Below are 56651 nucleotides of genomic sequence, written 5' to 3'. Positions count from 1 at the left end.
TAGCCCCTTTACGCTCTTCTTCCACTTCATCCAATTTCAAATGATACGGCAAAATGACGTGAGCTCTGTTGCTGATTCTCAGGTTATCTGTACTCACGTTGCGCTCATGAAGATACGCAAGCTCTGTGACTAATGCTTTCGGATCTACAACCATTCCGTTTCCGATTACACACGTTTTATCCTTATAGAAAATTCCAGACGGGATTAAGTGAAGCTTATATGTGATTCCGTCAAACTTGATTGTATGCCCTGCGTTATTTCCGCCTTGATAACGGGCGATCACTTCTGCATTTTCTGATAGGAAATCTGTAATTTTACCTTTTCCTTCATCGCCCCATTGCGTACCTACTACAACTACTGAAGACATGTCCGTGCACCTCCGTTAACCTTTCAAAACGATTCTATTCAAACAAATCAAGTTTATCAGTGAAGAAACAGAAAGTCAATTGTAAATCCGAACATTAAATTATTGTAAATCTATATTCGTTCGCTTCCATTCGTTTTATAAGCGTTTTCTCACTGCTTTGTCATAAAAAGCTTGTGAAACTTTCATCCTTTAGCACAAGAAAGAATCACTTGCCTGATATCCCTTTTGAATTCATAAAAACGACCCGCCAGCCGTCCGGGTCCTCTATCGTCACGCCCCCATTGCTCCAGTACGGGTTCTCTGATTCGACCTCTTGATAGCCCATGTGCTTTAGCTTTGAAGTGATCGCTGCCAGTTCAACTGCATTCGGCACATAAAAAACAAGAAGGCTGTCGGGATGGGGAACGGGGGCAGTGCTTCCCCCTTCATACTGGGTGAATTCCAAATGATAATCGGCATGAGGAAGGCCGAACATGACACCGTCATACCCGTTATGCTTTGAAAATTCTCCTATTCGTTTCAAACACAGTCCCTCTTCGTAAAAACGAATAATCTCATCAAGCTGGCCCGTAGGACGCGCAATTCGGATTTGTGCTGCTAGAAAAGACGAAAAACGTTTTCCCATATTGTTACCATCTCCTTTTTGCACCATTTTATTAAAACGCTTTCAATTTCTCATCCGCTGAGCGAACGTCATTTCTTCCATCTTTCGAATGAAAAAACCCCAAGAGCTGCTCTTGGGGCTTATGCGCCGGGCGGAACGCCTGCGTCATCAAAACGCCGTTCCAGGTTGACGAATTTGTTGTATTCTTTTACGAACGCAAGAGACACGGTTCCTACCGGGCCGTTACGCTGTTTGGCGATAATAATTTCGATAATATTTTTATTCTCGGTTTCTTTGTCATAGTAGTCATCACGATAAAGGAACGCGACAATATCCGCGTCCTGCTCGATACTTCCTGATTCCCGGATATCAGACATCATCGGACGTTTATCCTGACGCTGCTCAACACCCCTGGAAAGCTGAGAAAGCGCGATAACAGGGACTTGCAGCTCCCTGGCAATCGACTTCAGTTCACGGGAAATTTCAGATACTTCCTGCTGACGGTTGTCCTTTGAACGGCCGCTTCCCTGAATCAATTGCAGGTAATCGATCAAAATCATGCCCAGCCCGCTTTCCTGCTTCAAGCGGCGGCACTTGGCACGGATTTCACTCACCCGAATACCCGGTGTATCGTCGATGTAAATCCCGCTGTTTGACAGGCTTCCCATTGCCATCGTCAGCTTGCCCCAATCCTCTTCGGTCAGGTTACCTGTACGGAGATTCTGGGCATTGATATTTCCCTCGGCACAGAGCATACGCATAACGAGCTGCTCTGCACCCATCTCAAGACTGAAAATTGCTACGCTCTCATCGGTCTTCGTCGCCACGTTTTGTGCGATGTTCAGGGCAAAGGCTGTTTTCCCTACTGAAGGACGGGCAGCCACAATGATTAGGTCGTTGCGCTGGAAACCCGCAGTCATCCGGTCAAGCTCCGTAAACCCTGTTGGAATTCCCGTGATATCACCTTTTCGATTGTGAAGCTGTTCGATATTATCATAGGTCTGGACAAGGACGTCCTTAATATTTTGGAAGGCACTCGTGTTTTTGCGCTGTGCCACTTCCATAATCGTTTTTTCCGCTTCACTGAGTAAATCCTCGACCTCATCCTCACGGGTATAGCCGTCTTGAGCAATCGTTGTCGCAGTTCTGATTAATCGGCGAAGAATCGATTTTTCCTCAACGATTTTCGCGTAATATTCTATGTTAGCCGCTGTCGGCACCGAGTTTGCGATATCTGTCAAATATGAAATGCCGCCTACTTCTTCCAGCAGGTCTGTGTTCGCAAGCTCTGATGTTACTGTCACCAGATCAACCGGTTCACCTCGGTCACCGAGCACCAGCATCGCATTATAGATTTTTTGGTGGGACATTCTATAGAAATCATCTGGAATCAATACTTCTGAAGCCAGTGTTAAAGCAGACGGCTGTAAAAAAATAGCGCCTAACACGGCTTGTTCGGCTTCTATATTTTGCGGAGGAAGCCGGTCATTCAGAAGGTCTGTCATGCTAAGCACCGTCCTCTCATTAAAAAATCTCCAACCTCCATTCTACCATTTCTACAGAAAAAAAATAGAAAAATTGACTGTTTCCTGTTTTTTTCAGTTAGCAGATTGGATCGTTTCGGACAGTAACAAGGCGGGAAAAATGCAATAAAACATGAGGGAGGAATGAAAGATGATAAAGAAATATGCGATTACGCCTAATGTTGATGCGGACGGCTGGTTTATTGAGGTGGAGAATGTAGCGCCGACAGCTTTGTATACGTCTAAAGACGCCGCTATTGAAAAGGCCAAACAGGTGGCTAAGGAAAACAGTCCGTCTAAGCTTGTAATTTATGACCAGTTTAAAAATGTGGAAGAAGAACACTCATTTTAATGAATGAAAGCCTTCGCTGCAGCGAGGGTTTTTTAGCGGTTATCGGTTTATTTCATCCATTGGATGCCTATGTGCATCATCAAATCTGCCGCTTTTTGATACAGATCCCACTCCCCGATCGAAGCAAATTTCCCCATCAGCTCCTGAAGCTTTAACCTCATTGCTATATATTCTTCGAAAGTGACAGCTTTTTCAGTGTCTATTTGGTGTTCCTTCAGCATTTGTTTTAATAAGGATAACGGTGCGTGCATAAGAACCCTCCTTACCTCTTTTATAACGGTCATTTTCCGATTGCTCTATTCCTTTGTGACATCTTCTTACATTTCACATCTGATTCTTGTACAATGGACAGAAGAGAGGAGGGATCTTTTGTGAGACCTTTGCAAATTTCTGCCGAAACTGCACAAAAGCTTGCAGAGTCCTTGAATCTGCCGCTTGAACAGATCATGCATATGCCTCAGCATATTCTGCTTGCCAAAATGGCTGAACTGCAAAAAGAGGACAAATCATAGCCTTCATTCACATACTTGCTTACCTGTTTCGGGATAATATCATGTATATGTTAGAAAAGAGGAGTAACTGCTTTGCCACATCCACATAATAAAAAAATCCAATCATTTTGGCTGATCACCGGCATTATCTTTATCGCCTTTAACTTACGGCCCGCGATCACTTCAGTCGGTCCGGTCATCAGCTCTATCCGGGCAGAGCTGCACATGTCCAATGGGGCAGCCGGTTTTTTGACCGCACTGCCGCTGCTTTCGTTTGCAGTTCTTTCTCCGCTTGCACCTAAGCTTGGACAGCGCCTCGGTAATGAGCGAACTTTATGGCTAGGTCTCGTGATACTGCTGATCGGTGTTCTGACTCGTTCTACCGGCTATACTGCCGCTTTGTTTTTCGGAACAGCACTTATCGGCGTCGGGATTGCGATTGGTAACGTACTTTTGCCAAGCTTAATCAAACATAAATACCCTGAAAAGCCAGGGATCATGATCAGCCTGTATACGACATCAATGAATATATTCGCAGCTTTAGCATCGGGTGTCAGCGTTCCTTTAGCGACCCAGATGAATGGCGGATGGAAACAAGCCTTTCTCTTATGGGGCGGGCTGGCTTTACTTGCATTGCTAATCTGGATACCTCAGCTGCGCCATCGAGATACGGCAAACCAGACAATGAAGCTGCAATCCAGTTCCATTTGGGCTTCCAAAATGGCATGGTATGTCACCATCTTTATGGGCCTGCAATCGTTTTTATTTTACAGCAGCATCGCTTGGTTTCCTGAAATTCTCCGTTCACACGGGATTGATACGGCAACAGCCGGATGGATGGTATCACTCATGCAATTTGCGAGTCTGCCTTCCACTTTTCTGACGCCAGTTTTAGCTGACCGTGTGAAACAGCAGCGCGGTATCGTTGCGGCGCTGGCCTCAGTTTATCTGATCGGCCTCTGCGGATTATTAGCGGGCGGAAGCCATACATTGCTTGCCATCTGGATGATCATTATCGGTATCGGGCAAGGCTCCAGCATTAGTCTGGCCCTTACTTTGATTGGTCTCCGCAGTGAAAATGCCCAACAGGCCGCTGCGCTGTCAGGCATGTCTCAGTCATTCGGCTACCTGCTGGCAGCAGTCGGGCCAATCTTTGTCGGCTATCTCTTTGACCAGACGCATTCTTGGACGATGCCGATTGTGCTTCTCATTGCTGCCCTGATCGTAATGGGAGCAGCTGGACAGGGAGCCGGACGAGATCGATACATTTTCCAGTCAGAAAAACAAAGAAATTCAGCATAAAAGCGGGGAAAATATCTCCGCTTTTTTCTTTGAATATTTATGGTTTATTCATAAGTTTTTCATATTTGTTTTTTACAATTAGACACCATAAAGAGGTGAAAAACGATGAAAACCAAACGATTCGACGCAGCCCTTATTTTTATTTTGCTGGGAGCAGCTTTTTTGAATACGTATCACATTTGGCAGGATGACACAGCGAACCAGTACTATTTGGCGGCTGTAAAAAGCATGACGCAAAGCTTCCATAATTTCTTTTATGCGTCATTTGACCCTTCTGGATTTGTGACAGTAGATAAGCCTCCTGTCGTGTTATGGATTCAAACGATTTTCGCACTGATTTTCGGTGTTCACACGTGGAGTGTCATCATTCCCCAGGCTCTTGCCGGAGTTGGGTCTGTATTCCTTCTCTACAGAATGATTAAGCCGACTTTTGGAATTGGAACGGCCCGCATTGCCGCACTTGTCATGGCACTGACCCCTATCGCAGTAGCTGTCAGCCGGACAAACAATATCGACAGCATGCTTGTTTTTACCTTATTGCTCGGTTCAGCTTGCCTGTTTCGGGCAGTAAAACAAGGCAAGCTGGTTTGGCTGCTGATGGCATTTTCCCTAATTGGGCTCGCCTTTAATATGAAGATGATGCAAGCGTTTATGGTATTGCCTGCATTTGTGTTATTCTACCTAGTTGCATCTCGGGTTTCTCTAAAGAAAAAAATCGGGCCCCTGCTTCTGTCTCTTGTCCTTCTGACAGGCCTTTCACTCTCATGGGCGATTGCAGTGGATTCAGCCTCTTCCTCAAGCCGGCCTTATGTAGGAAGCAGCCAGACTAACTCAGTGCTAGAACTGGCCTTTGGCTACAACGGCACAGAGCGTCTGCTTGGGCAAACTACGGGCCTTGCAAAGGGTGATATGAATGCTGCTGGCGGAGGGAACATGCAGAATCAAGACAACATGCAAGCGCCAAATGGCAACGGTTCATCTTTTTCTCAGAACGGAAATCAATCATTCGGAAACCATTCACAGGCGCCTCAGCCGCCTAACGGACAAACCGGCGCTCTCAATGGAGGCGGAGGCACACCTCCCACAGGTGGCAACGGACCTGGAAATGGAGGGCCTGGCGGTGGAGGCGGAAAAAGCGTGAATATGTTCGGCACCGGTGATCCTGGACCGCTTCGTCTTTTCCAATCAGCACTTTCCGGCCAAATCAGCTGGATGCTTCCATTCTCATTGATCGGATTACTGGGCGCAATCGTCAGCTGGTACCGTGATCGCCGCGGACATGCTGCTGAAATGAAAGAAACACTATTCTGGGCGGCTTGGCTCGTTCCCGTGGCTGGTTTCTTCAGCATCGCAGGATTCTTCCACCAGTATTATTTGATTATGCTGGCACCGCCGATTGCCGCGCTTTCTGGTATCGGATGGTATACGATGCACCGCTTATACAAAAATAATCAAGACTGGTCCAGCTATCTTCTGCCGGCAGCCGTTCTGATCACAACCGTGTTCCAGGTGTATATTCTGAGCGCTTATACAAGCCAAATCAGCAGTGTATGGATGTATGCCCTGGGGCTCGTAGGACTGGGCATCTCCCTTGCACTTCTGATGCTTAAACGCAGCCATCCGTTCAGTAAGCAGCTGACCATCATCAGCTTGTGCATTCTGCTTCTCACACCTGTTTACTGGTCAGCAACGCCGCTTCTATACGGTGGCAACAGCGTCCTTCCTGAATCCGGCCCGCAACTCAAAGGCTCAGCAAACGGCGGGAACATGTTCTCTTCAGAGGTCGACAGCGGGCTCCTGTCCTATCTGAGAAAACACAATACCGGCGAAGAATATTTATTTGCTACTTTGACAACCGTAACAGCTGCGCCATACATCATTTACGAAAATGAATCTGTTATGGCAATGGGCGGATTTAACGGCACGGATCCCATTCTGACTGTGTCGGAACTGAAAAAACTGATCAAAGAAGGCAAAGTGAAATACTTCCTTCTGGCAGAAAACAACTCAGGCAACAGCGAACTTGTTTCCTGGATTAAGAAAAACGGAAAAGAAATAACATCTGACGAGTACAGCGGTTCCTCCAGCAGCACAAACAGCGTGCAGGGAATGCGAAGAGGACCTGGCGGAGAAAGCCAGCAAACTCTTTATCTCGTGGAATAAAAAAAGAGGCTTGGATGAATCCAAGCCTCTTTTCTATTAAGCTTCTTCTTTTACATGTACCTTTAACACAGCCTGCACTTCAGGATGCAGCTTCACAGGCACGTTTGTATATCCTAATGCACGAATGCCGTCCGGCAGTTCAAGCTTCCGCTTATCTACTTTAATGTTATGGTCTTTTTGGAGCTGTTCAGTGATTTGCTTGCTTGTCACTGAACCAAATAAACGGCCGCCCTCACCTGATTTTGCGCTAAGCTCAACAGTCAGTTTTTCTAATGTCTCTTTCAAGCTCTTAGCCTGCTCAAGCTCAGCAATGGCTTCTTTTTTCTCTTTCTGCTTTTGTCCGTTTAACGCGCTGATGTTTGACGCGTTCGCTTCAACCGCGAGGCCTTTTTTAATTAGAAAGTTATGCGCATAACCGTCTGCTACGTTTTTGACTTCGCCTTTTTTTCCTTTTCCTTTTACATCTTGTAAGAAAATAACCTTCATCTCTGTACGCCTCCCTCAAAATACTCATCTATGGCGTGCTTCAGCCGTTCCAGCGCTTCAGAAACTGAAATGCCGGACAACTGAGTCGCCGCATTTGTTAAATGCCCTCCGCCTTCCAGGGCCTCCATGATGATCTGAACATTTACCTCGCCAAGCGACCGCGCACTGATACAAACCGTTTGTTCATCCCGTCTCGCTACCGCAAATGAAGCCTCAACCTCACTCATCGATAGCAGCGAATCGGCAGCCTGCGCAATCAGCACTTGATCGAAGTATTCCTCTTCATTTTCAGGAAGAGAAGCAATCGCAATGTTATCTTTATAGAGGACCGTATGCTGGATCAGCTTCGCCCGTTTAATATAGGAATCAACGGTTTCTTTCAGGAACTTCTGCACCAGCACCGTGTCGGCGCCTTTTGCCCTTAAATAAGAAGCCGCATCAAAAGTCCGCGAGCCCGTGCGGAGAGAAAAGCTCTTTGTATCCACTATTATACCAGCTAATAGGGCTGTTGCTTCAATCATATTGATTTTTAAGCGCTTCGGCTGATATTCAAGCAGCTCTGTCACCAATTCCGCTGTGGAAGAAGCGTATGGTTCCATATAAACGAGCAGCGGATCTCTGATAAACTCCTCACCTCTGCGGTGATGGTCGATGACCACGATATGTTCAATTTTATTGACCAGACGTTCCTCCATGACGAGTGACGGCTTATGTGTATCGACGATCACAAGCAGTGTGTCATCATTGGAAATTTCCATTGCTTCTTCAGGCGTAATAAATCTTGACCACAGTTCTTCATATTTTTTGATTTCCCCAATCAAACGCTGCACACTTGATCCGATTTGGTTTGGGTCAATCACGATAAAACCATCTTTGTTATTTGCCTGAGCCACCTTTAAAATCCCGATCGCTGCGCCGATAGAATCCATGTCGGGGAATTTATGCCCCATGATAATCACATTGCTGCTTTCGGTGACGATTTCCTTTAAGGCGTGAGAAATCACGCGGGCCCGCACCCTTGTTCGTTTCTCCATTGGGTTTGTTTTACCGCCGTAAAACTTCACCTTGCCGTTTGGCAGCTTAATGGCTACCTGGTCTCCGCCGCGTCCCAGTGCTAAGTCCAAGCTGGATTGCGCCAAATCGCCAAGTTCTTTCAGGGAAGAAACTGAAGCCCCGACACCGACGCTTAACGTCAGCGCTACACCGTCAAACGAGGTTTTTTCCCGCACTTCATCAAGAATCGAAAACTTCGAATTTTCGAGTTCAGTTAAGATGTGTTCATTAAGTACAGCAATAAAGCGTTCTGAAGACGTCCTTTTCAAGAAGATCCCGTACTCCTGCGCCCAAGCGTTCAGCAAAGATGTCACCTGGCTGTTCATCGTGCTTCTCGTCTGGTCATCCAATCCTTGTGTCACATCATCATAGTTATCAAGGAAAATATATGCCAGGACGGTTCTTTCATTTTCATATAGCTTTTCAATCTGGATTTGTTCTGTTACATCAAAGAAATATAAGAGACGCTCATCCCGTTTGATGACAACCCTAAACTTGCGGTCATTCAATGTAACCGTTTCCGATTCCACCTCTTGTTTGATAAGCGGCACTACCGATTCACAAGTATCGTAAAGTGATCTCCCCACTAAAGTGCTTTCATTAAAGCAAGAGGAAAGAAACGGATTTGCCCATTCTATATAATATTGGTCATTAAAAAGCATGATTCCAATCGGCATTTCCATCAATGCCTCTTCACCGACTTTTTTCAACCTGTAGGACAACGTAGAAATATAAGCATCAATCTCTTGTCGAATAAGAGAATCAGCACGCTTAATAAAAAACAAAATAACTGCCAGCAGCAGCACTTCGACGGTTCCTAATATCCAGTTAAAATAAAAGCTGATGAGGATTGTAATAATTGACAGAGCAATCAATGCATAGATGGGATACCGAAACAGCGGTTTTTCATAAAAGCTTGGCATTTCTATCACTCCCCACCATGTGAGTAAAACTCATGTTCACTTCACCTTATTCCTTATATGAAAGCCCATATCTAAAACGCCTAAAATGCGAATGGCCGCCATGAAGACCGGATGCACAAACCCAAGTATGACAGCAATCACAGCCGCAGCCTTTGGATATTGTTTCTTATGGCAATAGAAAAAGATAAATGATAAACCTTGGATGAAAATCAGAAACCCGAGTATAAACTCCCCATTTAAAGCGATAGAGTACAGCATTTGGCCTTTTTCTAAAGGCAAAAATGAAAGCATGACAATAATCAAATACAGTACTACAACACTTTGCGGAAACTTCAACTCTCTAAAAGGCTTTAGATTAGGAATATCGGGGGAGAATCGCCTTAAGAGCGGCTTAGCGATAAGGTAACTGAGGAAAGAAAAAATAACTCCTACCATCACAATAGCTGTTGGAAAAAGATATTGAACGATACCCAATTGTTCTTCCATCAGTTTTAATTGCTTCTCAAACTGTCCAGCATTGCCCGACTGCTTCGCTACAGTTTCTACAATATCAAGAGATTGCCGGTATTGTGTCATTGCCTCATCAATGATATTGATACCCAAAAACTGAATGCTTATCACAAAATAGAAGACAATACTAAGCATATAAATAAGAGCGCCCGAAATAATGGCGTGCCCGGGCTCTTTCCTTTTGAAAAAATGTCCCATGGCAATGCCGGCGCAAGCTGACATAAAAGCTACAATAAGCCCGTTAAAGGACCCGACAATAAAAACAACCGGAAGACTGACAGCGCCCATCCATATCCCTAGCTTCAATCCATGTCTGATCGTATACAAGATCATTGGCAGCGGCAGTGCAAATAACAGAATTGTTCCAATCACAGGAACATAAACGACCAGAAGCGTAATGATCGCAAACAGACTGATTAAAATAGCACCTTCCATTAAAGCTCTCGTTTGTTTCACTTAGTCACCTCGTATCATCCTGAACATACGAATAGAAAAGAGCAGCATAAACGACTGCTCTTTTTTTCATCGCTGCAACATGCTTTGCACCGAATGTTTTTATATCATCTCTAAATTTTACTTTTATATTTTAACATAAGTCCAAATCGCAAGTAAAATGACGCTAATGTTTCATGTGAAACATGAAAAAGGAAAAGACATTCTTTGAAAAGAATGCCCATCACAATTAATGTTTATCATCCATAAAGCCAGAAGATTCCTTGTTTTTCTTTTTCGTTTTTCTGACATACATAAAAATTAAGATCACCAGTAAAAGGGTTGTTGCTTGCAGAACGCCGCTGCTAAACAAGAAAAAGTTCTTTATCATGTCCCACATTGTGTTTCACCTCTTTGTGCATGTTCTCAACCCGTATCCTATATAACGTGAATTTCCCTTTTTAAAAACTTCAAAACATCATGAACAACATTGAGCGTTGGGCATATGCTGATATGGAATCTGATCGATAAAGGAGAATTTTCACATGGATGAACGCAGAACATTGGCTTGGCATGAAACATTAGAAATGCACGAGCTGGTTGCTTTTCAATCAAACGGACTCATTAAACTGAAGAAAATGATAAGAGAAGTAAAAGACCCTCAGCTCAGACAGCTTTATAACGTGTCTATTCAGGGTGTTGAGCAAAATTTGAGAGAGCTTCTTCCGTTCTTTCCACAGGCTCCGCACAGAGAGGATGAGGAAGAAGAACGCGCAGATAACCCATTTTACAGCGGTGACCTGCTCGGTTTTGCCAAAACATCTGTCCGCAGCTATGCCATCGCAATTACAGAAACAGCAACACCTCAATTAAGAAACGTACTGGTCAAACAGCTGAATGCTGCCATCCAGCTGCACGCCCAAGTTTATCGATACATGTATCAGCATGGATATTATCCGTCTTACAACCTTTCTGAACTGTTGAAAAACGATGTCAGAAACGCCAACAGAGCCATTTCAATGAAATAAAACAAGCAGCAAAGGAGTTCCCTTTGCTGCTATTTCTGCTGATCCTTCACTAAGCCGTTCGAACGATAAGATTCCAGCACGTCTCTGTTGGATTCTCCCCATTCTTTCATTTGCAAAACAATCGGTTCAAGCGTGCGCCCAAATTCCGTCAGAGAGTACTCTACCTTGGGCGGCACCTGGTGATAAACCTCACGGTGCACGATGCCGTCCGCTTCCAGCTCCCTCAGCTGGAGAGTAAGCATTCTTTGAGTAATACTCGGGCAGATTCGCCGAAACTCATTAAATCGTTTCTTGCCATCTATCATGTGATAAAAAAGAATTCCTTTCCACTTTCCGCCAATGACATCTAGAGTGAATTCAACTGGACAGCCTTCTTTGTTCGGGTATATATTCTTTTTTTCACTCATTCTTGACCCTCCAATAGTACCTTTTTTGATACTACATTACATTTTGCAACTAAGCTACCCAGTATTTTACACACCTTTTCTCCTTAGCTCAAAGAAAATGCTTCTTATTCACATCAATTTTTAAGGGTTTGCATGATTACACCTGCAGCAAGACGTGTTAAACTATATAAAGATTACACTACTTAAAAAAGGATAGGAGCTATCATGGAAAAGATACTTATTTTCGGACACCAAAACCCAGATACAGATACGATTTGTTCTGCGATTGCTTATGCTGATTTGAAAAACAAACTCGGCTTCAATGCTGAGCCTGTCCGCCTCGGACAAGTCAACGGCGAAACACAATACGCGCTTGACTATTTCAAACAAGAAAGCCCGCGTCTTGTTGAAACAGCTGCAAACGAAGTAAACGGCGTTATCCTGGTTGACCATAACGAACGCCAGCAAAGCATCAAAGACATTGAAGAGGTTCAGGTTTTAGAGGTTATCGACCATCACCGCATCGCTAACTTTGAAACAGCTGAGCCGCTTTACTATCGTGCTGAGCCTGTAGGCTGTACGGCTACCATCTTAAACAAAATGTACAAAGAGAATAACGTGAAAATCGAGAAAGAAATTGCCGGCCTTATGCTGTCTGCGATCATTTCTGATTCTCTGTTATTTAAATCTCCAACTTGCACGGACCAAGACGTAGCAGCAGCAAAAGAGCTTGCGGAGATCGCTGGAGTAAATGCTGAAGAATACGGCTTGAACATGTTGAAAGCAGGCGCTGATCTAAGCAAAAAAACAGTGGAAGAGCTCATTTCTCTTGATGCGAAAGAATTTACACTCGGCAGCAAGAAAGTCGAAATCGCACAAGTAAACACAGTGGACATTGAAGATGTAAAAAAACGCCAAGCTGAATTAGAAGCTGTGATCTCAAAAGTTGTGGCTGAGAAGAATCTTGATCTGTTCCTTCTCGTTATCACAGATATCTTAGAAAATGATTCACTTGCTCTTGCAATCGGTAACGAAGCAGCGAAAGTGGAAAAAGCGTTCAACGTTACATTAGAAAACAACACAGCCCTCTTAAAAGGCGTTGTTTCCCGTAAAAAACAAGTCGTTCCTGTCTTAACAGACGCAATGGCTGAATAAGCAAAAAGCATCCCGCGTCGGGATGCTTTTTCTTATTCACCCAGCTTCTCAATTTGTCCCATCACATCAGTAATTTGCTTTGCGTTTTGGACCAGGTCTGACTGCTCCAATTCTTTAAGCGATACCTTGCCTTCCTCGGCTTGTTTCAACACATCTTCAGCGCTTTTCTGCAAGGTTTTGTTATGTTCCTGAATGGTTTGATGAATCTCCGCTGCGGCATCAGGCGGCGTTAATTCATTAAAATCAGCGGCAGCCTTCTGAATCGACTCAAGCTGCGCTTCAAGTTTTTCTTTCGCCTCGGTGTCATTTACAGCTTTCTCAGCCAATTCAGGCGCTTCCTCTGCAAATGTCTTCACCTTCTCCACATAACCAGCTGCTTCACTCGTATAGTTCAATCCGTCGTTCACCTGATCAAGCATGCCGCATCCGCCTGCACTCAAAAGTCCCACTCCGGCAAGTACTGTCAAAATGATCTTCATCTTCAGCCCCCTCATCGTTTCTTTTTCATTTTTTCTTTTAAGATCGGAATCAATTTCTCTTTCGCTAACGGCAGCCCTTTCCTCACCAATTCACGCTTCAGCCACTTTTTCAGCTTAGACATTCTGATGCTCCTCTCCCTTTTTGATAAAAATGAAAAAACTCCACCAATTTGGTGAAGTTCCTGAAACAAAAAGACCTTCACCAAATCAGATTTGGCAAAGGTCTCGCTAACAATGAGATTGCCAGCAAAGCCGAGGACACCTTGTCCCGTAATGACGACTTTACTGTGAAAGCTACTCCCCTTTGGAGTGTTCATTTTTATTACTTTCATTCTAAAGCACCGATCTGTTCCAGTCAAATTCCTGCCGTTTATATAAAAGCGCGCTGTGGTATTTAAAATTTGAATGGTTTTTCTATCAGGAGATCATGCTATGACAGAGGAGGTTTTCATCATGAGTCAAGAGCGCGTGAAACGGCCTGGGCATACCAGATGGTACATATCTTCGTTACTTAGCGGCATTATTATTCTTAATTATTTTGACCGAGTGGCCATCTCGGTAGCGGCCCCTGCGATACAAGATTCGTTTCACCTTACTGCAACTGAACTCGGCATCGTGTTTTCCATTTACACCTATTCCTATACACTGATGCAGCTGCCTGTCGGAAGTTTGCTGGACCGTTTTGGGGTCGCATGGGTCACGAGGGTTGGAATGACAATATGGAGCTTTTTAACGATCCTTCTTGCTTTTTTGCAAGGAAAATTGCTGTTGTATCTGTTCCGGTTTCTCATTGGGCTGACGAGCGCCTCTGCGTTCCCTGCTGCCTCTAAGGCAACCGCTCTCTGGTTTCCTCCAAGTGAGCGGGGATTGGCAAACTCACTGTTCGATTCGGCCGCCAAGTTTTCAAATGTAATCGGCGCGCCATTGGTCGCCTTTCTTGTCACAACATTTGACTGGCGTGTCGCTTTTTTGACGATTGGATGCATCAATGTGCTGTTTACGATCTTTTTCTGGCAGTATTATGAACAGCCTGAACGGCACAAACGCATTTCTAAAAGTGAACTAAACTATATTCAAAAACACAATGCCATTACAACAGAGCAAATCCCTTACAAAACGGGCCCACTTTTAAAAAAGCTTTTCACCAATCGAAAAGTATGGGGCTTAATGATCGGATTTACAGGGTACGGGTATACATTCAACCTGCTGCTCACCTGGCTTCCGACTTTCTTTAAACATACATACGGTATGGATCTCATGTCGTCCGGTTTATTTACAGCAGTGCCGTGGCTGATCTCAACCATTTCCGGAATTGCCGTCGGCGGCTGGCTCGTCGATTATTTTATTAAGAAAGGCTATCCTAACACCAAGGTGTACCGAACCGTAATCATAGTCGGAATGAGCTTTGGCTTTTTCTTTTTAGGATCCATTCTGACGAACAATATTACCGTAGCCATTATTTGCATTTCCATCGGACTCGCCGGAATTTCCGCAACCGCTCCGGTCGGCTGGTCCATCTCCGCAGAACTCGCGCCGATCGGTTCCGTATCCATGCTGAGCTCCATGGTGAATCTCGCAAACAACCTGTTCGGAGGCATTATTGCTGCGTCACTGACAGGGTATTTGTTTGATGTGACAGGCTCCTTTACCCTCAGCTTTCTGGTAGCTGGTTTTGTGCTGTTGCTGGGATTGGTTTTTTATGTGTTTGTATTAGGGGATGTAAAACGAATTAAACTGGAATAAAGAGTGCTTGCTGAAAAGCACTCTTTTCTTTGAATCCGCCAGGTGTTATTTTCTTTCTCCCACATTCACTAGGCTGTCTTCGGACGAAAACACCACCATTTTATCCTTGACTCCAACCAAAGGTAAGGCCTCATAGTGAAAGAAGAAAGGAGGAGTCGGATGGTGAAATTAACAGTAAAAGAACTATCCAATATTGCGAATGTCACAATCAAAACGCTTTATCATTACCACAAAATCGGCTTGCTGGCCCCAAAGGAAATAAGCGAAGCCGGATATCGGTACTATGGTGCTGACGAACTAAAAAGACTGCAGGAAATCCTTTTTTACAAAGAATTAGATATTCCTTTGTCAGAAATCAAAACATTACTAAAAGAGGATGCTGAAAGAACAAGTACATTAGAAAAACAAAAAAAGCTGTTTGAAAAGAAAATTGAAAAGTATCAGCGTCTCATTCAAACAGTCAACACATCTTTAGAATACACGAGAAAAGGCGAAAACATGGATCATAAGGTAATGTTTAAAGGATTTGAAAGCGCTGAAGAATGGAAACAATCTTTAGCAGAACAAAATGGGTATTTAAAAGAGCGTTACGATTTTGAATTGGATACACATACAATCAATGTCGATGAAATGAACAAAATGGCAATAGAGGCTAAACATTTTCTTGATAGGATGGCTGATTTTTTAAGAAACGGTGTAACGTATCATGATCCTTCCGTGCAAGAGCATGTCATGAATCATCTTAAGTTCCTAAATCAGAACGGGCATCCGACAAGTAAAGAAGATTACGTAAAACAAACACGTTTTTTTATGCAAGATGATTTCCATAGAGGAATGTTAGAAGAGCAGCAAACCGGTTTATCTTATTATTTGGTTGTCGTTGCAGAACACCTGTAGTGTTTTGTCACCCTTTATAGGGTGACAGCCATCAGGATTACGAGACAGCACCGCCAACAATCGAAACATTCTGCCGGTCAACGGCAAAACGCCGTCCGTTCCATTTCAATACGGTTTGAACATATCCCAATGAGTCGGCGTTATACCTTCCCGCTATCCGCTGGTACGCCAATAATTCGTATACGCCGTCTCTGTCAAAATCAACCGGATACAAGCCCGATAAAGGATTCACCCATCCTTCTATCGGCATTTTTAACACACCTTGGCTGTTATAAATCTCATTCAAATATTCCCTGCCCTTGTAAGTAAGGTCGAGGATATACATTTCGTTTTGCTGATGACTGATGACGCTCGCTTTATATTGATTTTGATACCTCACACTGTACTTTAATTCATCATTCAATACATCTGAATTGAAAATTCGCCGGAACTGCCTGTTTAGATAGGCAAACACATATGCATAAATAGCACCGCCACTTCCCCCTGTATCCATTACCACTGCCACATCCTCAATCTTGTCGCCTGTCATATCCCCCAGAAAAAGTGACGGATTGTATCCCATATTGTTTTGAAGCTGAATCTGCTGCTCCTGATGGGTTCTGCTATCACGGATCACCAATGTGATATTTCTCCATAACGGGCTGCCGGGCATTTGATTTCCAGTTAGAAAGACCTCGTCAATAACGCCGTCTCCCGTTACATCGCCGCGGGTAGATGCAATGATTGCACGTGAGGAGACAGGCTGCCGAAATACGTATGGATGTTGAACAAGCCCTCTGCTTTCATAAAACCAATAAGGAGCCATTCTGATGTCATACACATTCAATTGTGTCACCTTCCCTAATCAGCTGAATGAATCATTATATGCAGGAATGGCACATCAAAGACATATCTTACACACCAATTAAATCCGTACCATATGAGTTATCAATTACACAAAGCCACTCGCCTTGCGCATTCTTCTTAAATACATAGGTCGCCCTTCTTTCCATCGCATACTCGGAGTCCTTTTTATCCGAATCAAGCAATGTCTGAGAAAGGACGAGTACCGTGTCACCTGCTTCCAACAGGATCATTTCCCCTTGTTTCGGGACAATATGATGATTGAAATAGTTCGCAATCGTAATAAACGCTTTTTTGATTTCTTCTTTGCCTCGCGCGATCACGCCCGGCTTCACGACTAAAACGGCATCTTCCGAATAATAATTCATCAGTGTATCAAAATCTTCATTTTGGATTGCCAGATCACACGCAGAGATGATGTCTTTCAATTGCTGTTCCAAATGAATTCCCCCAATCATCATTATTGGATATATTATACATCGCTAGACCACTGAAACCTTGAAAACAAAATGAAAAGTATCCTTTTTTTCTATATAATCAAATAGATATATTTAACAAAGTACCCAAGTGAAGGGGTGAACATTATTGTCTGCGGAAGTAACGTTACATGACAATATACATCATGATTTAAGTGCGGATTGCCAGCACTGTTTTGGCCTGTGCTGTGTCGCCTTGCCTTATGCGAAGTCGGCAGATTTTGCTTTTGATAAAGACGGGGGCACGCCTTGCCGCAACTTACAATCAAACTATCAATGTTCTATACATAAAGATCTCAGAGAAAAAGGATTTCGAGGCTGCTCTGCATATGAATGCTTTGGCGCCGGCCAAAAAGTATCCCAAATCACTTATGAGGGAAAGGATTGGCGAAGCAGCCCCGAAACGGCCAACCAGATGTTTGACGTTTTTCCTATCATGCAGCAGCTGCACGAAATGCTCTGGTATTTACATGAAGCTCTTTCTATAGATATAGCCAAGCCGATTCATCCCGAACTGAGAACCAGTTTCGAAAAAATAGAAAAGCTCACCAGACTCAGCAAAGAACGCCTGCTGACACTGCAGGTGGACGAGCATCGAGCTGAGGTCAATGAATGGCTGTTAAAAACGAGTGAGCTGGTGCGTGCCCAAGTCCGCCATCCAAAACTCCCGAAAAAAGTCAGCCGGGGAAGTGTCCTGATCGGCGCGAAACTGAAAGGGCTTGATCTGCGAGGGGCAAATCTAAGAGGGGCGCTGCTCATAGCCGCCGATCTGAGAAATGCCGATTTGAGAATGACAGACTTTATCGGTGCAGATATGAGAGACGCTAATCTCAGCGGCGCCGACCTGACCGGGAGCATCTTTCTGACACAGGCACAGGTGAACGCCGCCAACGGCGATTCGAACACAAAGCTGCCGCTGTCTTTACGAATCCCTGCCCATTGGGAATAAAAAAGGACCCGTTAACGGTCCTTTTTTACTGATCAATTCAATCCTTTTTCGTTCCTTTTATCCGGCATTTTCACACTTCTTGCCAAGTATCCCGACAGCCATAACGCAACCAGCAGCATGAAGGTGATCATACCGACGACGCCCAGCCAGTGAAAAGCAGACCAGAACAGCCCTCCGATTGTTCCGAAAACACTTGAACCGGCGTAATAAAAGAACAAATACAGCGATGAAGCCTGTGCTTTGTTGAGAAGGGCTCTCCTGCCCACCCAGCTGCTGGCAACTGAATGCCCTCCGAAAAAACCGAATGTAAAGAGGGCAATCCCCAGAATTTTCACTGCCAGCATATTGTTTATCGTAAATAACGCACCTGCAATGACGATGAAAATATTCATCACCAATATTTTCGGATAGCCATACCGATCAACCATTCTTCCAATGAAAGACGAGCTGAAAATGCCTACAATCATCACAATAAAGATCCAGCTGGAAAATGCTTTATTAAGCGAATACGGCGGGCCCAACAGCACATACACAATGTAATTAAACAAGGCAACATTGCTTCCAAGCAGCAAAAAACCAATGAGAAACAAGCTGAATAGTTTACGGTCCCTCAAGTGGCCGATCAGAGACATTCCCAATTTCCCGAGCTTCAATTTTCTTGGCGTAAAATGCCTGGATGGCGGCAAATTTATAAAAAATATAACACTAGCAATCAAACTAATGACACCAATTGCCCCCATCGCCATATGCCAATTCAAGTACTCGCTCAGGAGCCCGGAAACGATCCTTCCGAAAACGGCGCCGATTGCATTTCCGCTGATATACAGCCCCATCGCCGACCCAAGACTTCCGGGTTCAATTTCTTCCCCGAGATAAGCCATCGCAATCGACGGAAGGCCTGCGAGCGCAACGCCTTGAATGGTTCTCAATACGAGCAGCGTATGAAAGTTCGGACTAAAGGCCGATGCCAGACAGAGAACCGATGCGGCCAGCATGGAAATACCCATAATCGGCTTGCGCCCCCACACCTCGGATAATGAACCAAAGACAAGCATGCTCACAGCTAACAGCATTGTGGTAACAGATAAAGAAAGACTCGCCGCAGTAGGCGTTACATGAAATTCCCGCGTGAATTCCTCCATGAGCGGCTGTACGCAATATAGAATCGCAAATGTATTGAAACCCGCAGCGAAGAAAGCAAACGTAATTTTTCGAAAAACCGGTGTGCCTTTTCGAATGTATGTCATCGGGACTTTATCGGTCCCTCATCATGTTGTGGAGCACTGCCATTCATAAACAATCATCCTTTATTTCTTCCGAATTCAAACATCCTCGAGTCTGTTTATATTATTATCTTAGCACCGTTGATATATGTTGTATAATGCATATAAAATATCCTTTTCATGCTTATATGTAATAAGGAGGGATGATAATTGGAATGGGAACAACTTGAATATTTTCAAACACTGGCCCGGATACAGCACGTCACGAAAGCCGCAAAAAGCCTCTCCATCACACAGCCTGCGCTTTCACGCTCTATCGCCAGGCTGGAAAATCATTTGGGCGTCCCGCTATTTGACAGGCAAGGACGATCCATCAGCTTAAATCAATACGGACACATTTTTTTGCGACGGGTTCAGGCGATGATGAAGGAGTACACCGAAGGAAAAGAAGAAATCCAAGCTTTATTAAAGCCAGACCAAGGCATAGTCTCTCTCGGTTTTTTACATACATTAGGCACCATGCTCGTGCCCGATCTCATCGGCTCCTTTCAGCAGGAATACCCCAACATTGCCTTCCAGCTGAAGCAAAACCACTCTTATTGGCTGCTTGAACGATTAAAATCCGGGGATCTGGACCTCTGTCTCCTGGCTTCGATTAAGCCTGAAGATCCGATCCAATGGATCAAGCTGTGGAGTGAAGAACTCTTTGTATTTGTGCCAAATGATCACCCATTAGCCAGTCGCGAAAGCATTACCCTGAATGAGATTTCCGGGGAGCGTTTTATTTTATTGAAAAAAGGCTACGCGCTTCGGATGACGGTCGATGAGCTGTTTGAGAAGGCCAATATACAGCCGAACATTATGTTTGAAGGAGAAGAAGCAGCTACTGCCGCAGGTTTTGTGGCAGCCGGTCTGGGCATATCTATTCTCCCAGACCTGAAAGGCTTAGACCAAAGCAAAATCACCAAAATCCGCGTCAGCTGGCCGGAATGTCAGCGTGTCATAGGAATTGCCTGGATAAAAGGCAGGTTTTTATCACCGGTTGCTGAGACCTTTAAACAATATGTGATCAGCCATTTTTCTGAGTAGGGAGGATAGCATGAATATCAAAAAAATCACGTCAGAACAGGATTTACATACAGCGTTTGAAATCAGAAAGGCAGTATTTGTAGAGGAACAAGGCTGTCCCATTTCGGATGAATTCGATGAGTTCGATACACTCCACGGTGACTGCCAGCACATCCTGGCTTATCATCAGAATGTACCTGTTGGCACTGCACGTGTCCGTATCGTTGGCCACACGGGGAAACTGGAACGAATCTGCATTCTGAAGCCTTACCGCAAATTCGGTTTGGGAAAAGTGATCGTCGATGCATTAGAACGTATTGTGAAAGAACAAAGCATTTCTGCCTTCAAACTGCACGGCCAGACACAGGCGGCAGGCTTTTATGAAAAGCTCGGCTATCAGACTGCATCAGAAGAATTTATGCTGGACGGCATTCCGCATGTGCTGATGACAAAACAAGACGATTCTGCTTTATAGATTGTTCACAAATTTGTCACTTATGAGCATGAACGGTTCATTGGTATACTAATCACCGATTATGGAGAGAAGGAATGATTGTATGCCAGCAAATAAAAAAGAAGGCCTTATATTTGGCGTGATGATGTGCTTTGGAATGGTTTGCGTCATGTCGATTTACAATGCCATCATCAACGGAGCCATCCACGATTTTTCACTGATGACCGTTTTTGAAATGGTCATCGGTTTTATGGTCGCCCTCCTGTTAGATTTACTGTTAGTGGGCCCCCTCGCCAAGAAGATTGCATTCCGCATGCCGTTCGACAAGACTAAAAAAATTTATGTCATCCTTGCCATGTCAACTTGTATGGTGATTGGCATGGTACTTTGTATGTCTGTGTTCGGTTTAGTGACAGCGGTTCTAGCAAATGGGCTGAACGGGGACAGCCTCTTCAGTGCTTATCTTATGATTGTGTTGAAAAATTTCATCCTGGCCTATCCATTGCAATTACTGATTATGGGCCCATTAGTCAGAGGGATTTTCATGAAATTTGTAAAACCAAAGCTCACAGCCGCAATTTAAATAGAATAGGAGTGAGCCTGACACTCACTCCTTTTGCTCATGAATCGGATGTATAACAAGCTCCGCAAAAGCCTCTGCGGCAGGCAGCTGCCATTTTTTCTTTTTGGGTGTGAGTAAATCGGATCGAGGGCTTCAACATGCTGGAGATTTTTCAGCTTATGTTTTTCACTTCCATTAATCCCTATACCTTACCACATAGTTTTTATACAATTCTTCGTTATAAAGAATTTCTTCGCCATGTGAAGAGCAAATGAGCGTTGGTTTGATTTGATCTATGATTGAGCCGCTATCGATGTTCTCATTTATATCAACACTGAACCTTCTTATAGGTGGGTGTAAATCCTCCTTACTTGTGATAAAAAGGTCGCCCGTTAATAGCGTACGATCGATTTTATGATAATACACGACATGCCCCGGCGAATGGCCAGGTGTTAAATAGTATTTCAGAGGCAGGTGAGCAAGCGTTTGCTCCGTCAGCGGCTGGACAATATGGGCTACCCCTGTGTTCTCCACTTCATTTTTGTTCGGATATGGCTCTTCCCCATTGATGTACTTTAGTTCTTTCTGGTGGGCATAAATCGGAATATCAAATCTCTCTAACCATTTTGATGCACCTCCGATATGATCACTGTGGCCATGGGTAAGCAAAATGGCTTTTGGATCGCCGATCGCTAACGCTGCCCTAATTTGAGCATCAGCAAAACGTTCTATTCCCGTATCAACAATATAAACATCATCACCATCTTTGATAAACCAGGTATGAACCGGAATACGAAGAGGCACATCAAGCTCAAATTCACATTGATAGACATGTTCTGATAGTTGTCTCAAGTTCACGCAAACCATCTCCTTTGGAAATTTTTTGATAGTTTTAAAGAAAACAGAAGTGAACGGACCATTTTCCAGGCAGATTATCTTGAAAATGGTCCCACACTCCAGCAGACTGGTATTCTTGAGAAGGAGACGCCGATTTTCGCCAGCATCAGCTCAACTTGTAAACGTTGTCCATTAATAATCCCTTTTGTTCCCCTTCTTCACATATTCCCAATCACGTTCTATATTCTTCCTCACTCTATGAAGGAGTGCAGAAATGGTTTCCTTTTCCTCTGAAGTAAAACCGGACAAGGCCACTTCCGTGGAATGTTCTCCTTCTCTTCTTAACAATGGATATACCTTTTTCCCTTTCTCAGTCGGGAACAGTTTTTTTATTTTTTTATTTTGCTCATCCGGCAGTTTTTGAATAAATCCCTGCATTTCCAGCTTCTTAATGGCCCGCGCGGCCGTTGTCCGATCCACTTTTATCATTTCCGCCAATTTTTCTTGAATAATTCCCGGATTTTCGTATATACGTACGAGATAGAGATACTGCCCTCTTGTTAAGTCCAAATCTTTAAATTCGATGTTGCTTATGGAATCCAACGCTCTTGCTATCATGCCGATCTCACGCAAAATATCATTCATTCCTAAAACCCCTCACGTATTTTTGTTGCAATTACAACAAAAATGTTTTAACCTTACTATTATAAGACCACATGCATGCTGTACAGTCCAGACTAATATCAGAAAAGGATTGATTCATAATGAATATAAAAAGAATAACAACTGAAGCTGATTTACATGCAGCTTTGAATATTAGAAAGACGGTTTTCATTGAGGAGCAACATGTATCTGAATCCGAAGAGTTTGATGAATTTGATACGCTCCAGGAACAATGCCAGCATGTCTTGGTATATCATGAGAATCAGCCTGTCGGCACGGGCCGTGTGCGCATCGTTGACCATACAGCAAAGCTGGAAAGAATCTGCATCCTAAAACCTTACCGTAAGTATGGATTGGGGAAAGTCATCGTAAGCGGGTTAGAAGAAACCATAAAAGAAAAAGGACTGACTGCATGTAAGCTGCATGGTCAAACACAAGCAGCAGGCTTTTATCAAAAACTGGGCTACCAGATTTCTTCACAGGAATTTATGGAAGACGGCATCCCTCACGTCCTGATGACAAAAGAAATATCGCGGAATATAACATGAAATATATTTTTTACGGATTAGGCATACTCATATTAAGTTTGGGCATTTCCTTAACCATACAATCAGGGCTGGGCACATCCCCCTTCGATGCCCTTTTGGTTGGTCTGTCAAAAGAAGTCGGACTTACCGTAGGAAGCTGGGAGGTCCTTATTTCTGTGATCCTCTTAATCTGCAACGCTATATTAACGAGAAAAAAACCTATTTTGCTGGGCTTGATTACAGCATTCATTACTGGAATAGGCATTGACCTATGGTTGTTTGTTGTAAAAAACACCCTCTATCTAAACGCGTTGTTAAGCAAACTGATTTGTTTCGGAATTGGTTTGGTGCTCATCGGTCTTGGAACAGCCATCTATCTTCAGACGAAATTCGCATCAACACCAATCGATCATTTAACACTCATTATCCGAGATCTCTCCAAAAGAACAATCTTGTTTTCAAGAACATTGGTATACGCTCTTTTCTTAGTATTAGCCATCGTCTTTAAAGGCCCTATCGGCATCGGAACCCTATTAACCGTCTGTTTGGGAGGAATGCTCCTTCACGTTTTTATGCCTATTGTGGAAAAACAATTCTTATCAAAGAATAGAAGGGGTTAAAAAACCTCTTCTTTGAAAAAACGAAACGCAAAACAAGCTACGTTTCGTTCAATAATTTTATGATAAATTAAAATTTATAGTACCAAAAAATCGCAATTTCATTTGCTGTTGGAAGATTGGAATAAAGCATCGTATCAACTGCACCTATTATAAATTGATGTTTGGCATAAAAATGACAAGCTGAAACATTAATATCTTGTGTTTCAAGCATAAGACCACAAAAGCGATTCTCCTTTGCCCACTCAATCGCTTTATGTAATAATGCTGTTCCAACGCCTTTTTGTCTATAGTCTTTTGCAACGGCAATGTCCTCTATTAGTGCATACCCATTCCAGTTAGAACGAATCTTAATCCGGCCGATGCAGTTGTTTTCAACATAATATAAAAAAACCGCTTTTCCCTCTTCTTCAACATAACTAACAGCCATTTCATCATCTTCATATTGTTTAAAATAAGGTTTAGAAAATCGTTCCTCAGTATATGTCCAAACACCGTTTTCAAAAGCAGGTATCATTCTCCCAAAAACAACGAGAGGTTCATTTGGTTTATTGAAATCTTTCATATTTAATTTAGTCATTTTAATGATCATATCAATCCCCGCCAATCGAGATAATATTTAGTAAACTCGTTTCGATACTATTCAATAACAGCTTCCAAAAGAGAACAGCACTAGGTAAGGCATCCATTACCTTATATATTTCACTATCTTAATGAGGTATTTCAACAGAGGCTTGTGGTACAGTAAAAAGGAATAGAAACAAGAGAAAAGAAGATGAACCTATGCCCACTAACAATAAACTCAATGAGAAATATCATACTTCCTTCAACTCGCCCACAACCCTGTTGACTAGTATCCGTGGAGAGAGGAAGCTTTGACACAGCTTCTGCCATTGATGACATCTCTATTGAAGTATCCAAAGGACAACCAAGGATCGCTCTTTGACTTTTTCAAGAAGAAAGTAGAGTGAATAAAGGAGTGATTGAGTATGTTAACAAGAGAAGATATCTTTAAACACGTCAAAGAAAAATACGGTACATCGCCTGATTACCCGTGGGAGGAATACCCAAACTATGCTTCTTTGAGACATACATCAAACAAAAAATGGTACGGTCTTATCATGAATGTTCTCCCAGAAAAATTAGGCTTAGATGGTCATGCCGAAATAGATATTCTAAATCTAAAATGTCCCCCTGAAATAAGTGATAGCTTAAGAAACGGGGAAAATATCTTACCCGGATATCATATGGATAAGGAACATTGGATTTCAATTGTTTTAGAACGGACAGATCCAGAAGGCGAAATCTATAACTTAATCGAGCAGAGCTTTCATTTAACCAAGTGAAGATAAAGAGTGTTCCTGCTAATCAAGCTGCGAAGAGTAGTGGGCACTTTCATTTTAGGATACTGTTCTTCACTCTGTCCACAAACGCAACTTAGTTCATCTGGTGCGAGAGTGGGAGAAGAATTTCAACCAACTTCTTATGTAAAAGGATGAATAGTTATGACAAATAACTTAAAACAGAGAAGAATCATTTTAGATTTAGCAGTTACTTTAGATGGTTTTATTGAAGGGAAAAATGGAGAAGTTGATTGGTGTATTATGGACCCTGATATGGGGTTTACTGATTTTTTAAATCAAATTGATACTATTTTATATGGTAGAAAAAGCTACGATTTATGGGGACAATACATTCCAAAAAATGAAGACCCTGATACAGAAAAGGAACTTTGGAAATTGGTTCATAGTAAAAAGAAATATGTTTTTTCCAGAACACAAAATGAGATTGATAATCAAGCCATATTTATAAATGATAATATTCTTGAAGAAGTAAATAAATTGAAGAAAAATCCTGGTAAAGACATCTGGCTATATGGTGGAGCGAGTCTCATTACAACTTTTATAAATTTGGGGCTTGTTGATGAATTTAGATTATCTATTCACCCTGTTGTTTTGGGAGAAGGAAAACCGTTGTTTATTGATGTAAAACAGAGGATAAATTTAAAAATGGTGAATACAAGAACATTTTCCTCTGGCGTTGTGCAAATCGTTTATCATTGGAATGGCTAACATTGTAAAGTAACACTCGACAGTAATCCTTCTTATTGAACTAAAGGGGAATCCATAAATAATGGGTTCCCCTTAATATACTATGGAATTATCAATATCAAATTTTCTGTAATAAAAGAGGATTGAAAAGGACGATGTCTCCTCAATTAACATCATTAAGCATTATAGTATATTTTCTTCTCCCTCTTTTAAGTAATCGGCTAAGTTTTGTATTTATAAAAAAACGAAAGAAGGTGATCCAATGCCTACTAACAATAAACCCAATAGATTATTCGCTGAGAAGTCTACTAATTTTACTTCAACATGCTCATAACCCTGTGGACTGGTTCCCTTGGGGAGAAGAAGCATATGAAAAAGTGAAACGTGAAAACAAGCCTGTTCTGGTCAGCATCGGTAGTTCGACATGTCATTGGTGTCACGTTTGTGTAGCTACCCTTGCAAATAGAAAAAGACAACCTTCAAAATTGATTGTCCTTATCTTCAGATTAATTATAGTTATTTTTTATTTTTACTTATAAACTCATAGACTAATGAAGTCTGTAACTTATAATTACCATTACTGAATTTCTGTATTTTGCTGATTTGATCAACTTTAATAATAAATTTCGCTTCCCAAGTTTTAAAGTTAGTATCGTTGTACTTTATTTTTAATTCTAACTTAGGAAAACAGTCTTCCTCCCCAATGCGACTTATATAATTGATCATAATCAAGAAATAACTTGGTAATTTAATGCCTATACTTTCACCAGGCAAGATCAGATCACTTCGCCTTACAACTGGTGTCGTTCGAAAACGACCTTTATAGGTACCGTCCTTTACTTCCAACAGATCATAGGTACTTCCTTCTTCTAAAAAATTATCGGTTAAGCTAACGCAAATATCACTCTGCTCATCCATTAGCTCTTCTAACCTTCCTCTAACTTTTTCGTCATCAATAAGTTTATATGTATAACTTATATTGATTGCTGATGTACTCCCATAGTTGAAAATAGGTAAAGTCGTATCTGCAATTCTTTTATCTAGTTTCTTGTCATTTACCCAATCATAAGTAATTCTAGGTAATTCTAAGTCAATAGCTTTAATTCCAGGTGCCACTACTGGTTCTCGTTGTTTTTTGAATTGACGAATCTGAATCCAAATTGATGCAATTGCGACAATTACCGCTAAAAAAGATATTAAAGATGCTACCCAATCAAAGTTTTCTTTATCACAATAACCAATCAATCGTATACCTCCTGTTATCAATCAATTATGCCAAGTTCGTATAGCTACACAGTCTATCATTACGCTATTATAGTATTATATTACATTATAGGAATAATAGGGTGATGTGCTATGGATCAAAAAAACAAAATCAAGCGAGTAGCCATTTATCTAAGAAAGTCACGAAATAAAGAGGGAGAAGAAACAGAAGAAACCTTGGCAAAACATCGAAAAAGACTTCTTGATATTGCTCATAAAAACAATTGGCAGTATGAAATATTCCAATAATTTGGAAGTTCAATAGATGAAATGCGACCTGAATACCAAAGGATGATTAACAAACTCACAGATGGCATATTTGACGCCGTTTTGTCAGTTAACTTAGCACGGGTTACAAGGGATGATGCAGAGACACCAAAATTCATGAACCTTTTACGCCAAGATGACATACTCTTTGTCACTGATAGTGAAAGAGTATATGATCTTGAAGTACAAGAGGACTGGCAAGCATTAAAATTTACTGGGTTGGTTAACAATTGGGAGTACGAGAATATAAAAGCCCAACTAAGAAAAGGAAAAAAGGACAGTGCAAAAATGGGTCGCTGGTCAAATGGCAAACCCAACTACGGATATATTTATAACCGTTTGGAAAGAAAATTGGAAATTGATGAAGAAAAAGCAAAAGCTGTAAAGCTTGCATTTCAAATGACTATTGACGGCATAGGTGCTGATAATATCGCAGTAAAATTAAATAAATTGGGATACAGAACAAACAAGGGGAAGTTTTTTCACGGTCAAAGCATTGTGAGAATGATTCGATCCGAGATATATAAAGGGTGGATTGTTGCTAATCGGTTGAAAGGAAGAAATAAAACAAACGGAAAAATAAGACCACAAGATCAGTGGATTGTTGTTAAAGACGCTGTTAAACCCTGCATTATAGACGAAGATACATGGGACAAAGCAAACAAAGCTGGTCACTTAATCAAATAGCATCCTTTTTCCAACTTCCTTTGTTTGTTGTAGAGCATAAAGTAAAACACTTGAATCTTTTATCACCAGAAATGCAGTTAACCGAAAACAAATTAACAGTTCTTAATTCATAAAATAGGAAATGGGTGTATTTCAATATGATTTGGCTTGTTGGGCTTGATTGGAGCATTCAATGGGGAACCGTTTTTACAGTTGCCGGCACACTCACTGCCGCTTTTTTAGGACAAGTTTTTTCTCATCGCTACTCTCAAAAAAGGGAAGAAATTAAACAAAAGAAAGAGAGTTTTCAAAATCTATATTCCCCTGTCGTTTTCAAAATATTGAATTATTTAGAGTTAGAAAGAGAAAAACAAAACATTATGTTTATCAAGGGACTGGACGAAACAGAGTTTACTGAGCGATATCAAGATGATGAATTATATAACCCAAGCATAGAATTCAAAGAAATTTTAGAAATTGTAGGTTTGAACTTAAAGTACGGAAGTCTAGAACTTATAAGGGAGTATCAAGAAACATTATCAATTGCTAAAAGAATGGAAGCATTTGAAGGTCATTGTGGGACTCATTTATATTTTTGCGGTGTATTTATTTCAGATTATATTAACCTAAGTAAAGATCTCGGCGTATACTCACAAACAATGGAAACTTCCACTGAGGGAGCCTTGCTATTATCCAGATTAGAAACACTAATCACCGCAATTGGTGGTACTAGAGTGTTTGTGGAATTTTTACCTTGGTTTTTTAATGCAATATCTAGTATTGATAAAAAAGATAAATATCTTATAAGGGTTATGGAACTCTACCTACAATACTCAAAAGTTAAAACCAAGAAAGCCCGTCATAATTTAAATATAAAAACATGTAAAACACTCATTGATATCGGCAAAGATTTTGTTGATCTATATGAATGGGAATATGAGGTTTGGGTAAAATTTGTTAAAGCGATTCAGCCCATAACTAATTTAAATGCTACATCAGACACTAACAAAGATTATCAAACAGGTTATTAAAAAGTATAAAAAGGTATACTAGGCATTACACTAATTAATAAAAATGAAAGAAGCATGTGCGTGTAACTACCCAAGCTAGCTATTGATGTCATTACATATTTTAAGGCAGAGAACTAATCATAATTTGTATTTCACTTTTTTTAATGACTCTATAAATATTCAAACTATGCTTTTTAGTAATCTCTTTTTTTCTTCTTAATATATTTCCAATCATGTTCTATAGTGTAGTATCATCCGTTACAATATGGGGAGTGAAGAAATGAATTTGACATGTGAATCAAAAAACTTTGATGATTATTTACTTGAACTAAATGAAGTTGATTATTCTAATCCTATTATTTGTGCACTTGCAAATGAACTTTTCAATCCTTTGCAGACAGAAATAGAAAAAGTAAAAATAGCCTATGAATTTGTTCGAGATGAAATTCCCCATACTTGGGATATTCAATCAAAACGAGTAACTTGTAATGCTTCAGAAGTATTAACCTTTAAAGAGGGAATTTGCTATGCAAAGTCAAACCTATTAGCTGCCCTATTGCGCTCAGAAGGAATACCGACAGGCTTTTGTTATCAGCGTTTAATGTTGTTTAATACGCCAGATAAAGGATATTGTATTCACGCATTAAATGCTGTATTTTTTCATTCACTTAAAAAATGGATTCGATTAGATTCTCGCGGTAATAAAATAGGAATTGACGCTCAATTTTCACTTGATAAAGAGAGATTAGCATTCCCAATTCGACAAGAATTTGATGAAATCGACTATCCCTTGATTTATGTAAGACCATATCCAAAAACAATTGCAGTTTTAAAAGAACATAAAGATGCCATCGAGATGTATAAACATCATTTACCCGAAAGGATATAATTGTTTATTATTAAGACCTTAGGGCTTCAGATTCCTGAAGAATTCCTCTTCTATACTTAATGAAGCCTTTCACGAAATCAAAAAAGAATAAAATACATCATATTATGGAAAAATAAATTCGAAAAGATCATTTGTTTTATGAAAGAAGGTGATCCCATGCCCACTAACAATAAACCCAATAGATTAATCGCTGAAAAGTCTCCTTATTTACTCCAACACGCCCACAACCCTGTGGACTGGTTCCCGTGGGGGGAAGAAGCATTTGAAAAAGCAACACGCGAAAACAAGCCGGTTCTGGTCAGCATCGGTTATTCGACTTGCCATTGGTGCCACGTTATGGCTCACGAAAGCTTTGAAGACGAAGAAATCGCGCGTCTTCTCAATGAACGGTTTGTGGCGATTAAAGTCGACCGGGAAGAGCGGCCGGATGTGGATTCTGTTTATATGAGAATCTGCCAGCTGATGACCGGGCAGGGCGGCTGGCCGCTGAATGTGTTTATCACGCCTGATCAGAAGCCGTTTTACGCGGGTACATATTTTCCAAAGACGAGCAAATTCAATCGTCCCGGTTTTGTTGATGTGCTTGAGCATCTGTCTGAGACGTTTGCGAACGACCGTGAGCATGTCGAGGATATTGCGGAGAACGCCACTAAACATTTGCAGACCAAAACAGCCGCCAAATCAGGCGAAGGCCTTAGCGAGTCAGCGATTCACCGGACATTCCAGCAGCTTGCCAGCGGGTTTGATACGATCTACGGCGGTTTCGGGCAGGCACCGAAATTTCCGATGCCCCATATGCTGATGTATTTGCTTCGTTATCATCACAATACGGGGCAGGAGAACGCTTTATACAACGTGACGAAAACGCTGGACAGCATGGCGAATGGCGGTATTTACGATCATATCGGCTATGGGTTCGCCCGCTATTCGACTGATGACGAGTGGCTCGTTCCCCACTTTGAAAAAATGCTGTACGACAATGCGTTGCTGCTGACCGCTTATACAGAAGCCTACCAGGTCACGCAAAACAGCCGCTATAAAGAGATTTGTGAGCAGATCATTACGTTCATTCAGCGGGAAATGACCCATGAAGACGGAAGCTTTTTCTCTGCTTTAGACGCGGATACAGAAGGAGAAGAAGGAAAGTACTACGTGTGGTCAAAGGAAGAGATTCTGAAAACGCTCGGGGACGATCTCGGAACGCTGTATTGCCAAGTGTATGACATCACTGAAGAAGGAAACTTTGAAGGCAAAAATATTCCTAACCTCATTCACACAAAGTGGGAACAAATCCAAGAGGATGTCGGGTTAACCGAAAAAGAGCTCAGCCTCAAACTCGAAGACGCAAGACAGCAGCTCTTGAAGACACGCGAGGAAAGAACCTATCCGCATGTCGATGATAAAGTGCTGACCTCATGGAACGCGCTGATGATCGCGGGTCTTGCGAAAGCGGCAAAGGTATACCAGGAGCCGAAATATCTCAGCCTAGCGAAAAACGCCATCACATTTATTGAAAACAAATTAATCATCGACGGCCGTGTGATGGTCCGATATCGTGATGGCGAAGTGAAAAACAAAGGCTTTATCGACGATTACGCTTTTCTCCTATGGGCTTATCTGGATCTCTATGAAGCTTCGTTTGATCTTTCTTATTTACAAAAAGCGAAGAAACTGACAGACGATATAATCAGCTTATTTTGGGATGAGGAGCATGGCGGATTCTACTTCACCGGACACGATGCAGAAGCCTTAATCGTACGAGAAAAAGAAGTGTACGACGGCGCCGTGCCTTCAGGAAACAGTGTGGCAGCTGTTCAGCTGCTGCGTCTCGGGCAAGTCACAGGCGACTTATCACTGATCGAAAAAGCGGAAACGATGTTTTCCGTGTTCAAGCCAGACATCGACGCGTATCCGAGCGGCCATGCTTTCTTTATGCAAAGTGTGTTAAGGCATCTAATGCCTAAAAAAGAAATCGTGATTTTTGGCAGCGCAGACGATCCAGCCAGAAAACAAATTATAGCGGAGCTTCAAAAAGCCTTTAAGCCCAACGACTCCATTCTGGTGGCAGAGCAGCCCGAGCAATGCAAAGACATTGCGCCATTTGCAGCAGACTACCGCATCATAGACGGCAAAACAACCGTTTATATTTGTGAAAACTTCGCCTGCCAGCAGCCGACAACAAATATTGAAGAAGCGATTCACACATTAATAAGCAGCAGGGATTAAGACCCTTGCTGCTTACTTTTTGATTTCTTATGGTACCATAAAGCGATCCCCGCAAACACAAGGTTGACCGCTATCGTAAAGAAAGCCTCCCACATCGGGTTCCCCCGCGTAACGGTAAACAGAGAAGGAATTCCTCCATACACACTGTTTTTTTCTGTAATAAACATACACAAAAACATATTATTCGCGGCATGGGCGCCAAGTGATATTTCGATGCTTCCAGTTTTAATCGTGTAATAGGTCCACACAAAACCAAATGTTAAATACTCAATTCCTGCCCAGACAGCGCCGTTGTTCATTTCTGGATTCGCAAAATGCAATACGCCAAACAATCCTCCGACAATCAGTGTCAAAAATAGAGGATTTTTCGTCAATCTCCCGAAAGCTTGAAGCAAAAATCCCCTGAAAAATAGTTCCTCAGCTGATGTCTGAATCGGAACCAAAATGAGGGCAGCCGCTAGCAGCCAGATAAATCGTGATGCATTAAACTCTTGCATTGAATAGCTATCAGGATGAATCACAAAATCAATCAATTGTACGGCGATCATTAGCAAGAAATAAGCAATAAAACCAAAGGAAATTCTCCGCCAATTCATCTTTGAATTTGGTGTTATCACCGTTCGGAAAGGCCGCTTCAAAATAAAGCGCACAGCCAGCCAAACTCCCGGAATGGCGAATAAATAAATCACATGGGACAAATAAAGATCTACGAGAGGATCACTCAACACAGCTTCATCCAAATCAAACGTGATATTGGGATTCACAATAACCGTGAACAGTATAGCGAAAAGGTAAGCTATATTCCCGAATACATATAACCCTACCATCACCAAAAAAGCGAAAAAATATCTCCACAATGTATTGTTTCCTTCTATAGGACGGATAAATGAATTCATTCCTTCTATGTCTCTTCCTTTCAATGAGAATATTACTATATATTTGCATAAATTGGTCTATGAATCTACTGTTTTGGAAATCTTTTAAGCATAATTAAAATATAAAGTGTGAATTTAGTTCTTCCATCTAGTGATTTGAACTCTGTTGCCAATGAACCAAGATACTTATAATAGTCCCAAGAGGAGAATTTTCAGTCTTTTCTTACTACTTAAAAGGGGGTTTTTTATGAATACGATCTTCAAACAAAAGAATACACATCCTTTCTCAAACGTAGCGAATCGTTTAGACCGCCTTCCGATTTCACGCGTTCATTTCCAAGTGTTAACCGCTCTCGGCATTGTTTATTTCTTTGATCTCGCAGATTTATTTACCCTCAGCAATGTAGCGCCGGCACTGATTGAACATTGGGGCATCCCACTTTCAACTATTGCTAACGTAACGGCTGCTTCGTTTTTAGGCATGTTTTTAGGCGCTTCACTGGGCGGACGGCTGTCCGATCGAATCGGCCGCAAAAAAGCCTTAAATCTATTTGTCTTTGTTTTCTCAATCGCATCGCTATGCAATGCTGCGGCATGGGACATTCCATCTTTAATGACATTCCGTTTCCTCACCGGATTTGGCGTTGCAGCCGCCATGGTCATTACGAATAGCTATTTGGCGGAATTTTTCCCTTCAAGTGTACGTGGAAAATATATTTCTTTTTGTGCCATGATTGGATTGATTGGGGTTCCGATCACCAACATTGTGTCTGCCTTTGTCATTCCTCTTGGTTCATGGGGATGGAGGCTTGTGTTTGTATGGGGTGCCGTCGGCCTTATTTATTTTTTCTTTATTCGACGGCTGGAAGAGTCGCCTCGGTGGCACGAAAATCGCGGGGAATATGCGAAAGCCGATGCGATCCTCAATCGAATTGAGGCACAGGTTGAAAAGGAGAAGGGCCCGCTTCCGGCAGCATCCCAGCCTAAAGTAAGCGAAACTGTTAAGCAGAATGCAGGTTACGCCGGCTTATTGAAAGGCAGAAACCTCAAAATCACCATCGTATTATCTGCTGTATGGATTTTTGAAACGTTTGGGTTTTACGGATTTGCTTCATGGGTTCCAAGCCTGCTAAAAAGCAATGGCGTAACCATGGAAAATACATTATGGTATAACGTATTGCATTCCGTCGGCGCTCCACTTGGCGCACTGCTCGGCTCCATGATTTCCGAAAGATTTCAAAGAAAATGGATTTTAGCTGCGAGTGCGTTTCTGACGGCCATCGCCGGGCTCTTATATGGTATGACTTTTATTCCCATCATGATCATTGTATTTGGTTTTATCGTGAATATCACAGAACGGGTCTTTACCTCGAACTTATACGCCTATACATCTGAACCTTATCCGACTGAATACCGCTCGTCTGGCAGCGGTTTAGCCTATGGTCTTGGCCGTTTTTCAAACATTTTTGGCTCATTGCTTGTCGGATTTATTGCCGTTCAGCTCGGCTATATCAGCGTCTTCTTATTTATTGGGGGCTGTTGGCTCGCATGCTCCTTGCTGTTAATCTTCTTCGGTCCTAATACGAATGCAAAACAGATTTAAAAAAGTCAGTGCGGATCTGCCGCACTGATCTCATTACAATTGCTTCAAAGTCCTTGCGGGGTTTCCGCCTACAACAGTATTAGCGGGTACATCCTTAGTGACAACAGATCCAGACGCAATCACTGCGTTATCACCGATTGTCACTCCCGGGTTAATCACCGCCCGGCCTCCAATCCAAACTTGATCTCCAATTGTCACAGGCTTACCGAACTCCTTCCCGGATTTCCTTTCGATTGGATCAAGAGGATGACCGGCCGTGTAGATATGTACACCTGGCGCAATCAAACAATGACGGCCGATACGCACCTCACACACATCTAAAATGACACAGTCAAAATTAACAAATGTATGATCTCCGATATGAATGTGATAGCCATAATCACAGCGGAATGTCGGCAAAATCGTGACTTGATCCCCAACCGAACCGAGCAGCTCCTTCAAAAGCTCCGTCCGCACTGCATCATCTTCCGGTGTTTCGTTATATTGTCTAATCAGCTGTCTCGCATGCTTGCGTTCTAGTAATAGTTGTTGATCTTCCGAATTGTATAATTCTCCGGCTGCCATTTTTTCTTTTTCTGTCCTCAGCATGTAAGTCACTCCATGTCAGATTGTAACCTCGATCAAATTTCCTTCATCATCCTCAATCACACTTTCATAGTAGCCGTCTCCTGTTGTCCTCGGGCCGTTTACTACTGCGAAACCATCCGCCTTCAATCGATCAGTCAGTTCGTCAACTTTCTCCCGGCTCCCAACGGAAAAGGCAATATGTGCCCAGCCTGTCATTGTTTGTGAGGGCGGATCGGTCACATTCCCTTTTTTCATAATCTCCAGCCTTGCTCCGGAATCAAACGTAATAAAATAAGACTTAAAATCTTTTTTCTCATTATGATACAAATCATTCGCTTCGCCATTAAAATACGATTCATAAAAAGACTTCATTCGCTCTAAATCATTGACCCAGACCGCTGTATGTTCAATCTGCATTTCTTCCTCCTCCTTCGCCTTCAATGAAGTTATAAGGTATGAAATGCATTTCAGTTCAAGCTTTTTTCTTAAATTTATGCTGAATTTTGATATCAGCGGGCTCATCCTGCAAAAATAGAGAAAATGCTGCGATGCCGAGCTGCTCAAGATTCAAATCAAGCGACGGAAAACCAAGAACACGGCTGATAGAAGTATTTCCCTCGCCTATGATTTCAACATCCCAATTATTCTTTTTGGCAAATAGATGAATTCCAGCTGCCACTTCATCACTATTTGCATAAATAGCAGTCGGAACCCGCCCGCTCATATAAAAATGTTCAGCTGCCAGCTCACCATCATTCATATCGTTGCATCCGGACAGCATATGGCGGTCTTCCAACCTTCCGCAGACAGCTTTATAGGCCGCAGCTTTATCAGCCGTGCTCGGGCTCCTATCAGCTTCTCTGACACACGTAAAAGCAATATTCTCATGCCCGCGGCTCTTTAAATAGCGAAAGCTCTCTGCATAAGCAGCTTTTCTGTCATTAAAAGCACAAGGGACATCAATGTCTCCGGTATCCTCACAAGCGATGACCGGCCCATATTCCTGATAAGCTAAAATGCTGTCCCAATGATTGGCGCGGGAAGTAATGATGAGACCGTCTATTTTCTTCGTTCTTAACAGCTCTAAATATTTGATTTCAATATCGGGGTTATAATTGGTGGGGAGAAGGGTCGTTGCATACTCATGCTGAAAAGCCGCCTTGGTGATTCCGTTAACGATTTTATCAAAGCAGGGATGATCGCTATAAGGCAGAATCACACCGACTGTATGGGTTTTCCCGCGAATGAGATCGATTGCGGTTCGATTTGGTGTATAATCCAATTCCTTCATGACTTGATGAACAAGCTTTCTCTTTTCTTCAGATACATACGGATGATGATTCAATACACGCGAGACAGTCGAAACAGATACATTTGCCAGTCTTGCGATCTCTTTTATATTTGCCATCTCTTTCTCCTTTTCATATAAAAAAAGCAGTAAGTGTAAAATCCTTACTGCTATCTCATCATATATTGATGATAAGTTCAACAGGACAATGGTCGGAACCCATGACGTCCGCTGATATGCTGGCATCTTCAATCTGTTCCTTAAGGCTTTCAGAAACAACAAAATAATCAATCCGCCATCCAATATTTCTGTCCCGGGCGCCGGCACGATACGACCACCAGGAATAAGCGCCTTCAAGATCAGGATAAACATGACGAAAAGAATCAACAAAGCCAGCTTCTAAGAAACGAGTGAATGCCCCTCTTTCTTGATCTGAAAATCCAGCGTTATTCCGGTTCGCCTTTGGATTTTTCAAATCAATCTCCTGATGGGCTACATTCAAATCACCGCATAAAATCACTGGTTTTTTCTGATCCAATTCAAGAATATAAGACAATAAAGCCTCTTCCCATTGCATGCGGTAATCAATCCGCTCTAATCCCCTTCTGGAATTGGGCGTGTAAACAGTCATCACAAACACGTTTTCAAATTCCAGCGTAATCACTCTGCCTTCTTGGTCATGCTCTTCTACTCCGATACCGTAAATGACCTGCAGCGGTTCTTGCTTAGAAAAAACAGCTGTGCCGGAATATCCTTTTTTCACTGCATAATTCCAGTACACATGATAGCCTTCAGGCTGGAGATCAACCTGGCCGTCCTGTATCTTCGTTTCCTGAAGACATATAATATCTGCATCCTCTTCTTTCAAATAAGAGAGGAAATCCATTTTTCTCATCACAGCCCGCAGGCCGTTTACATTCCATGAAATCAACTTCATGTTTCATCCTCCCCCCTATAAAAAAGAGCAAGAACCCAAAGGTCCTTGCTCTTTACGTATCAGCTTACTCACCGCTTACGTATGGAAGTAAAGCCATTTGACGTGCGCGTTTGATCGCTGCAGTCAATTTACGTTGGTATTTAGCGTTTGTTCCAGTTACACGACGTGGTAAAATTTTACCGCGCTCAGAAACAAACTTTTTAAGAAGATCTACATCTTTGTAGTCGATGTGCGTGATACCGTTAGAAGTGAAATAACACACTTTACGGCGTTTCGCACGACCGCCTCTGCGTCCTCCTGCCATTGTCATTTCCCTCCTTTCTTTTTCATTTTAGGCGATAATCACATTAGAATGGAAGATCATCATCCGAGATGTCAATCGGTTTGCCGTCGTTGGCAAATGGGTCATCATTAAAGCTGTTCCCCTGATTGCGTCTCTGGTTGTTTTGATTTCCCCCAAATGGATTATCATTTTGGCCTCCGCCAAAGTACTGGCCTCCGCCGCTGTTTCCTTCGTTGTATCCACCTGAACCAGAACCGCCGCCGTTTTTCGGCTCAAGAAATTGAACACTTTCAGCTTGGACCTCTGTCACGAAGACACGCTGTCCTTGCTGGTTTTCATAGTTTCTTGTTTGTAAACGGCCATCTACGCCTGCAAGGCTTCCTTTTTTCAAGAAGTTTGCAACGTTTTCGGCTTGTCTTCTCCAAGTGACACAATTAATGAAATCGGCCTCACGTTCTCCGGACTGGTTCGTAAATGTACGATTCACAGCAAGAGTAAACGTAGCAACAGCCGCACCGTTTGGCGTATAACGAAGCTCTGGGTCTTTTGTCAGTCTTCCGACTAATACAACTCGGTTAAGCATAAGAAAGACCACCTTTTACCATTATATATTTCAAAATTGCTTATTCTTCTTCTTTAACAACAATGTGGCGAATGATATCGTCACTGATCTTAGCTAGACGGTCAAATTCTTGAACTGCCGCAGCGTCAGATTGAACGTTTACGATTTGGTAGAAACCGTCGCGGAAATCGTTGATTTCGTAAGCAAGACGACGTTTACCCCAATCCTTTGTTCCAGTGATCTCCGCACCGTTAGAAGTCAGAACGTTGTTGAAACGCTCGATAACTGCTTTTTTAGACTCTTCGTCAATGTTTGGGCGGATAATGTACATAACTTCGTACTTTCTCATCTGTTTGCACCTCCTTTTGGACTAAGCGGCCCATAATGGGCAAGGAGCAATAATTCTATTACTCACAATTTTATATTATACCAAAGCTCTTGTCCCTTTACAACTGCATCCTATACATTAAATCGGAAATGAATAACATCTCCGTCTTGGACCACATATTCTTTCCCTTCAAGGCGGACTTTTCCTGCCTCTTTAGCTCCTGCCATACCGCCGCCCGCAAGAAGATCCTCATAAGCAACTGTCTCAGCACGAATGAAGCCCCGCTCAAAGTCACTATGAATAATTCCTGCACACTCAGGGGCTTTCATGCCTTTTTTGAATGTCCAAGCTCTGACTTCCTGTTCTCCGGCTGTGAAATATGTTGCGAGGCCGAGAAGAGAGTAAGACGCTTTGATCAGCTGATCAAGACCTGATTCTTGAATGCCCAGCTCTTCCAAGAACATTTGCTTTTCTTCGCCTTCAAGCTCAGCGATTTCAGATTCGATTTTTGCACATACAACGATAACTTCTGCATTTTCGCCGGCAGCGTACTCGCGAATCTTCGCTACATTTTCATTGCCAGATGGATCAGCAACTTCATCTTCACTTACGTTGGCCACGTACAAAATAGGCTTCGAAGTCAGTAAATGGAGCTGCTTCACAAGCTTTTGCTGCTCTTCAGTGAATTCTACAGATCGAGCAGGCTTTTCACTCTCAAACGCTTCTTTCAGTTTAGATAAAATCTCAAACTCAAATACAGCGTCTTTATCTTTTTGCTTCGCAAGCTTGCTGACGCGTGTAATCCGCTTTTCAACCGTTTCCATATCAGCGAGGATCAGCTCAAGGTTGATCGTTTCAATGTCATCAATCGGATCAACCTTTCCGGAAACGTGTGTAATGTTGTCATCGGAAAAAGCACGGACAACGTGGCAAATCGCGTCAACTTGGCGAATATGAGATAGGAACTTGTTGCCGAGTCCTTCTCCTTTAGATGCGCCCTTTACAATCCCTGCAATATCAGTGAATTCAAAAGCAGTCGGCACAGTCTTCTTCGGGTTGACCAGCTCAGTCAGCTTTTGCAGACGATCATCCGGTACCTCTACAATTCCCACGTTCGGATCAATTGTACAGAACGGGTAGTTGGCTGATTCGGCACCGGCCTGTGTAATTGCGTTAAATAGTGTTGATTTTCCGACGTTCGGCAAACCAACAATTCCAGCTGTTAAAGCCATTCTTTCATCTCCTCTATATAAAACCGTCATTGTATGAACGTATTTTGAACCTAGAGCAATTATAAGGAGGTTCACTGGAAAAGACAAGCTGACAAAAAAGCATTTTCAGCCTGCCAATCCCTTTGATTATGCTTTTTTCAAGCCTACTAAACAGTCAAAAAGCGTACTTCCCATTCCATTATCAGAATTTGTATCATTTGTCAGTGCATTGACTGACCCTCCAAAAGCCGCCCACATGCCTTCATCTATATTAATCGTCTTCGCATGAGCCTGCTTCATCACTTTCACCTTGCCCTTCAAGCTTCCGCGGTCATTAAAGATGACAACTTCGTCTCCATCCTGAAGATCCTGCCCAGCCGCTATATCTGGAGAAATATCGACCTGAACGTGCTGAAGCTTTTCAATAAACGGCACATGCTGTGAATGATTGGAACGCTGCGGATGAATGGATAAGAGCGTATAAGGGTACTTTCCAGCTAACTCCTCATTATGGAAAACAGATTCTTCGGGCACATTTAATTGAAGCGAGCCGCTAAATCCTTTTTGCTCAGCTAGCGACGAAGTAAATTCAAATTTTCCACTCGGCGTCAAAAACTGATAATCATCCCACGGCACCTGTTTTACTGGAAGAGGGAGGTGGCCTTTTTCTTTTAAACGCTCAAGTGTCACATCCTCTGCTTCCAATGAAGAAAGCCCCATCTCTAAAAATCCTTGAGTGCTGTATTCAAACAGCTCGCCAAACCCAAGACGTTTTGCAAGCTCTGACCAGATCCACCTGTCCGACTTCGCTTCACCCTGCGGCTCCACAAGCTTCTTCCCGTACTGAACATAATGATGATACATACTGGAATAGTAGATATCTTCTTCTTCAAAAACAGTGGCAGTCGGCAAAACATAATCACACAGCTTTGCGGTATCCGTCATAATAGAATCAATCGCGACCGTCATTGGAACCTTTTCAAAAGCTTGTCTCACCTTATTTGTATTCGGCACCTGAGTCAGCGGATTTCCGCACGTCACAATAATCATCTCAATCGCAGGATCAGCAGCGGTCAACACTTCTTCAGCCTGTGTCATCATTGAAAAAGAACGGGATGTTGTTTTTAATTCCGGCAGCGTCAGCTTTGTTTTTGCAAAGCTCTCACCAATCTGGACATTTCCGAAATTCGCGCCGCCGCCCTTAATTCCGACATTTCCGCTTGCCGCAACAAGTGCATCAATCCAACGAATCGTTCCCCCGCCGTTTTTATATCGCTGCATGCCAAGCCCCATAAAAGTAGACACCGGACCATCAGCATACAAACCTGCCAAATACTCCAGCTCCTCCATAGAAGTTTCTGTTTTCACAATAAACTCTTCCAGAGAAACGGTCTTCAAAAGCTCTTTCACATCATCAAAACCGACAGAATGCTCAGAAATAAACGTTTCATCCGTTCTTCCCATCTCAATCAGAACCTTCAAAACGGCTGCCGCAAGCCAGCCGTCCATTCCAGGCTTTACAGAGATATAGCGGTCGGCAAGCTTAGCAGTCGGGTTGAAGATCGGATCAATCACCGTAATCGTGGCGCCCTTCTTTTTCACCTGCTGCAAGTGATGGTATAAGTGCATATTTGTTCTTGATACATTTCTTCCCCACACAACAACATGCTTGCTGTTGTAAATATCAAGCGGTCCGTGACCGTACGAACGGCCAAAATCCCAGCTTTGCGCCTCGATGCCGGAGCCCCAGCATATGCTTCCGACGATTTCGGTCACGCCGCCATATCCATTAAAAAAACGCTGATCAAGCGCTTTTAACAGACCGTTATTCGCATAATCATGGCTGTGCAAAACAGCAGTCGTCTCCGACGTTTCCTTGATTTCCCGAAGTTTATCGGCAATTTCATCAAGTGCCTGCTCCCAAGAAATCCGCACAAACTCACCATTTTGTTTTTTCATTGGATAGCGAAGCCGATCAGGCGAATTTGTTTTTGTCTCAAGCATTCTGCCGCGGCCGCAGATTTTACCTTCCGTAATCGGATGGTTTGGATCTCCGTCCACTTTTGTTACCTTTCCATCATCAACAGTCACCAAAAAGCCGCAGCTGTCCCAACAATTCAGCGGACATGCCGACTGATGCACTTTGCTCATCGCCGTCTTCTCCTTACCTTCTATATGAAAAAGCATGAGTGTCGGCCTATTTATGAAGTAGGCTCCTCATGCTTGACTAGTACTTTTTTTAGTTTTCTTTCAAATTCTCTTCTCGGAATCATAACACTGTGAGAGCATCCCTCACACTTAATTCGAATATCCATTCCCATGCGTATAATTTTCCAGCTGTTCGCTCCGCATGGATGCGGTTTTTTCATTTCTACGATATCATTCAGGCCAAAGTCTTTATCCGCCAAGACCCTTCACCTCTTTTCCTAAACTGCTGTATCTATTGTACAAAAAAACTGATCATAAGAGCAATCAAGATACCCGAAAAGAAATACATCCTCTTATTTCCATTTACTCAAAATAGGATATAAGAGCAGACAAACTAACAAATACAAATTGAGCATCCCATATATCGGATACAAGAACGCGATCAAATCAGAAAATCCGAAAGAAGTAAAAGGTACCATTAACACTAACAAAATCAACACAATCATCCATCTCGGCATATGAATAAACGCCATCAGCCGGCTGGACAGCCCCAGCAAACCAGCTACCGTCGTCGTGTAAATCGCCAGGCACAGCACCGCCGTCATACATAAAAAAAGGAAATAAGGCGCACCCTCCAGAACGGCAAACAGCGGTATTTCAAACTGAGAAAGGGAGCCCGCCAGCTCCACCAACGTTTCATTATAAACAAATGAGATCACGCCAAAAATAAGACCGCTTGCCACACTTGCGATTTTTGCTTCTCCGAGCCCTTTCATCTCTTTCCCAACAGAGGATAAAATCGCAACAACTGAAAGGATGTTTAAAGAGGTAAACGTAATGCTCGCAGGCCAGTTATACTGTTGGGACAAATCAATCGTCCACGTATGGTGATGTGTGCTCTGAAAGGAGATCAGCGCATATAAAAGCCCCGCTACTAACACAGGAATTAAAATACTATTTATAGATAATATTCCTTTCACATCCCACAAAAACAAACACACTGTCACGATGCAAATCAGTGTGATTCCCCACCAGAAAGGAAGCTTGTACATTTGCAGGGTCACACCGCCTCCGGCAATCATCACCATAGTCGTCGAAAACAAATAAAAAATGATGAGGACATCATAAATTTTCGCCAGCCATGGCCCCATTAAATGCTCCAGAACCGGCAGAAAATGAGTGGATTGAACTTTAAAACTGATTTTCATCACAATATAAGACGAGAAAATGAACATAATTGTAAACAGCACAATAGCAAGTCCGCTTTCCGCCCCAAAAAACTGCCATATCTCCTGACCGCTCGCATATCCGGCCCCGATCAGGCTCCCTAATATGAGCAGCATCCACTTCATTCCGGCTCTCCACAACACTATCACCTCATAGACAAAGTTCAGCTTGTTCCCGTTATTGTTACTATATAAATAAAGGAAAGCAAACATGCCATATTTTCATAGACATTTGAACACAAGTTTAAATTATCATACGAAATACACATAAAAAAAGACTGCTAATACGGCAATCTAAAAAGAGATATTTATTTGTTTGTCCGCGGAATGAAGAAGTGAACTTCACTCTTCACTTTTTTCTAACCATTCCTACCTATTCAAGTGTTTCATAAGCAGACCATTGCTTGATCATGATCGAGGCAATGGGGGACAATACTTGTAATCGTCCACTAACCATTCATATCATGCCCTCTACTTTTTTAAAATCTCCGGTGCCATACACAAAGCATAAAAAATCATACTGCTGGATATACTGTAAACAACCTTACATAACTACACACACCATAGCAATTCTGTTACCTACTATAACAAGGAAGTGAAACCCATGAATCGAAAAGGCGGGCTTTTTTCCTCTCAGGAACGAGTAAAGCAATATGTTTCACATACAGATGCTGCAGCGGCAAAACAAATCCAAACCATCCTTTCTTCATCCTTACGTAAAGCTGCCGGCAAACCAATTGTCGTGGTTTGTATCGGAACAGACCGTTCAACCGGTGACTCATTAGGCCCGCTCGTAGGAATGAAACTCAAACAGATGCAGCTCACCAGATTCCATGTCTACGGAACCTTATCTGACCCCGTCCATGCTGTGAACATGAAGGATAAAATCAATGACATTCATAAATTACATAAAAACCCATTTGTTATAGCAGTCGATGCATGCTTAGGCCGCGTTAAGAGTGTGGGTTCATTTCAAATCGGGGACGGGCCATTAAAGCCCGGAGCCGGTGTACAAAAAGACCTTCCTGAAGTGGGAGATCTTCATATTAACGGAATCGTGAATGTTAGCGGTTTCATGGAATATTTTGTATTGCAAAATACTAGACTCAACTTGGTCATGAATATGGCAAATGTTCTAGCGGAAGGTTTGAGTTTAACAGATCGGACAGAGTGGAGGCAAGAACGCATTAACCCGCTGCAAAGGCTCACTGGGCGCATATAAAACAAAAACCATCTTCGTTTGAAAGATGGTTTTTTCATTTATGATTCTCGTTCAGACAAAAGCTCTAAAATCCGGTCAAGGTCTTCATTAGAGAAAAATTCAATTTCGATTTTGCCTTTTTTCTTCTGTCTTTTAATATTAACTGTTGTTCCAAAATAATTTTGGAGATAGGATTCTCGTTCTTTTAGAACCGCATCTTTCACAGGTTCTTTTTTCTTTGTTTCACGTGGAACATTCTGATTCAACTGCTGAATCAGCTGCTCAAGCTGGCGAACATTGAGCTGCTCCGCAATCACTTTTTGTACCAGCGGTTCAAGCTTATTTTTGTTTTTTAAGCCAAGAAGCGTGCGTCCATGTCCCATAGAAAGCGTACCTTCGGCAATAAGCTGCTGAATATTTTCTGGCAGTGTCAGCAGTCTTAAATGATTCGCAATATGCGGTCTGCTTTTTCCAAGACGTTTGGCAAGCTGCTCTTGCGTGAGATCTAAGTGTTTCAGCAAGGAGTCATATGCCTGAGCCTCTTCAAGCGGAGATAGATCTTCACGCTGAAGGTTTTCTAATAAAGCAATTTCCCTCATTAACGCCTCTGATAATTCACGGACAATGGCCGGAACTGTATCTAAACCTGCCAGCTTTGCCGCTCGAAAACGCCGTTCACCCGCAACAATATCATAGCCTTTTAAAGATTTTCTGACGATAAGCGGCTGAAGAATGCCATGCTGCAACACAGATTCTTTTAGTTCAGCTAATGCCTCGTCATCAAAGTGTTTTCTTGGCTGATAAGGATTAGGGCGTAAATCGGCAATTTTAATTTCTTCAACTGTCTCTTCAGACAAATCTACCTGATTAAATAACGCATTAATCCCTTTTCCAAGGCCTTTAGCCATTCGCAGCCACTTCCTTTGCTAAATCTAAATATACTTCCGCACCTCTTGACCGCGGATCGTATAAAATGATGGGTTTTCCGTGACTCGGTGCCTCACTCAGACGGACATTACGCGGAATAACTGTCTTATATACTTTATCCCTAAAATACTTTTTAACCTCTTCAATCACTTGAATGCCAAGGTTTGTCCGGGCATCAAGCATTGTCAGCAATACACCTTCAATCATTAAATCAGTATTCAAATGCTTTTGCACAAGACGTACTGTATTTAATAACTGGCTGAGACCCTCCAAGGCATAATATTCGCACTGTACAGGAATCACAACGGAATCCGAGGCAGTAAGGGCGTTAATCGTCAGCAAGCCCAATGACGGCGGACAATCAATGATAATATAATCATAATTTTGCTTTACTGCTTCAAGCGCTCTCTTCAATCTCACTTCTCTTGATATTGTAGGAACCAGCTCGATCTCAGCCCCTGCAAGCTGAATCGTCGCAGGAATCACATCCAAGTTCTCTACTGTCGTTGCTTTAATAATATCTATTACATCTGCATCATCTACTAAAATATCGTACACACACTGCTCTACATCGGCTTTTTCAATCCCTAATCCGCTTGTCGCATTTCCCTGCGGATCAATATCTACCAGCAGAACCCTTTTCCCTATGTAAGCCAAACATGCCCCAAGGTTGACAGACGTCGTTGTTTTGCCGACCCCGCCTTTTTGGTTCGTAATTGCTATGATTTTTCCCACGATGTCACCTACTTTCACATGAACATGTACTATCTTGCTTCTATTCTATCAAAAAAAGATTAAAGCGTTTCATTTTTTTCATCATTTTGTTCCGAATCAGAAGGGAAATAATTGAAAATTCAAGCACGCTTTATGCTTTCTCTTATAAATTCTGCAATTTCTATGTTTTTTTGACTTAAAAAAGGAATTTCTTAAAGAAAAAAAGAAGAAGTCACAGTACAGAACGTAGAAACAGGATGGTGAGAAAATGGTTTATCAAACGAAGAGAGATGTACCCGTTACGCTGATGATTGTGTTTCTCATATTACTGATACAAGCAGATGCCATTGTTCCTTTTGTGCTGGGAACTATGAGAGTTTCCGGCTGGATCATTTTTATTCTGCTGACTCTTTTAAATGGACTCATCATTTGGAGCTTTATTGACCTAAAATATGTATTGAAGGAACACCATCTGATCATTAAAGCCGGATTGATCAAACATCAAATTCCTTATGAAAACATCGATAAAGTCGTTCAAAAAAAGAAACTGTGGTCCGGTTTTCGTCTGATCGGCTCTCGCCATGCCATCACAATATATTATCAGGGGGGATGGGGACATGCAGTGATTTCACCGCAAAAATCTGAAGAATTTATCCACAAGCTCAAAGAAAAGAATTCTAATATAATAATATTCACTAAAAGTAAGTGATTACCTTTTATTAAAAATATAAAAAGCTCTCCTGCTTTTCAGGAGAGCTTCTATTTTGGTATGCGAATCGTTAATTGAATATATTCTTCAAATTCTTCTTCTTCCGTATTCAATTTTACACCGCTGTCTTCCACCATTGATAGTGACTGGCGAATCGTGTTCATCGCAATTCTTGTATCTCTGCTGAATGCTTTGCGTCTCGGCTTTGGCTTTCTCTGGCCTTGCTCCAGCATTTTCACCACGCGGTCTTCTGTCTGCTTTACATTTAAACTTTTCTCAATAATCTCTGTGAGCAGTGTGACTTGGAGCTCAGGCTGTTTCAGCGGAATCAGTGCTCTGGCATGGCGCTCGGTGATTTTCTTCTCCATAATCGCCTCTTGGACCGGCTGAGGCAGCTTTAATAACCGAAGCTTATTCGCGATTGTAGACTGCCCTTTTCCTAAGCGCTGTGCGAGTGCCTCCTGTGTTAAATCATGCAGCTCAAGCAGCCTAGCATAAGCATGCGCTTCCTCAATAGAAGACAGTTCTTCCCGCTGCAAGTTTTCGATTAACGCCACAGAAGCGGTTTCCGTGTCGGAAAAATCCTTAATAATTGCCGGAATCTTTTCCCACTCAAGCGATTGCACCGCTCTCCAGCGTCTTTCACCTGCAATGAGTTCGTATTGGCCTTCTTCTTCTGTATGCCTAACAACAATCGGCTGAATAATGCCGTGTGTATGAATGGTCATTGCTAACTCTTTGATTTTTTCATCTGAGAAAATGGTGCGTGGCTGAAAACGGTTGGGAACGATAGCATTTACCGGTATTTCCAGAATCTCTTCTTTGTTTGTATCATGTTCAGCAATCTCCGGCTCCTGTTCCTTCTCACCAAGCCCGAAGAAACGAGAGAATGAATGCTTCATGTACCTACACCACCTTTAAAAACTGCCATTTTTATAATTCTATTTTCTCATGGTTTTTCCTGCTGTACATCCATCAATTTTGATGAAAATATGATGGTATTGTCATATCAGGCTGTCTAAATTACCCTTCAATTGGCGATTTATTAGGAGTTCCCGGTTTTCTTGGATACTTCTTAGGTGTATTTTTTATTTTGCGTATCACCATAATATTACGATCGCTTTCTTCAATAGGCAGCTTAAAAGAATGGATATTCTCAAGTTCTCCTCCAAGCGTCGTGATTGCTTTTTTGCCTGCATTCAGTTCTTCTTCAGCTGATGCGGCTTTTAAAGCAACAAATAAACCGTTTTTCTTCACCAGAGGCAAGCAAAGCTCACTCAAAACAGATAATCTCGCAACTGCTCGCGCTGTCACAATATCATAGCTTTCACGCACGTCTTTCCGTTGCCCGAACGTTTCAGCTCTGTCATGGCAGAATGTTGTATTCTCCAATTGCAAAGCCTCAGATAACTTTTCTAAAAACGTGATCCGTTTATTCAGTGAATCCACGATTGTGACATTGAGGTGCGGAAAGCATATTTTTATCGGCAGACTTGGAAAACCCGCTCCCGCTCCGACATCACAAATCGTGTTCACCTGATTGAAGTCGACATAAAAAGCAGCTGTAATGGAATCATAAAAATGCTTTAAATACACTTCTTTTTTCTCTGTTATTGAAGTCAGATTGATTTTTTCGTTCCATTCAACCAGCATGTCGTAATACAGCTCAAATTGCTCCAGCTGACGGGGAGAAAGGGAGATCCCTTTTTCCGCCAAACCAGAAGTGAATTCTTCAATATTCATGCCGTCATCCTTTCTATTCGGCTATCTTCGCAATGCGTCCCTGCTCTAAATACACCAATAGAATTGAAATGTCCGCCGGGTTTACACCGGAAATGCGGGAAGCTTGGGCAACAGACAAAGGCCGTACATTTTTCAGTTTTTGACGCGCCTCGGTCGCAATCCCCTTAATTGCGTCATAATCAATTCGATCTGGAATTTTTTTATTTTCCATCTTCTTCAGTTTTTCCACTTGCTGAAGAGATTTTTCAATATATCCTTCATATTTCACTTGGATTTCTACTTGTTCTGCCACGTCTTGAGGAACTGGCACTTCTGGCGGCGCCAGTTTTGTGACTGTTTCATAGTTCATTTCAGGACGCTTCATCAAGTCTGTGCCGCGAACTCCATCTTTCAATTCGCTTCCGCCAAGAGAACGGATATATTCTTGATTTTCCGGAGACGGCTTGATAATTACAGAATGAAGACGTTTTTTCTCCGCCTCGATCGCCGCTTTTTTCTTCTCAAAAGCCGCATAGCGCTCATCAGAAATCAATCCAATGCGGTGTCCGATTTCTGTCAGACGCAAATCAGCATTGTCATGGCGAAGCAGCAATCTGTATTCCGCACGTGATGTCAAAAGACGATATGGCTCATTGGTACCTTTTGTCACAAGGTCATCAATCAGAACACCAATATAGGCGTCAGAACGGCTTAAAATCACTTCTTCTTTTCCAAGCGCTTTTCGTCCTGCATTGATTCCCGCCATAATCCCTTGTCCCGCAGCTTCTTCATAACCGGAAGTTCCGTTAATTTGACCTGCAGTGTAAAGGTTTGTGATTTTTTTTGTTTCAAGTGTCGGCCAGAGCTGTGTCGGTACGATTGCATCATACTCGATCGCATAGCCGGCTCTCATCATTTGCACGTTTTCAAGTCCAGGAATCGTTGCAAGCATTCTTTGCTGTACGTCTTCTGGAAGACTTGTAGATAAACCTTGGACATAGACTTCCTGTGTATTTCTGCCTTCCGGCTCAAGGAAGATCTGGTGACGCGGTTTATCATTAAATCGTACAACTTTATCTTCAATGGATGGGCAGTATCTTGGGCCCGTACCTTTGATCATACCGGAATACATCGGTGAACGGTGCAGGTTGCTGTCAATAATCTCATGTGTCTCAGGGCTTGTATATGTCAGCCAGCAAGGGAGCTGATCTGTGATATATTCCACTGTTTCATATGAGAAAGCGCGAGGCACATCGTCACCAGGCTGAATTTCCGTTTTGCTGTAATCAATCGTGTCGCTTTTAACGCGAGGCGGCGTACCTGTTTTAAAACGAACAAGGTCAAAACCGAGTTCCTCCAAATGCTCAGAAAGCTTAATAGAAGGCTGCTGGTTATTCGGGCCGCTTGAGTAAGACAGATCGCCAAGAATGATACGTCCTCTTAAATATGTCCCTGTTGTCATGACAACTGCTTTCGCACGATAATGTGCGCCTGTTTGTGTAATAACGCCTCGGCATTCGCCGTCTTCAACGATCAGCCGCTCCACAATTCCTTGCAGCAATGTTAAGTTTGGTTCCTTTTCAAGCGTATTTTTCATTTCGTGCTGATATTGGAATTTGTCTGCTTGCGCACGCAAAGCACGAACCGCAGGACCTTTTCCTGTATTCAGCATTCTCATTTGAATATGCGTTTTATCGATGTTTCTTCCCATTTCTCCGCCGAGCGCGTCAATTTCGCGGACGACAATCCCTTTTGCGGGGCCGCCGACAGACGGATTACATGGCATAAATGCAACCATATCTAGGTTGATGGTCAAGACAAGCGTTTTGGCGCCTTGGCGTGCAGATGCGAGGGCAGCCTCAACACCGGCATGCCCGGCGCCAATCACAATCACATCGTATTGGCCTGCTTCATACCCCATGATTCTAGTTCCTCCTTTAATTATTTTCCTAAACAGAATTGAGAAAAGAGCTGATCAATTAAGCTTTCGTGGACAGAATCTCCAATGATTTCCCCTAAAAGCTCCCAGCATCTTGTAAGGTCAATTTGCACCATGTCGATCGGGACATCCTGTTCGATGCCGCTAAGCGCATCTTCAATGGCGCGTTTTGCTTGCTGTAAAATAGAGATGTGACGCGTGTTGCTGACATAAGTCAGATCCCCGCTTTCAATAGCACCCGTGTAGAACAGCGATTGAATTGCTTCTTCCAGATCATTAATGCCTTCCTCTTTTAAAAGAGAAGTCGTAACAACTGGACGTCCATTGGCAAGCTCACGGACACGTTCAGTGTCAATCTTCGCCTCAAGGTCAGTCTTATTCAAAATCACGATAACATCCATGCCCTCAACGGCTTCAAAAAGCTTCACGTCTTCTTCAGAAAGCTCTTCACTATAATTAAGCACAAGTAAAATCAGGTCCGCTTCCTTTAGGACCTGGCGAGAACGTTCAACACCGATTCGCTCAACAATATCCTCTGTTTCACGAATACCTGCTGTATCAACCAGACGAAGCGGGACGCCCCTTACATTCACGTATTCCTCAATCACATCCCGTGTCGTTCCGGGAATATCGGTTACGATGGCTTTTGCCTCATGAACGAGGCTGTTCAGAAGAGATGATTTTCCTACGTTTGGCCGGCCGATAATGACGGTAGAAAGACCTTCACGCAAGATTTTTCCTTGCTCAGAAGTCCTCAGCAGCGCCTCAATTTCCTTTTTCACGGCGGTTGCCTTTTCGACTAAAATCTGATGCGTCATTTCCTCTACATCATCATACTCCGGATAATCGATATTCACCTCAACATGGGCCAGTGTTTCTAAAATCTCACTGCGCAAACGGCGCACCAAAGCAGAAAGACGCCCTTCCATTTGATTCATAGCAACGTTCATTGCCCGGTCCGTTTTCGCTCTAATTAAGTCCATAACCGCTTCCGCCTGTGAAAGATCGATACGCCCGTTTAAAAACGCACGTTTCGTAAATTCGCCAGGCTCTGCCAGTCTCGCTCCCTCTCTCAATGCGAGCTGAAGCACTTGGTTCACAGTCACAATTCCCCCGTGACAGTTTATCTCGATAACATCTTCCCGTGTAAAAGTTCTCGGCGCTTTTAACACTGATACCATTACTTCCTCAACGACACGATCCGAAGGTCTGTCTACGATATGACCATAATGAATCGTATGTGATTCGACCGAGCTGAGTGTTTTCCCCTTTGGTCCCTTATAAATTCTATCTGCGATTTGAATGGCTTCTGGTCCGCTCAACCGTACAATCGCAATCGCGCCTTCTCCCATCGGTGTGGAAATTGCCGCAATTGTATCCATGTTGTTCACCTCTCTTTACTTATACTTCATCTATATAAAAAAATTTTATTATGCCAAAACTAAAAGATAACATAGTTTGGTTCGAAGTGGAAGATTTGTTATCCACAGAAATAGAAATTCGTCCCTTATTACTTTAACTTATCCACATGTGAATAACAATTAATTTTATTTCCTGAACTTCCTTTTTATCAACAGGATACACCTAAAAAGAAAAAACTTAAACGGCAAAACCTTGATATTACTAGGAAAAGTAGATTTTTCGGATACAAAAAAACCGAAATCCAATTTTTATCGGACTTCGGTTTTATGCTATCTTTTATGGGAAATAACGAGATGACGATTTTCGCCTTCACCCATTGAATATGTTTTGATCTGGTGGTTTGCATATCCAGAAAGAGTATCGTGAATAATTTTTCTTTCGCTGGACGGCATAGGCTCAAGCTGGATGGATTTTTTCGTTTTCAAAACTTGGTCAGCAAGCTTGATGGCCAGCTGGCTCAGTGTTTCTTTTCTTTTCAAACGATAGTTTTCTGCATCCACCGTCACATTTTTGTATTGGCCTGGATAACGGTTAAGGGCAAGCTGTGTCAAAGTTTCAAGGGCGTTTAAGGTTTGTCCTCTTTTCCCAATCAACAATGCTGCCTTTTCACCTGTTATATGATATCTCACTGTCTTTTTGCTTTCTTGAACAGTCACATCAGACTTCCCGGCAATGGCTTCGGCGATCGTTTGAAGATATAACTTCGCTTGCTGAATCGGATCAATCTTTTCAACCAGCTTTACGATCGCAGGCTTTTTGCCGAAAATACCGAGAAACCCTTTGTTTCCCTCTTCAATAACAGTAATTTCTACCTTATCCTTCGTTAATCCCAGCTCTTGCAATCCGGACTGTACTGCTTCATCGACATTTCGCCCTGCAGCAGTCACATTCCTCACTTTTTCTTTCCTCCGGCTTTTTGCGGCTCAGGATTTTTTTTAATATCAGGTCCTTTAATGAGGAAAGTTTGCGCAATCATAAACAAGTTACCGACTACCCAATAAAGAGAAAGAGCCGCCGGGAAGTTGATCGCAAATACGATAATCATAATTGGCATAATCCAAAGCATCATCGCCATTTGCGGATTTTGCTGCGCATTGCCAGCCATCATCAGTTTTTGCTGAACAAATGTAGCGACACCGGCAACGATAGGAAGAATATAGTAAGGATCTTTTTCTCCTAAGTCAAACCATAAGAAGCTATGCTCTGAAATCGCCTGGGTTCTCATGATCGCATGATAGAATCCAATTAAAATCGGCATCTGGATCAAAATCGGGAAACATCCCGCCAATGGATTGACACCATGCTTTTGGAATAAAGCCATTGTTTCCTGTTGAAGCTTTTGCTGCGTTTTTTGATCCTTTGAGCTGTATTTTTCTTTAAGCTTTTGCATTTCCGGCTGTAAAGCCTGCATCGCTTTCGAACTTCTCAGCTGCTTAATCATCAGCGGTAAAATTAATAAACGAATTAAAATGGTAACTAGAATAATTGAAAGCCCGTAGTTATCTCCCGTCAATTTCGCTACATACGTAATGAGCTCAGACAATGGATATACTACGTACTTGTCCCAGAAATGCGGACTATCTGCAGTGATCGGCTCTTTCACACTCGAGCATCCAGCCAAAAGCATGAATACGCCAACCATACTTAATAGCAACCCTATTCTCCTTTTCAACAACATTTCCTCCTATAATTAATCTTTACACTCTTTTATTGCAAAGCATACTTGTATGTATTTTAGCATCTTTCAGTTTTAAATGGTGTCTTTTTCTGATCAACCAGAAAGGAAGCGCTTTTAAAAGTTGTAAGAAAGCAGTGGTGATGCCTACTTTGACGAAGATTTCTTATATAATGAAGACTTTCTGAATAGATGCTGCAGACTTTTTTTCGTTTCCTCATATGTCAGCTGGCTCGCCGGTTTTCTGGCAATAATGATGTAATCCTTTTCCTTCAGTCTCTCTTTCTCTTCAAGAAAGGCCTGCCGAATCAAACGTTTGATCCGATTTCGCATCACGGCATTGCCAATTTTTTTGCTGACGGAAAGCCCGACACGCAGTTCATCATTTTCAGGCTGATCAAGCGTATATAAGACAAACTGGCGGTTTGCAACTGATGTCCCATGTTTAAACACTTTTTGAAAATCTTCATTTTTCTTTAAACGATTTCGCTTCTTCAAATGACTCACTCCGATACTGGCTGGCAGAAACTTTTAAAATTTATTATGAACATGAGATGCATCTGAACCAGGAAGCATGCCCCGGTTCATTACGCATCACATCTATCTTTTCCCATAACGTGAAAAAAGACCACTGACATTATTCAGTGGCCTAAGCTGATAATACTTTTCTGCCTTTGCGGCGACGGCGTGCTAAAACTAGACGACCGTTTTTTGAACTCATACGGCTTCTGAAGCCATGAACTTTGCTGCGTTTACGGTTATTCGGTTGGAATGTTCTTTTCATTTATGACACCTCCCTCGAGGAATAGCTGTTAAAGACAGTCTTACTTATTATATTTGCGTTACCTATTCATTGTCAACTTCACTAGTGCTTTTATTTCTTGCAACCATAATAGGATACCATACCTTTTCAACTTTCGAAACCTTATTTTTTAGATTCCTTAATTTTACGGAAAAAAGACAAATTCAAACAATTTGCCCCTAAAATCACGCATGTGGATATCTTTTTCTGATTTTTTTAGTATCCACAGAGGTTATCGACAACATTTTCACATTACCAACCCCTGTGGACAAGGTTTTTTCAACAGGTTGTCCGCTTTGTGGATAAGATTGTGACAACCATTGCAAGCTCTCGTTTATTTTGGTATTATATTTGTGTTTTAACTCTTGATTACTAATCCTACCTTTCCTCTTTATCCACAAAGTGTGGATAAGTTGTGGATTGATTTCACACAGCTTGTGTAGAAGGTTGTCCACAAGTTGTGAAATTTGTCGAAAAGCTATTTATCTACTATATTATATGTTTTCAACATTTAATGTGTACGAATGGTAAGCGCCATTTGCTCTTTTTTTGTGTTCTATAACAGAGAAAGACGCCATTTTCTAAGAAAAGGAGGGACGTGCCGGAAGATGGAAAATATATTAGACCTGTGGAACCAAGCCCTTGCTCAAATCGAAAAAAAGTTGAGCAAACCGAGTTTTGAGACTTGGATGAAGTCAACCAAAGCCCACTCACTGCAAGGCGATACATTAACAATCACGGCTCCCAATGAATTTGCCAGAGACTGGCTGGAGTCCAGATACTTGCATCTGATTGCAGATACTATATATGAATTAACCGGGGAAGAATTGAGCATTAAGTTTGTCATTCCTCAAAATCAAGATGTTGAGGACTTTATGCCGAAACCGCAAGTCAAAAAAGCGGTCAAAGAAGATACATCTGATTTTCCTCAAAATATGCTCAATCCAAAATATACTTTTGATACTTTTGTCATCGGATCTGGAAACCGATTTGCACATGCTGCTTCCCTCGCAGTAGCGGAAGCGCCCGCGAAAGCTTACAACCCTTTATTTATCTATGGGGGCGTCGGCTTAGGGAAAACACACTTAATGCATGCGATCGGCCATTATGTAATAGATCATAATCCTTCTGCCAAAGTGGTTTATCTGTCTTCTGAGAAATTTACAAACGAATTCATCAACTCTATCCGAGATAATAAAGCCGTCGACTTCCGCAATCGCTATCGAAATGTTGATGTGCTTTTGATAGATGATATTCAATTTTTAGCGGGGAAAGAACAAACCCAGGAAGAATTTTTCCATACATTTAACACATTACACGAAGAAAGCAAACAAATCGTCATTTCAAGTGACCGGCCGCCAAAGGAAATTCCGACACTTGAAGACAGATTGCGCTCACGTTTTGAATGGGGACTTATTACAGATATCACACCGCCTGATCTAGAAACGAGAATTGCAATTTTAAGAAAAAAAGCCAAAGCAGAAGGCCTCGATATTCCGAACGAGGTTATGCTTTACATCGCGAATCAAATCGACAGCAATATTCGGGAACTCGAAGGAGCATTAATCAGAGTTGTCGCTTATTCATCTTTAATTAATAAAGATATTAATGCTGATCTGGCCGCTGAGGCGTTGAAAGATATTATTCCTTCCTCAAAACCAAAAGTCATTACGATAAAAGAAATTCAGAGGGTAGTAGGCCAGCAATTTAATATTAAACTCGAGGATTTCAAAGCAAAAAAACGGACAAAGTCAGTAGCTTTTCCGCGTCAAATCGCCATGTACTTATCAAGGGAAATGACTGATTCCTCTCTTCCTAAAATCGGTGAAGAGTTTGGAGGACGTGATCATACGACCGTTATTCATGCGCATGAAAAAATTTCAAAACTGCTGGCAGATGATGAACAGCTTCAGCAGCATGTAAAAGAAATTAAAGAACAGCTTAAATAGCAGGACCGGGGATCAATCGGGGAAAGTGTGAATAACTTTTCGGAAGTCATACACAGTCTGTCCACATGTGGATAGGCT

General features: G+C 42.3%; 65 protein-coding genes and 2 pseudogenes (1 of these 67 running past the window's edge). 26 read left to right on the top strand and 41 right to left on the bottom strand.

The genetic code is table 11. The features are described 5' to 3' along the window. From purA to dnaB, 3 genes are all read right to left on the bottom strand, one after another. Window positions 1-367, bottom strand: the start of a protein-coding gene (gene purA / locus M1D94_RS00335) for an adenylosuccinate synthase (protein WP_003226929.1). The gene continues 926 nt to the left of window position 1, outside the view; 367 of the gene's 1293 nt are visible here — the first part of the coding sequence; the start codon lies at window positions 365-367; its stop codon lies off the left edge, out of view. Window positions 368-572: 205 nt separating this feature from the next. Continuing rightward, on the bottom strand, window positions 573-992 hold the full coding sequence (locus M1D94_RS00330; RefSeq protein WP_456270375.1) for a VOC family protein: 420 nt from the start codon (window positions 990-992) through the stop codon (window positions 573-575). 119 nt (window positions 993-1111) lie between these two features. Next, window positions 1112-2476, bottom strand: a complete 1365-nt coding sequence (gene dnaB / locus M1D94_RS00325) for a replicative DNA helicase (protein WP_003226923.1) — start codon at window positions 2474-2476, stop codon at window positions 1112-1114. 169 nt (window positions 2477-2645) lie between these two features. Between dnaB and M1D94_RS00320 the strand changes: the two genes are divergently transcribed. Next, window positions 2646-2846, top strand: coding sequence for a DUF2188 domain-containing protein (locus tag M1D94_RS00320; RefSeq protein ID WP_003226922.1), 201 nt, complete (start codon window positions 2646-2648; stop codon window positions 2844-2846). Window positions 2847-2893: 47 nt separating this feature from the next. On the opposite strand, the gene M1D94_RS00315 is transcribed toward M1D94_RS00320, so the two are convergent. After that, entirely contained in the window at window positions 2894-3097 is a 204-nt protein-coding gene (locus M1D94_RS00315) for a hypothetical protein (RefSeq protein WP_003244312.1), read from the bottom strand. A 120-nt stretch (window positions 3098-3217) separates the two neighbouring features. Here M1D94_RS00315 and M1D94_RS00310 point away from each other — a divergent pair, with 120 nt between their 5' ends. The 3 genes from M1D94_RS00310 to M1D94_RS00300 all read left to right on the top strand — a co-directional run bounded on the left by M1D94_RS00310 (window position 3218) and on the right by M1D94_RS00300 (window position 6802). Next, window positions 3218-3358, top strand: a complete 141-nt coding sequence (locus tag M1D94_RS00310) for a YycC family protein (RefSeq protein ID WP_003242786.1) — start codon at window positions 3218-3220, stop codon at window positions 3356-3358. Between the two features lie 72 nt (window positions 3359-3430). Next, window positions 3431-4639, top strand: a complete 1209-nt coding sequence (locus M1D94_RS00305; protein ID WP_003226917.1) for a CynX/NimT family MFS transporter — start codon at window positions 3431-3433, stop codon at window positions 4637-4639. Between the two features lie 105 nt (window positions 4640-4744). Continuing rightward, window positions 4745-6802: an ArnT family glycosyltransferase gene (locus M1D94_RS00300; protein ID WP_163136040.1), complete on the top strand. Its 2058-nt coding sequence runs from the start codon at window positions 4745-4747 to the stop codon at window positions 6800-6802. A 36-nt stretch (window positions 6803-6838) separates the two neighbouring features. On the opposite strand, the gene rplI is transcribed toward M1D94_RS00300, so the two are convergent. From rplI to M1D94_RS00280, 4 genes are all read right to left on the bottom strand, one after another. Further along, window positions 6839-7288, bottom strand: a complete 450-nt coding sequence (gene rplI, locus M1D94_RS00295) for a 50S ribosomal protein L9 (protein ID WP_003226915.1) — start codon at window positions 7286-7288, stop codon at window positions 6839-6841. After that, entirely contained in the window at window positions 7285-9264 is a 1980-nt protein-coding gene (gene gdpP, locus M1D94_RS00290) for a cyclic-di-AMP phosphodiesterase GdpP (RefSeq protein ID WP_003242517.1), read from the bottom strand. Before gdpP ends, rplI begins: the two co-directional genes overlap by 4 nt. Window positions 9265-9300: 36 nt before the next feature. Further along, window positions 9301-10230 (bottom strand): YybS family protein, encoded by a 930-nt coding sequence (locus M1D94_RS00285; protein WP_003243969.1) that lies wholly within the window; start codon window positions 10228-10230, stop codon window positions 9301-9303. A gap of 226 nt (window positions 10231-10456) precedes the next feature. Further along, window positions 10457-10606, bottom strand: a complete 150-nt coding sequence (locus M1D94_RS00280) for a hypothetical protein (protein ID WP_003226909.1) — start codon at window positions 10604-10606, stop codon at window positions 10457-10459. A 145-nt stretch (window positions 10607-10751) separates the two neighbouring features. Between M1D94_RS00280 and cotF the strand changes: the two genes are divergently transcribed. Continuing rightward, window positions 10752-11234 carry a spore coat protein CotF gene (cotF, locus tag M1D94_RS00275; RefSeq protein ID WP_003243364.1) on the top strand — a complete coding sequence of 161 codons (483 nt, stop codon included), beginning with the start codon at window positions 10752-10754 and terminating at the stop codon, window positions 11232-11234. A 29-nt stretch (window positions 11235-11263) separates the two neighbouring features. Here the strand turns inward: cotF and hypR are convergent, their stop codons facing one another. Beyond that, the gene (gene hypR, locus M1D94_RS00270) at window positions 11264-11641 is read right to left on the bottom strand and encodes a transcriptional regulator HypR (RefSeq protein ID WP_003242487.1); all 378 of its coding nucleotides are present in this window, start codon (window positions 11639-11641) and stop codon (window positions 11264-11266) included. Window positions 11642-11845: 204 nt separating this feature from the next. Between hypR and M1D94_RS00265 the strand changes: the two genes are divergently transcribed. Then, the gene (locus tag M1D94_RS00265) at window positions 11846-12775 is read left to right on the top strand and encodes a manganese-dependent inorganic pyrophosphatase (RefSeq protein ID WP_014481484.1); all 930 of its coding nucleotides are present in this window, start codon (window positions 11846-11848) and stop codon (window positions 12773-12775) included. A 32-nt stretch (window positions 12776-12807) separates the two neighbouring features. On the opposite strand, the gene M1D94_RS00260 is transcribed toward M1D94_RS00265, so the two are convergent. After that, window positions 12808-13254, bottom strand: a complete 447-nt coding sequence (locus M1D94_RS00260; protein ID WP_003226901.1) for a DUF6376 family protein — start codon at window positions 13252-13254, stop codon at window positions 12808-12810. Between the two features lie 11 nt (window positions 13255-13265). Further along, window positions 13266-13586, bottom strand: a complete 321-nt coding sequence (locus M1D94_RS00255) for a hypothetical protein (RefSeq protein ID WP_003226899.1) — start codon at window positions 13584-13586, stop codon at window positions 13266-13268. 100 nt (window positions 13587-13686) lie between these two features. Here M1D94_RS00255 and M1D94_RS00250 point away from each other — a divergent pair, with 100 nt between their 5' ends. Then, a complete protein-coding gene (locus tag M1D94_RS00250; RefSeq protein ID WP_014478548.1) occupies window positions 13687-14997 on the top strand; it encodes an MFS transporter in 1311 nt (436 codons plus the stop codon). A 159-nt stretch (window positions 14998-15156) separates the two neighbouring features. Further along, entirely contained in the window at window positions 15157-15894 is a 738-nt protein-coding gene (locus M1D94_RS00245) for a MerR family transcriptional regulator (protein ID WP_116315648.1), read from the top strand. A gap of 37 nt (window positions 15895-15931) precedes the next feature. Here the strand turns inward: M1D94_RS00245 and M1D94_RS00240 are convergent, their stop codons facing one another. Both M1D94_RS00240 and M1D94_RS00235 read right to left on the bottom strand, forming a co-directional pair. After that, window positions 15932-16720, bottom strand: coding sequence for a hypothetical protein (locus M1D94_RS00240; protein WP_345805732.1), 789 nt, complete (start codon window positions 16718-16720; stop codon window positions 15932-15934). A gap of 67 nt (window positions 16721-16787) precedes the next feature. Continuing rightward, on the bottom strand, window positions 16788-17177 hold the full coding sequence (locus tag M1D94_RS00235; protein ID WP_411262869.1) for a YybH family protein: 390 nt from the start codon (window positions 17175-17177) through the stop codon (window positions 16788-16790). 145 nt (window positions 17178-17322) lie between these two features. On the opposite strand from M1D94_RS00235, the gene M1D94_RS00230 reads away from it, so the two are divergent. After that, window positions 17323-18162, top strand: a complete 840-nt coding sequence (locus M1D94_RS00230; protein WP_411262868.1) for a pentapeptide repeat-containing protein — start codon at window positions 17323-17325, stop codon at window positions 18160-18162. Window positions 18163-18194: 32 nt separating this feature from the next. On the opposite strand, the gene M1D94_RS00225 is transcribed toward M1D94_RS00230, so the two are convergent. Continuing rightward, window positions 18195-19409, bottom strand: coding sequence for an MFS transporter (locus M1D94_RS00225; RefSeq protein ID WP_424934853.1), 1215 nt, complete (start codon window positions 19407-19409; stop codon window positions 18195-18197). A 186-nt stretch (window positions 19410-19595) separates the two neighbouring features. Here M1D94_RS00225 and M1D94_RS00220 point away from each other — a divergent pair, with 186 nt between their 5' ends. The 3 genes from M1D94_RS00220 to M1D94_RS00210 all read left to right on the top strand — a co-directional run bounded on the left by M1D94_RS00220 (window position 19596) and on the right by M1D94_RS00210 (window position 21490). Then, window positions 19596-20474 carry a LysR family transcriptional regulator gene (locus tag M1D94_RS00220; protein WP_308154243.1) on the top strand — a complete coding sequence of 293 codons (879 nt, stop codon included), beginning with the start codon at window positions 19596-19598 and terminating at the stop codon, window positions 20472-20474. 10 nt (window positions 20475-20484) lie between these two features. Next, window positions 20485-20928, top strand: coding sequence for a GNAT family N-acetyltransferase (locus M1D94_RS00215; protein WP_021481090.1), 444 nt, complete (start codon window positions 20485-20487; stop codon window positions 20926-20928). Window positions 20929-21010: 82 nt separating this feature from the next. Then, complete coding sequence (locus tag M1D94_RS00210) at window positions 21011-21490, top strand: DUF2798 domain-containing protein (RefSeq protein WP_032724977.1); 480 nt, start codon at window positions 21011-21013, stop codon at window positions 21488-21490. Between the two features lie 24 nt (window positions 21491-21514). Here M1D94_RS00210 and M1D94_RS00205 read toward each other — a convergent pair. From M1D94_RS00205 to M1D94_RS00195, 3 genes and pseudogenes are all read right to left on the bottom strand, one after another. Beyond that, a pseudogene (locus tag M1D94_RS00205) lies at window positions 21515-21657 on the bottom strand (LysR family transcriptional regulator); the annotation flags it as partial. A gap of 7 nt (window positions 21658-21664) precedes the next feature. Then, entirely contained in the window at window positions 21665-22327 is a 663-nt protein-coding gene (locus tag M1D94_RS00200) for an MBL fold metallo-hydrolase (protein ID WP_153257171.1), read from the bottom strand. A 171-nt stretch (window positions 22328-22498) separates the two neighbouring features. Next, on the bottom strand, window positions 22499-22951 hold the full coding sequence (locus M1D94_RS00195) for a MarR family transcriptional regulator (RefSeq protein WP_003226875.1): 453 nt from the start codon (window positions 22949-22951) through the stop codon (window positions 22499-22501). 119 nt (window positions 22952-23070) lie between these two features. Between M1D94_RS00195 and M1D94_RS00190 the strand changes: the two genes are divergently transcribed. Further along, entirely contained in the window at window positions 23071-23517 is a 447-nt protein-coding gene (locus M1D94_RS00190) for a GNAT family N-acetyltransferase (protein ID WP_456270374.1), read from the top strand. Next, window positions 23514-24116: a YczE/YyaS/YitT family protein gene (locus M1D94_RS00185; protein WP_072173947.1), complete on the top strand. Its 603-nt coding sequence runs from the start codon at window positions 23514-23516 to the stop codon at window positions 24114-24116. Before M1D94_RS00190 ends, M1D94_RS00185 begins: the two co-directional genes overlap by 4 nt. A gap of 67 nt (window positions 24117-24183) precedes the next feature. On the opposite strand, the gene satA is transcribed toward M1D94_RS00185, so the two are convergent. Further along, window positions 24184-24705 carry a streptothricin N-acetyltransferase SatA gene (satA, locus tag M1D94_RS00180; RefSeq protein ID WP_077670822.1) on the bottom strand — a complete coding sequence of 174 codons (522 nt, stop codon included), beginning with the start codon at window positions 24703-24705 and terminating at the stop codon, window positions 24184-24186. A gap of 397 nt (window positions 24706-25102) precedes the next feature. Here satA and M1D94_RS00175 point away from each other — a divergent pair, with 397 nt between their 5' ends. The 3 genes and pseudogenes from M1D94_RS00175 to M1D94_RS00165 form a co-directional block, all read left to right on the top strand. Beyond that, entirely contained in the window at window positions 25103-25459 is a 357-nt protein-coding gene (locus M1D94_RS00175; protein ID WP_456270373.1) for an MmcQ/YjbR family DNA-binding protein, read from the top strand. 159 nt (window positions 25460-25618) lie between these two features. Beyond that, on the top strand, window positions 25619-26185 hold the full coding sequence (locus M1D94_RS00170; protein ID WP_021481097.1) for a dihydrofolate reductase family protein: 567 nt from the start codon (window positions 25619-25621) through the stop codon (window positions 26183-26185). Window positions 26186-26426: 241 nt separating this feature from the next. Then, a pseudogene (locus tag M1D94_RS00165) lies at window positions 26427-26607 on the top strand (DUF255 domain-containing protein); the annotation flags it as partial. Window positions 26608-26680: 73 nt separating this feature from the next. Here M1D94_RS00165 and M1D94_RS00160 read toward each other — a convergent pair. Continuing rightward, complete coding sequence (locus M1D94_RS00160; protein ID WP_146874308.1) at window positions 26681-27409, bottom strand: hypothetical protein; 729 nt, start codon at window positions 27407-27409, stop codon at window positions 26681-26683. A 111-nt stretch (window positions 27410-27520) separates the two neighbouring features. Between M1D94_RS00160 and M1D94_RS00155 the strand changes: the two genes are divergently transcribed. From M1D94_RS00155 to M1D94_RS00135, 5 genes are all read left to right on the top strand, one after another. Next, complete coding sequence (locus tag M1D94_RS00155; RefSeq protein ID WP_424934849.1) at window positions 27521-27676, top strand: hypothetical protein; 156 nt, start codon at window positions 27521-27523, stop codon at window positions 27674-27676. Between the two features lie 21 nt (window positions 27677-27697). Then, window positions 27698-28381, top strand: coding sequence for a recombinase family protein (locus M1D94_RS00150; RefSeq protein WP_424934848.1), 684 nt, complete (start codon window positions 27698-27700; stop codon window positions 28379-28381). A 137-nt stretch (window positions 28382-28518) separates the two neighbouring features. Beyond that, a complete protein-coding gene (locus M1D94_RS00145) occupies window positions 28519-29391 on the top strand; it encodes a hypothetical protein (protein WP_424934847.1) in 873 nt (290 codons plus the stop codon). Between the two features lie 259 nt (window positions 29392-29650). Then, a complete protein-coding gene (locus M1D94_RS00140; protein ID WP_424934846.1) occupies window positions 29651-30259 on the top strand; it encodes a transglutaminase-like domain-containing protein in 609 nt (202 codons plus the stop codon). A gap of 156 nt (window positions 30260-30415) precedes the next feature. Next, window positions 30416-32485, top strand: coding sequence for a thioredoxin domain-containing protein (locus M1D94_RS00135; RefSeq protein ID WP_424934845.1), 2070 nt, complete (start codon window positions 30416-30418; stop codon window positions 32483-32485). Here the strand turns inward: M1D94_RS00135 and M1D94_RS00130 are convergent. Next, window positions 32482-33381 carry a CPBP family intramembrane glutamic endopeptidase gene (locus tag M1D94_RS00130; RefSeq protein ID WP_032724963.1) on the bottom strand — a complete coding sequence of 300 codons (900 nt, stop codon included), beginning with the start codon at window positions 33379-33381 and terminating at the stop codon, window positions 32482-32484. The two genes, M1D94_RS00135 and M1D94_RS00130, sit on opposite strands and share 4 nt — an antisense overlap. A gap of 226 nt (window positions 33382-33607) precedes the next feature. On the opposite strand from M1D94_RS00130, the gene M1D94_RS00125 reads away from it, so the two are divergent. Continuing rightward, window positions 33608-34963, top strand: coding sequence for an MFS transporter (locus M1D94_RS00125; protein ID WP_043858416.1), 1356 nt, complete (start codon window positions 33608-33610; stop codon window positions 34961-34963). A gap of 33 nt (window positions 34964-34996) precedes the next feature. Here the strand turns inward: M1D94_RS00125 and M1D94_RS00120 are convergent, their stop codons facing one another. From M1D94_RS00120 to M1D94_RS00070, 11 genes are all read right to left on the bottom strand, one after another. Then, entirely contained in the window at window positions 34997-35551 is a 555-nt protein-coding gene (locus M1D94_RS00120) for a sugar O-acetyltransferase (RefSeq protein ID WP_424934844.1), read from the bottom strand. Window positions 35552-35566: 15 nt separating this feature from the next. Further along, window positions 35567-35947: a VOC family protein gene (locus M1D94_RS00115; protein WP_424934843.1), complete on the bottom strand. Its 381-nt coding sequence runs from the start codon at window positions 35945-35947 to the stop codon at window positions 35567-35569. 55 nt (window positions 35948-36002) lie between these two features. Continuing rightward, window positions 36003-36938, bottom strand: a complete 936-nt coding sequence (gene ccpB / locus M1D94_RS00110) for a transcriptional regulator CcpB (protein ID WP_015250783.1) — start codon at window positions 36936-36938, stop codon at window positions 36003-36005. A gap of 58 nt (window positions 36939-36996) precedes the next feature. Beyond that, window positions 36997-37755 (bottom strand): exodeoxyribonuclease III, encoded by a 759-nt coding sequence (gene xth, locus M1D94_RS00105; RefSeq protein ID WP_064671669.1) that lies wholly within the window; start codon window positions 37753-37755, stop codon window positions 36997-36999. Between the two features lie 64 nt (window positions 37756-37819). Then, window positions 37820-38059, bottom strand: a complete 240-nt coding sequence (gene rpsR / locus M1D94_RS00100) for a 30S ribosomal protein S18 (protein ID WP_003219224.1) — start codon at window positions 38057-38059, stop codon at window positions 37820-37822. Window positions 38060-38102: 43 nt separating this feature from the next. Continuing rightward, window positions 38103-38621: a single-stranded DNA-binding protein SsbA gene (gene ssbA / locus M1D94_RS00095; RefSeq protein WP_003219228.1), complete on the bottom strand. Its 519-nt coding sequence runs from the start codon at window positions 38619-38621 to the stop codon at window positions 38103-38105. 40 nt (window positions 38622-38661) lie between these two features. Beyond that, complete coding sequence (rpsF, locus tag M1D94_RS00090) at window positions 38662-38949, bottom strand: 30S ribosomal protein S6 (protein ID WP_003244064.1); 288 nt, start codon at window positions 38947-38949, stop codon at window positions 38662-38664. Between the two features lie 110 nt (window positions 38950-39059). Further along, window positions 39060-40160: a redox-regulated ATPase YchF gene (gene ychF, locus M1D94_RS00085; protein ID WP_003242727.1), complete on the bottom strand. Its 1101-nt coding sequence runs from the start codon at window positions 40158-40160 to the stop codon at window positions 39060-39062. A 126-nt stretch (window positions 40161-40286) separates the two neighbouring features. After that, a complete protein-coding gene (locus tag M1D94_RS00080) occupies window positions 40287-42290 on the bottom strand; it encodes a molybdopterin-dependent oxidoreductase (RefSeq protein WP_424934842.1) in 2004 nt (667 codons plus the stop codon). A 50-nt stretch (window positions 42291-42340) separates the two neighbouring features. After that, the gene (locus M1D94_RS00075; RefSeq protein ID WP_003226838.1) at window positions 42341-42547 is read right to left on the bottom strand and encodes a DUF951 domain-containing protein; all 207 of its coding nucleotides are present in this window, start codon (window positions 42545-42547) and stop codon (window positions 42341-42343) included. A 93-nt stretch (window positions 42548-42640) separates the two neighbouring features. Continuing rightward, complete coding sequence (locus M1D94_RS00070) at window positions 42641-43657, bottom strand: YkvI family membrane protein (RefSeq protein ID WP_010886647.1); 1017 nt, start codon at window positions 43655-43657, stop codon at window positions 42641-42643. 460 nt (window positions 43658-44117) lie between these two features. Between M1D94_RS00070 and yyaC the strand changes: the two genes are divergently transcribed. After that, on the top strand, window positions 44118-44735 hold the full coding sequence (gene yyaC / locus M1D94_RS00065; protein WP_003226834.1) for a spore protease YyaC: 618 nt from the start codon (window positions 44118-44120) through the stop codon (window positions 44733-44735). A 38-nt stretch (window positions 44736-44773) separates the two neighbouring features. Here the strand turns inward: yyaC and spo0J are convergent, their stop codons facing one another. After that, on the bottom strand, window positions 44774-45622 hold the full coding sequence (spo0J, locus tag M1D94_RS00060; protein WP_003226832.1) for a stage 0 sporulation protein Spo0J: 849 nt from the start codon (window positions 45620-45622) through the stop codon (window positions 44774-44776). Next, window positions 45615-46376, bottom strand: coding sequence for a sporulation initiation inhibitor protein Soj (gene soj, locus M1D94_RS00055; protein ID WP_003219244.1), 762 nt, complete (start codon window positions 46374-46376; stop codon window positions 45615-45617). Before soj ends, spo0J begins: the two co-directional genes overlap by 8 nt. A gap of 247 nt (window positions 46377-46623) precedes the next feature. On the opposite strand from soj, the gene M1D94_RS00050 reads away from it, so the two are divergent. Next, a complete protein-coding gene (locus tag M1D94_RS00050) occupies window positions 46624-47064 on the top strand; it encodes a PH domain-containing protein (RefSeq protein ID WP_321541379.1) in 441 nt (146 codons plus the stop codon). Between the two features lie 50 nt (window positions 47065-47114). On the opposite strand, the gene noc is transcribed toward M1D94_RS00050, so the two are convergent. From noc to rpmH, 8 genes are all read right to left on the bottom strand, one after another. Then, window positions 47115-47966, bottom strand: coding sequence for a nucleoid occlusion protein (gene noc / locus M1D94_RS00045; RefSeq protein WP_003226829.1), 852 nt, complete (start codon window positions 47964-47966; stop codon window positions 47115-47117). A gap of 121 nt (window positions 47967-48087) precedes the next feature. After that, window positions 48088-48807, bottom strand: a complete 720-nt coding sequence (gene rsmG, locus M1D94_RS00040; RefSeq protein WP_015250777.1) for a 16S rRNA (guanine(527)-N(7))-methyltransferase RsmG — start codon at window positions 48805-48807, stop codon at window positions 48088-48090. Window positions 48808-48820: 13 nt separating this feature from the next. Beyond that, window positions 48821-50707 (bottom strand): tRNA uridine-5-carboxymethylaminomethyl(34) synthesis enzyme MnmG, encoded by a 1887-nt coding sequence (mnmG, locus tag M1D94_RS00035; protein WP_003226825.1) that lies wholly within the window; start codon window positions 50705-50707, stop codon window positions 48821-48823. Window positions 50708-50727: 20 nt separating this feature from the next. Then, on the bottom strand, window positions 50728-52107 hold the full coding sequence (gene mnmE, locus M1D94_RS00030; RefSeq protein WP_029318519.1) for a tRNA uridine-5-carboxymethylaminomethyl(34) synthesis GTPase MnmE: 1380 nt from the start codon (window positions 52105-52107) through the stop codon (window positions 50728-50730). 309 nt (window positions 52108-52416) lie between these two features. Beyond that, window positions 52417-53043: an RNA-binding cell elongation regulator Jag/EloR gene (jag, locus tag M1D94_RS00025; protein WP_003243764.1), complete on the bottom strand. Its 627-nt coding sequence runs from the start codon at window positions 53041-53043 to the stop codon at window positions 52417-52419. Further along, the gene (gene spoIIIJ, locus M1D94_RS00020; RefSeq protein ID WP_010886648.1) at window positions 53040-53825 is read right to left on the bottom strand and encodes a YidC family membrane integrase SpoIIIJ; all 786 of its coding nucleotides are present in this window, start codon (window positions 53823-53825) and stop codon (window positions 53040-53042) included. Before spoIIIJ ends, jag begins: the two co-directional genes overlap by 4 nt. 144 nt (window positions 53826-53969) lie before the next feature. Next, window positions 53970-54320: a ribonuclease P protein component gene (gene rnpA / locus M1D94_RS00015; protein WP_003242628.1), complete on the bottom strand. Its 351-nt coding sequence runs from the start codon at window positions 54318-54320 to the stop codon at window positions 53970-53972. Window positions 54321-54471: 151 nt separating this feature from the next. After that, window positions 54472-54606 (bottom strand): 50S ribosomal protein L34, encoded by a 135-nt coding sequence (rpmH, locus tag M1D94_RS00010; RefSeq protein WP_003178075.1) that lies wholly within the window; start codon window positions 54604-54606, stop codon window positions 54472-54474. Between the two features lie 626 nt (window positions 54607-55232). Here rpmH and dnaA point away from each other — a divergent pair. Next, the gene (gene dnaA, locus M1D94_RS00005) at window positions 55233-56573 is read left to right on the top strand and encodes a chromosomal replication initiator protein DnaA (protein ID WP_003242674.1); all 1341 of its coding nucleotides are present in this window, start codon (window positions 55233-55235) and stop codon (window positions 56571-56573) included. Window positions 56574-56651 lie beyond the last annotated feature (78 nt).

The sequence above is a fragment of the Bacillus sp. JZ109 genome, assembly GCF_053903135.1.
The sequence above is the reverse complement of the archived record's forward strand: the minus strand, read 5'-3'. Positions and strand labels throughout refer to the sequence as shown.

Bases quoted from the DNA above. Each gene is read 5' to 3' on its own strand.
- M1D94_RS00130 (WP_032724963.1), bottom strand. From the start codon at position 33,381: ATGAATTCATTTATCCGTCCTATAGAAGGAAACAATACATTGTGGAGA.
- dnaB (WP_003226923.1), bottom strand. From the start codon at position 2,476: ATGACAGACCTTCTGAATGACCGGCTTCCTCCGCAAAATATAGAAGCC.
- ccpB (WP_015250783.1), bottom strand. From the start codon at position 36,938: ATGGCAAATATAAAAGAGATCGCAAGACTGGCAAATGTATCTGTTTCG.
- hypR (WP_003242487.1), bottom strand. From the start codon at position 11,641: ATGAGTGAAAAAAAGAATATATACCCGAACAAAGAAGGCTGTCCAGTT.
- M1D94_RS00320 (WP_003226922.1), top strand. From the start codon at position 2,646: ATGATAAAGAAATATGCGATTACGCCTAATGTTGATGCGGACGGCTGG.
- rpsR (WP_003219224.1), bottom strand. From the start codon at position 38,059: ATGGCAGGAGGACGCAGAGGCGGTCGTGCGAAACGCCGTAAAGTGTGT.
- rpsF (WP_003244064.1), bottom strand. From the start codon at position 38,949: ATGAGAAAGTACGAAGTTATGTACATTATCCGCCCAAACATTGACGAA.
- M1D94_RS00185 (WP_072173947.1), top strand. From the start codon at position 23,514: ATGAAATATATTTTTTACGGATTAGGCATACTCATATTAAGTTTGGGC.
- M1D94_RS00190 (WP_456270374.1), top strand. From the start codon at position 23,071: ATGAATATAAAAAGAATAACAACTGAAGCTGATTTACATGCAGCTTTG.
- M1D94_RS00150 (WP_424934848.1), top strand. From the start codon at position 27,698: ATGCGACCTGAATACCAAAGGATGATTAACAAACTCACAGATGGCATA.
- dnaA (WP_003242674.1), top strand. From the start codon at position 55,233: ATGGAAAATATATTAGACCTGTGGAACCAAGCCCTTGCTCAAATCGAA.
- rplI (WP_003226915.1), bottom strand. From the start codon at position 7,288: ATGAAGGTTATTTTCTTACAAGATGTAAAAGGAAAAGGAAAAAAAGGC.
- mnmE (WP_029318519.1), bottom strand. From the start codon at position 52,107: ATGGATACAATTGCGGCAATTTCCACACCGATGGGAGAAGGCGCGATT.
- M1D94_RS00255 (WP_003226899.1), bottom strand. From the start codon at position 13,586: ATGAAAGTAATAAAAATGAACACTCCAAAGGGGAGTAGCTTTCACAGT.
- M1D94_RS00215 (WP_021481090.1), top strand. From the start codon at position 20,485: ATGAATATCAAAAAAATCACGTCAGAACAGGATTTACATACAGCGTTT.
- M1D94_RS00300 (WP_163136040.1), top strand. From the start codon at position 4,745: ATGAAAACCAAACGATTCGACGCAGCCCTTATTTTTATTTTGCTGGGA.
- M1D94_RS00120 (WP_424934844.1), bottom strand. From the start codon at position 35,551: ATGCTGAGGACAGAAAAAGAAAAAATGGCAGCCGGAGAATTATACAAT.
- yyaC (WP_003226834.1), top strand. From the start codon at position 44,118: ATGAATCGAAAAGGCGGGCTTTTTTCCTCTCAGGAACGAGTAAAGCAA.
- cotF (WP_003243364.1), top strand. From the start codon at position 10,752: ATGGATGAACGCAGAACATTGGCTTGGCATGAAACATTAGAAATGCAC.
- M1D94_RS00135 (WP_424934845.1), top strand. From the start codon at position 30,416: ATGCCCACTAACAATAAACCCAATAGATTAATCGCTGAAAAGTCTCCT.
- M1D94_RS00175 (WP_456270373.1), top strand. From the start codon at position 25,103: ATGTTAACAAGAGAAGATATCTTTAAACACGTCAAAGAAAAATACGGT.
- satA (WP_077670822.1), bottom strand. From the start codon at position 24,705: ATGATCATTAAAATGACTAAATTAAATATGAAAGATTTCAATAAACCA.
- M1D94_RS00250 (WP_014478548.1), top strand. From the start codon at position 13,687: ATGACAGAGGAGGTTTTCATCATGAGTCAAGAGCGCGTGAAACGGCCT.
- M1D94_RS00330 (WP_456270375.1), bottom strand. From the start codon at position 992: ATGGGAAAACGTTTTTCGTCTTTTCTAGCAGCACAAATCCGAATTGCG.
- M1D94_RS00140 (WP_424934846.1), top strand. From the start codon at position 29,651: ATGAATTTGACATGTGAATCAAAAAACTTTGATGATTATTTACTTGAA.
- gdpP (WP_003242517.1), bottom strand. From the start codon at position 9,264: ATGCCAAGCTTTTATGAAAAACCGCTGTTTCGGTATCCCATCTATGCA.
- noc (WP_003226829.1), bottom strand. From the start codon at position 47,966: ATGAAGCATTCATTCTCTCGTTTCTTCGGGCTTGGTGAGAAGGAACAG.
- M1D94_RS00155 (WP_424934849.1), top strand. From the start codon at position 27,521: ATGGATCAAAAAAACAAAATCAAGCGAGTAGCCATTTATCTAAGAAAG.
- ssbA (WP_003219228.1), bottom strand. From the start codon at position 38,621: ATGCTTAACCGAGTTGTATTAGTCGGAAGACTGACAAAAGACCCAGAG.
- M1D94_RS00050 (WP_321541379.1), top strand. From the start codon at position 46,624: ATGGTTTATCAAACGAAGAGAGATGTACCCGTTACGCTGATGATTGTG.
- mnmG (WP_003226825.1), bottom strand. From the start codon at position 50,707: ATGGGGTATGAAGCAGGCCAATACGATGTGATTGTGATTGGCGCCGGG.
- M1D94_RS00080 (WP_424934842.1), bottom strand. From the start codon at position 42,290: ATGAGCAAAGTGCATCAGTCGGCATGTCCGCTGAATTGTTGGGACAGC.
- M1D94_RS00195 (WP_003226875.1), bottom strand. From the start codon at position 22,951: ATGAATGATATTTTGCGTGAGATCGGCATGATAGCAAGAGCGTTGGAT.
- M1D94_RS00125 (WP_043858416.1), top strand. From the start codon at position 33,608: ATGAATACGATCTTCAAACAAAAGAATACACATCCTTTCTCAAACGTA.
- M1D94_RS00265 (WP_014481484.1), top strand. From the start codon at position 11,846: ATGGAAAAGATACTTATTTTCGGACACCAAAACCCAGATACAGATACG.
- xth (WP_064671669.1), bottom strand. From the start codon at position 37,755: ATGAAGTTGATTTCATGGAATGTAAACGGCCTGCGGGCTGTGATGAGA.
- M1D94_RS00170 (WP_021481097.1), top strand. From the start codon at position 25,619: ATGACAAATAACTTAAAACAGAGAAGAATCATTTTAGATTTAGCAGTT.
- spo0J (WP_003226832.1), bottom strand. From the start codon at position 45,622: ATGGCTAAAGGCCTTGGAAAAGGGATTAATGCGTTATTTAATCAGGTA.
- rpmH (WP_003178075.1), bottom strand. From the start codon at position 54,606: ATGAAAAGAACATTCCAACCGAATAACCGTAAACGCAGCAAAGTTCAT.
- M1D94_RS00245 (WP_116315648.1), top strand. From the start codon at position 15,157: ATGGTGAAATTAACAGTAAAAGAACTATCCAATATTGCGAATGTCACA.
- rsmG (WP_015250777.1), bottom strand. From the start codon at position 48,807: ATGAATATTGAAGAATTCACTTCTGGTTTGGCGGAAAAAGGGATCTCC.
- M1D94_RS00145 (WP_424934847.1), top strand. From the start codon at position 28,519: ATGATTTGGCTTGTTGGGCTTGATTGGAGCATTCAATGGGGAACCGTT.
- M1D94_RS00225 (WP_424934853.1), bottom strand. From the start codon at position 19,409: ATGACATACATTCGAAAAGGCACACCGGTTTTTCGAAAAATTACGTTT.
- M1D94_RS00210 (WP_032724977.1), top strand. From the start codon at position 21,011: ATGCCAGCAAATAAAAAAGAAGGCCTTATATTTGGCGTGATGATGTGC.
- M1D94_RS00260 (WP_003226901.1), bottom strand. From the start codon at position 13,254: ATGAAGATCATTTTGACAGTACTTGCCGGAGTGGGACTTTTGAGTGCA.
- M1D94_RS00315 (WP_003244312.1), bottom strand. From the start codon at position 3,097: ATGCACGCACCGTTATCCTTATTAAAACAAATGCTGAAGGAACACCAA.
- M1D94_RS00280 (WP_003226909.1), bottom strand. From the start codon at position 10,606: ATGTGGGACATGATAAAGAACTTTTTCTTGTTTAGCAGCGGCGTTCTG.
- spoIIIJ (WP_010886648.1), bottom strand. From the start codon at position 53,825: ATGTTGTTGAAAAGGAGAATAGGGTTGCTATTAAGTATGGTTGGCGTA.
- ychF (WP_003242727.1), bottom strand. From the start codon at position 40,160: ATGGCTTTAACAGCTGGAATTGTTGGTTTGCCGAACGTCGGAAAATCA.
- M1D94_RS00115 (WP_424934843.1), bottom strand. From the start codon at position 35,947: ATGCAGATTGAACATACAGCGGTCTGGGTCAATGATTTAGAGCGAATG.